General features: G+C 70.5%; 49 protein-coding genes and 1 pseudogene (2 of these 50 running past the window's edge). 25 read left to right on the plus strand and 25 right to left on the minus strand.

Going from position 1 to position 57,671, the window contains the following annotated elements; genetic code table 11:
* Positions 1-886: the 5' end (the start) of an MMPL family transporter gene (locus WH85_RS00920; protein ID WP_045739647.1), read on the minus strand. It extends 1,265 nt beyond the left edge of the window; only the first 886 of its 2,151 coding nucleotides appear in the window; it begins with the start codon at positions 884-886; the stop codon falls past the left edge of the window.
* A gap of 142 nt (positions 887-1,028) precedes the next feature.
* On the opposite strand from WH85_RS00920, the gene WH85_RS00925 reads away from it, so the two are divergent.
* Together WH85_RS00925 and WH85_RS00930 are read left to right on the plus strand one after the other, a co-directional pair.
* Entirely contained in the window at positions 1,029-2,168 is a 1,140-nt protein-coding gene (locus tag WH85_RS00925) for a sensor histidine kinase (protein ID WP_045739648.1), read from the plus strand.
* The gene (locus tag WH85_RS00930; RefSeq protein WP_045739649.1) at positions 2,165-2,842 is read left to right on the plus strand and encodes a response regulator; all 678 of its coding nucleotides are present in this window, start codon (positions 2,165-2,167) and stop codon (positions 2,840-2,842) included. The genes WH85_RS00925 and WH85_RS00930 overlap by 4 nt, the downstream gene beginning before the upstream one ends.
* Here the strand turns inward: WH85_RS00930 and WH85_RS00935 are convergent.
* From WH85_RS00935 to WH85_RS00960, 6 genes and pseudogenes are all read right to left on the minus strand, one after another.
* Positions 2,839-3,525: an alpha/beta fold hydrolase gene (locus WH85_RS00935; RefSeq protein WP_045739743.1), complete on the minus strand. Its 687-nt coding sequence runs from the start codon at positions 3,523-3,525 to the stop codon at positions 2,839-2,841. The genes WH85_RS00930 and WH85_RS00935 overlap by 4 nt on opposite strands.
* 122 nt (positions 3,526-3,647) lie before the next feature.
* A complete protein-coding gene (locus tag WH85_RS00940; protein WP_083448686.1) occupies positions 3,648-4,451 on the minus strand; it encodes a S1 family peptidase in 804 nt (267 codons plus the stop codon).
* Positions 4,452-4,543: 92 nt separating this feature from the next.
* Entirely contained in the window at positions 4,544-5,413 is an 870-nt protein-coding gene (locus WH85_RS00945) for an aminoglycoside phosphotransferase family protein (protein WP_045739650.1), read from the minus strand.
* Between the two features lie 24 nt (positions 5,414-5,437).
* A pseudogene (locus WH85_RS00950) lies at positions 5,438-6,709 on the minus strand (M14 family metallopeptidase); the annotation flags it as partial.
* A 76-nt stretch (positions 6,710-6,785) separates the two neighbouring features.
* Positions 6,786-7,034: a hypothetical protein gene (locus WH85_RS00955; protein WP_045739652.1), complete on the minus strand. Its 249-nt coding sequence runs from the start codon at positions 7,032-7,034 to the stop codon at positions 6,786-6,788.
* A gap of 12 nt (positions 7,035-7,046) precedes the next feature.
* Positions 7,047-7,265 carry a hypothetical protein gene (locus WH85_RS00960; RefSeq protein WP_045739653.1) on the minus strand — a complete coding sequence of 73 codons (219 nt, stop codon included), beginning with the start codon at positions 7,263-7,265 and terminating at the stop codon, positions 7,047-7,049.
* A 275-nt stretch (positions 7,266-7,540) separates the two neighbouring features.
* On the opposite strand from WH85_RS00960, the gene WH85_RS52125 reads away from it, so the two are divergent.
* The gene (locus WH85_RS52125; RefSeq protein WP_211275248.1) at positions 7,541-7,867 is read left to right on the plus strand and encodes a hypothetical protein; all 327 of its coding nucleotides are present in this window, start codon (positions 7,541-7,543) and stop codon (positions 7,865-7,867) included.
* An 18-nt stretch (positions 7,868-7,885) separates the two neighbouring features.
* Positions 7,886-8,758, plus strand: a complete 873-nt coding sequence (locus tag WH85_RS00970; RefSeq protein ID WP_083448687.1) for a helix-turn-helix domain-containing protein — start codon at positions 7,886-7,888, stop codon at positions 8,756-8,758.
* A gap of 7 nt (positions 8,759-8,765) precedes the next feature.
* On the opposite strand, the gene WH85_RS49820 is transcribed toward WH85_RS00970, so the two are convergent.
* From WH85_RS49820 to WH85_RS00980, 3 genes are all read right to left on the minus strand, one after another.
* Positions 8,766-8,924 carry a hypothetical protein gene (locus WH85_RS49820; protein ID WP_157410661.1) on the minus strand — a complete coding sequence of 53 codons (159 nt, stop codon included), beginning with the start codon at positions 8,922-8,924 and terminating at the stop codon, positions 8,766-8,768.
* On the minus strand, positions 8,917-9,558 hold the full coding sequence (locus tag WH85_RS00975) for an oxygenase MpaB family protein (RefSeq protein WP_245673763.1): 642 nt from the start codon (positions 9,556-9,558) through the stop codon (positions 8,917-8,919). Before WH85_RS00975 ends, WH85_RS49820 begins: the two co-directional genes overlap by 8 nt.
* A 282-nt stretch (positions 9,559-9,840) precedes the next feature.
* Complete coding sequence (locus WH85_RS00980; RefSeq protein WP_045739654.1) at positions 9,841-10,842, minus strand: LLM class F420-dependent oxidoreductase; 1,002 nt, start codon at positions 10,840-10,842, stop codon at positions 9,841-9,843.
* Between the two features lie 41 nt (positions 10,843-10,883).
* Between WH85_RS00980 and WH85_RS00985 the strand changes: the two genes are divergently transcribed.
* Positions 10,884-11,534 carry a GntR family transcriptional regulator gene (locus tag WH85_RS00985; RefSeq protein ID WP_045739655.1) on the plus strand — a complete coding sequence of 217 codons (651 nt, stop codon included), beginning with the start codon at positions 10,884-10,886 and terminating at the stop codon, positions 11,532-11,534.
* 6 nt (positions 11,535-11,540) lie between these two features.
* Here WH85_RS00985 and WH85_RS00990 read toward each other — a convergent pair whose 3' ends face one another.
* Positions 11,541-12,980, minus strand: a complete 1,440-nt coding sequence (locus tag WH85_RS00990) for an aldehyde dehydrogenase family protein (RefSeq protein ID WP_045739656.1) — start codon at positions 12,978-12,980, stop codon at positions 11,541-11,543.
* Positions 12,981-13,066: 86 nt separating this feature from the next.
* Here WH85_RS00990 and WH85_RS00995 point away from each other — a divergent pair, with 86 nt between their 5' ends.
* Both WH85_RS00995 and WH85_RS01000 read left to right on the plus strand, forming a co-directional pair.
* Positions 13,067-14,191: an acyl-CoA dehydrogenase family protein gene (locus WH85_RS00995; RefSeq protein ID WP_045739657.1), complete on the plus strand. Its 1,125-nt coding sequence runs from the start codon at positions 13,067-13,069 to the stop codon at positions 14,189-14,191.
* Between the two features lie 447 nt (positions 14,192-14,638).
* The gene (locus tag WH85_RS01000; protein WP_045739747.1) at positions 14,639-15,637 is read left to right on the plus strand and encodes a phosphotransferase family protein; all 999 of its coding nucleotides are present in this window, start codon (positions 14,639-14,641) and stop codon (positions 15,635-15,637) included.
* 11 nt (positions 15,638-15,648) lie between these two features.
* On the opposite strand, the gene WH85_RS01005 is transcribed toward WH85_RS01000, so the two are convergent.
* The gene (locus WH85_RS01005; RefSeq protein ID WP_045739658.1) at positions 15,649-16,611 is read right to left on the minus strand and encodes an NADP-dependent oxidoreductase; all 963 of its coding nucleotides are present in this window, start codon (positions 16,609-16,611) and stop codon (positions 15,649-15,651) included.
* 91 nt (positions 16,612-16,702) lie between these two features.
* Between WH85_RS01005 and WH85_RS01010 the strand changes: the two genes are divergently transcribed.
* The 9 genes from WH85_RS01010 (at position 16,703) to WH85_RS01050 (ending at position 24,028) form a co-directional block, all read left to right on the plus strand.
* Positions 16,703-17,311: a TetR/AcrR family transcriptional regulator gene (locus WH85_RS01010; RefSeq protein ID WP_045739659.1), complete on the plus strand. Its 609-nt coding sequence runs from the start codon at positions 16,703-16,705 to the stop codon at positions 17,309-17,311.
* Between the two features lie 63 nt (positions 17,312-17,374).
* On the plus strand, positions 17,375-18,286 hold the full coding sequence (locus WH85_RS01015; RefSeq protein ID WP_045739660.1) for an LLM class flavin-dependent oxidoreductase: 912 nt from the start codon (positions 17,375-17,377) through the stop codon (positions 18,284-18,286).
* A gap of 33 nt (positions 18,287-18,319) precedes the next feature.
* A complete protein-coding gene (locus tag WH85_RS01020; protein ID WP_045739661.1) occupies positions 18,320-19,216 on the plus strand; it encodes a DMT family transporter in 897 nt (298 codons plus the stop codon).
* The gene (locus WH85_RS01025) at positions 19,213-20,412 is read left to right on the plus strand and encodes an MFS transporter (protein ID WP_045739748.1); all 1,200 of its coding nucleotides are present in this window, start codon (positions 19,213-19,215) and stop codon (positions 20,410-20,412) included. The genes WH85_RS01020 and WH85_RS01025 overlap by 4 nt, the downstream gene beginning before the upstream one ends.
* Positions 20,405-21,397, plus strand: a complete 993-nt coding sequence (locus tag WH85_RS01030) for an alpha/beta hydrolase (protein ID WP_045739662.1) — start codon at positions 20,405-20,407, stop codon at positions 21,395-21,397. Before WH85_RS01025 ends, WH85_RS01030 begins: the two co-directional genes overlap by 8 nt.
* 80 nt (positions 21,398-21,477) lie before the next feature.
* On the plus strand, positions 21,478-22,137 hold the full coding sequence (locus tag WH85_RS01035; protein ID WP_045739663.1) for a GTP cyclohydrolase II: 660 nt from the start codon (positions 21,478-21,480) through the stop codon (positions 22,135-22,137).
* Between the two features lies 1 nt (position 22,138).
* On the plus strand, positions 22,139-22,621 hold the full coding sequence (locus WH85_RS01040; RefSeq protein ID WP_052720049.1) for a deaminase: 483 nt from the start codon (positions 22,139-22,141) through the stop codon (positions 22,619-22,621).
* Positions 22,618-23,070 carry a MarR family winged helix-turn-helix transcriptional regulator gene (locus WH85_RS01045; protein WP_052720050.1) on the plus strand — a complete coding sequence of 151 codons (453 nt, stop codon included), beginning with the start codon at positions 22,618-22,620 and terminating at the stop codon, positions 23,068-23,070. The genes WH85_RS01040 and WH85_RS01045 overlap by 4 nt, the downstream gene beginning before the upstream one ends.
* Positions 23,071-23,092: 22 nt before the next feature.
* Entirely contained in the window at positions 23,093-24,028 is a 936-nt protein-coding gene (locus WH85_RS01050; protein WP_083448688.1) for a dipeptidase, read from the plus strand.
* Between the two features lie 510 nt (positions 24,029-24,538).
* Here the strand turns inward: WH85_RS01050 and WH85_RS49825 are convergent.
* Together WH85_RS49825 and WH85_RS01055 are read right to left on the minus strand one after the other, a co-directional pair.
* Positions 24,539-24,709 carry a hypothetical protein gene (locus WH85_RS49825; RefSeq protein ID WP_157410662.1) on the minus strand — a complete coding sequence of 57 codons (171 nt, stop codon included), beginning with the start codon at positions 24,707-24,709 and terminating at the stop codon, positions 24,539-24,541.
* 341 nt (positions 24,710-25,050) lie between these two features.
* Positions 25,051-26,583 (minus strand): glycosyltransferase family 39 protein, encoded by a 1,533-nt coding sequence (locus WH85_RS01055; RefSeq protein ID WP_157410663.1) that lies wholly within the window; start codon positions 26,581-26,583, stop codon positions 25,051-25,053.
* A gap of 1,323 nt (positions 26,584-27,906) precedes the next feature.
* On the opposite strand from WH85_RS01055, the gene WH85_RS01060 reads away from it, so the two are divergent.
* On the plus strand, positions 27,907-28,602 hold the full coding sequence (locus WH85_RS01060) for a hypothetical protein (RefSeq protein ID WP_157410664.1): 696 nt from the start codon (positions 27,907-27,909) through the stop codon (positions 28,600-28,602).
* Positions 28,603-28,653: 51 nt separating this feature from the next.
* Here the strand turns inward: WH85_RS01060 and WH85_RS01065 are convergent, their stop codons facing one another.
* Positions 28,654-29,205, minus strand: coding sequence for a PadR family transcriptional regulator (locus WH85_RS01065; protein ID WP_045739667.1), 552 nt, complete (start codon positions 29,203-29,205; stop codon positions 28,654-28,656).
* A gap of 80 nt (positions 29,206-29,285) precedes the next feature.
* Here WH85_RS01065 and WH85_RS01070 point away from each other — a divergent pair, with 80 nt between their 5' ends.
* Both WH85_RS01070 and WH85_RS01075 read left to right on the plus strand, forming a co-directional pair.
* The gene (locus WH85_RS01070; protein WP_045739668.1) at positions 29,286-30,644 is read left to right on the plus strand and encodes a carotenoid oxygenase family protein; all 1,359 of its coding nucleotides are present in this window, start codon (positions 29,286-29,288) and stop codon (positions 30,642-30,644) included.
* A 70-nt stretch (positions 30,645-30,714) separates the two neighbouring features.
* On the plus strand, positions 30,715-33,594 hold the full coding sequence (locus WH85_RS01075; protein ID WP_281179026.1) for an AfsR/SARP family transcriptional regulator: 2,880 nt from the start codon (positions 30,715-30,717) through the stop codon (positions 33,592-33,594).
* A gap of 24 nt (positions 33,595-33,618) precedes the next feature.
* On the opposite strand, the gene WH85_RS46565 is transcribed toward WH85_RS01075, so the two are convergent.
* The 3 genes from WH85_RS46565 to WH85_RS01090 form a co-directional block, all read right to left on the minus strand.
* Positions 33,619-34,191, minus strand: a complete 573-nt coding sequence (locus WH85_RS46565; RefSeq protein WP_157410665.1) for an alpha/beta fold hydrolase — start codon at positions 34,189-34,191, stop codon at positions 33,619-33,621.
* A 75-nt stretch (positions 34,192-34,266) separates the two neighbouring features.
* Entirely contained in the window at positions 34,267-35,118 is an 852-nt protein-coding gene (locus tag WH85_RS01085) for an alpha/beta fold hydrolase (protein ID WP_045739670.1), read from the minus strand.
* A gap of 87 nt (positions 35,119-35,205) precedes the next feature.
* Positions 35,206-35,604, minus strand: a complete 399-nt coding sequence (locus tag WH85_RS01090) for a PPOX class F420-dependent oxidoreductase (protein ID WP_045739671.1) — start codon at positions 35,602-35,604, stop codon at positions 35,206-35,208.
* A gap of 103 nt (positions 35,605-35,707) precedes the next feature.
* Between WH85_RS01090 and WH85_RS52675 the strand changes: the two genes are divergently transcribed.
* Positions 35,708-37,297, plus strand: a complete 1,590-nt coding sequence (locus tag WH85_RS52675; RefSeq protein WP_045739672.1) for an alpha/beta fold hydrolase — start codon at positions 35,708-35,710, stop codon at positions 37,295-37,297.
* A gap of 4 nt (positions 37,298-37,301) precedes the next feature.
* On the opposite strand, the gene WH85_RS01100 is transcribed toward WH85_RS52675, so the two are convergent.
* Complete coding sequence (locus WH85_RS01100) at positions 37,302-38,168, minus strand: alpha/beta fold hydrolase (RefSeq protein WP_045739673.1); 867 nt, start codon at positions 38,166-38,168, stop codon at positions 37,302-37,304.
* A 73-nt stretch (positions 38,169-38,241) separates the two neighbouring features.
* On the opposite strand from WH85_RS01100, the gene WH85_RS01105 reads away from it, so the two are divergent.
* Both WH85_RS01105 and WH85_RS01110 read left to right on the plus strand, forming a co-directional pair.
* Entirely contained in the window at positions 38,242-41,283 is a 3,042-nt protein-coding gene (locus tag WH85_RS01105) for an ATP-binding protein (protein ID WP_245673764.1), read from the plus strand.
* A 102-nt stretch (positions 41,284-41,385) separates the two neighbouring features.
* Positions 41,386-44,625, plus strand: coding sequence for a BTAD domain-containing putative transcriptional regulator (locus WH85_RS01110; protein ID WP_245673765.1), 3,240 nt, complete (start codon positions 41,386-41,388; stop codon positions 44,623-44,625).
* Here WH85_RS01110 and WH85_RS01115 read toward each other — a convergent pair.
* Complete coding sequence (locus WH85_RS01115) at positions 44,545-45,174, minus strand: response regulator transcription factor (protein ID WP_045739674.1); 630 nt, start codon at positions 45,172-45,174, stop codon at positions 44,545-44,547. The genes WH85_RS01110 and WH85_RS01115 overlap by 81 nt on opposite strands.
* A 93-nt stretch (positions 45,175-45,267) precedes the next feature.
* Positions 45,268-46,068, minus strand: coding sequence for an alpha/beta hydrolase (locus WH85_RS01120; protein WP_045739675.1), 801 nt, complete (start codon positions 46,066-46,068; stop codon positions 45,268-45,270).
* A gap of 256 nt (positions 46,069-46,324) precedes the next feature.
* Here WH85_RS01120 and WH85_RS01125 point away from each other — a divergent pair, with 256 nt between their 5' ends.
* Both WH85_RS01125 and WH85_RS01130 read left to right on the plus strand, forming a co-directional pair.
* Entirely contained in the window at positions 46,325-49,477 is a 3,153-nt protein-coding gene (locus tag WH85_RS01125; protein WP_045739676.1) for an ATP-binding protein, read from the plus strand.
* 72 nt (positions 49,478-49,549) lie between these two features.
* Positions 49,550-50,278, plus strand: coding sequence for an alpha/beta fold hydrolase (locus WH85_RS01130; protein ID WP_045739677.1), 729 nt, complete (start codon positions 49,550-49,552; stop codon positions 50,276-50,278).
* 3 nt (positions 50,279-50,281) lie between these two features.
* On the opposite strand, the gene WH85_RS01135 is transcribed toward WH85_RS01130, so the two are convergent.
* The 4 genes from WH85_RS01135 to WH85_RS01150 all read right to left on the minus strand — a co-directional run bounded on the left by WH85_RS01135 (position 50,282) and on the right by WH85_RS01150 (position 55,961).
* Positions 50,282-53,419: an ATP-binding protein gene (locus WH85_RS01135; RefSeq protein WP_045739678.1), complete on the minus strand. Its 3,138-nt coding sequence runs from the start codon at positions 53,417-53,419 to the stop codon at positions 50,282-50,284.
* Between the two features lie 95 nt (positions 53,420-53,514).
* On the minus strand, positions 53,515-53,928 hold the full coding sequence (locus tag WH85_RS01140; protein ID WP_169792391.1) for a peptidase inhibitor family I36 protein: 414 nt from the start codon (positions 53,926-53,928) through the stop codon (positions 53,515-53,517).
* Positions 53,929-54,033: 105 nt separating this feature from the next.
* Positions 54,034-54,483, minus strand: a complete 450-nt coding sequence (locus WH85_RS01145) for an MEKHLA domain-containing protein (RefSeq protein ID WP_045739680.1) — start codon at positions 54,481-54,483, stop codon at positions 54,034-54,036.
* Entirely contained in the window at positions 54,480-55,961 is a 1,482-nt protein-coding gene (locus tag WH85_RS01150; protein WP_045739681.1) for a ketol-acid reductoisomerase, read from the minus strand. The genes WH85_RS01145 and WH85_RS01150 overlap by 4 nt, the downstream gene beginning before the upstream one ends.
* Before the next feature lie 1,190 nt (positions 55,962-57,151).
* Here WH85_RS01150 and WH85_RS49835 point away from each other — a divergent pair.
* Positions 57,152-57,671, plus strand: the 5' portion of a protein-coding gene (locus WH85_RS49835; RefSeq protein WP_157410666.1) for a hypothetical protein. Its footprint extends 242 nt past the window's final position; only the first 520 of its 762 coding nucleotides appear in the window; its start codon is at positions 57,152-57,154; the stop codon falls past the right edge of the window.

Here is a 57,671-nt window from a genome sequence, read left to right on the forward strand (position 1 = left end):
GGAACGGGATGCCGGTGACGGCGAGCGCGGCCAGTGCGATGACCACGGTCAGGCCGGCGAACACCACGGCCGACCCGGCGGTCCGGTTCGCCCGCCCGGCGGCCTCCTCCCCGTCGCCGTCGCGATGCAGTTCGTGGCGGTACCGGGAGACGACGAACAGGGCGTAGTCGATGCCGACCGCGAGACCGAGCATGGTGGCCAGCGCCGACGTGGAGCCGGACAGGTCGAGGAAACCGGTGGCGATCTGGATGGCGAACATGCCAGCGGCCACCCCGACCAGCGCGGTCAGCAACGGCAGGCCGGCCGCGACCAGGGAACCGAACGTGAGCAGCAGGACCAGGGCGGCGAACGCGATGCCGACGGCCTCACTGGTGTGGTTCTGCTCGGCGGCCGCGGTGACCGCACCGGAGTACTCGACGCCGACCCCGGCGTCGCGGGCACCGTCCCCGGCGGCCATCAGCGCGTCACGGGCCTCGTCGGTCACGTCCGCGGCGGCCACGTCGTAGGTGACGGTCGCGTACGCGGTCCGCAGATCTGCCGCCACCGTCTGCGCCTCGAAGGGGTCGGCCACCGCCGCCACCTGCGGCGACGCCTCCAGGGTGGCGATCACCCGTTCGACCGCGGCCTTGGTGGCGGTGCCGGTGAGGTCGGTGTCCGCGGTGAAGACGACAGTGGCGGTGGCGTTGCCGGAACCGCCGAACTTCTCCGCCATCACCTCCAGGGCCTGTGTCGACTCGGCACCCGGGATGGAGAACGTGTCGTCGGTCGGCCCGGCGAGGGTGAGCGCGCCGATGCCGAACAGGGCCAGCACGGTGACCCAGGCGGCCAGGGTGAGCCGGCGGCGCCGGTACGAGAACCGGCCGAGCCGGTACAGGAGTGATGCCATGCCCACCACGATCTCGGCGTCCCGGTCCGGTGGCGTCCGGCCGGCGCAGGCAGCCGTGTACCGCGGATGCGGTACGGACGGTGGTGACGGTTACTGCCGGAACAGGACGAGGTTCCCCGCTCGGCCGCATAGGTTCGGTGGCGTGCTGGAGAATCGCAGGGCCCTCGCGGGTGACGTGCTGCTCGCGGTCACGGCGTTCGTGCTGGTGCTGCGGCTCAACTACGAACTGGCGACCACCTGGACGCCGGGGCTGGCGGTGGGCGCGGCGGTGCTGATGCTGCTGCGCCGGCACCGTCCGATCGGGGTGCTGGTCGTCGACGTCGCCGTCACGGCGGTGTGCATCCTGCTCGACCGTGCTCCGGCCGGCATGTTCATCACGGCCGGGGTGCTGGCCTACAACGCCGCGCTCTACAGTGCGCGGCGCCGGCCGTGGCATCTTGCGGCGGTCGCGTACGGGACATTCTGCATCTGTGGCACCATTTCCGTGGGTAACGCCTGGTGGACGTCCGCACAGTTCGGACTGTTCGCGTTCGTCTTCGGGGGTGCGGGCGCGGGCGACTCGATCCGGATGCGCCGCGCCTACATCGCCGAGGTCACCGAACGCGCCCGGCAGGCCGAACTGACCCGCGAACAGGAGGCCCGCCGCCGGGTCATGGACGAACGCCTGCGCATCGCCCGGGAACTCCACGACGTCGTCGCCCACCACATCGCGGTGATCAGCGTGCACGCCGGGGCCGCCGACCACGCGCTACGCGGCCAGCCGGACAAGGTGTGGCCGGTGCTGGCGCACATCCGGACCGCCGCGGACACCGTCCTCGAGGAGATCAAAGCGGTGATCAGTGTGCTCCGCGACGAGAACGAGATGGACAGCACCGAACCGGCCCCCGGCCTGGAACGCCTGCCCGAACTGCTCGACGCGTTGCGCGCCACCGGCTTCGAGATCCGCCACGAGCAGCGCGGACCGGAGCGGGAACTGCCGGCGGTGGCTGATCTGGCCGCGTACCGCATCGTGCAGGAGGCCCTCACCAATGCGCACCGCTACGGCACCGGCAGCGCCGTCCTCGACGTCGAGTTCACCCCGTCGGCGGTCAGCCTGGAGATCACCAACCGGGTCGCGGCGCCGAGGCCCGAACGTACCGGCTCCGGATTCGGCCTGCTCGGCATGCGCGAACGGGCCGCCGCCGCCCACGGCACCATCACCGCCGGCCCCCTACCCGGGGGACGTTTCCGGGTACGCGCCACGCTGCCGGCCGTGCCGGTCCTCTCCGAAAGGCCGTCATGACGATCCGGGTACTGCTCGCCGACGATCAGGCGCTCATCCGCGCCGGCTTCAAAATGATCATCGACGCCGAGCCGGGAATGGAGGTGGCGGGCGAGGCCGGCGACGGTCGCGAGGCGGTCACCCTCGCCCACACCAACCGGGTCGACGTGGTGCTGATGGACATCCGCATGCCGCACATGGACGGCATCGAGGCCACCCGGCTGATCTGCGACGATCAAAATCTTGCGGGGGTACGCGTACTGGTGCTCACCACCTTCGACAACGACGACAACGTGGTGCTCTGCCTGCAGGCCGGTGCAAGCGGTTTCCTGGGCAAGAACGTCGCCCCCGCCGACCTGGTCAACGCCATCCGGGTGGTGGCCGCCGGCGAGGCCCTGCTGTCGCCGAAGGCCACGAGAGGCCTGGTCAGCCGATTCGTCGAGCAGGCCCGGACACCGTCGGCGCCCCGGATGCCGGAACTCGACCTGGTCACCGACCGCGAGTCGGAGATCCTGGTGCTGGTCGCCCACGGCCTGTCCAACGACGACATAGCCCGCCGCCTGCACCTCTCACCGTTGACCGTGAAGACCCACGTCAACCGCACCATGATCAAGCTGAACGCCCGCGACCGCGCCCAGCTGGTCGTCATCGCCTACCGCAACGCCCTGCTCCACCCCGGCGACGCGCTGCCCTAGAGGAACTCGGTCACCGCGGCGAGGAAGTCGGCGGGCCGGGTGGCGTGGATCAGGTGGCCGGCGTTGATGGTGGTCAGGCGGGCGTCGCGGAGACGGGCGGCCAGCTCGGCCACGTCCGGCTGGGGGATCGGGCTGGCCGGGCCGCCGCCGATCACCAGGGTGGGGGCGGCGATGGCGGCCACCGTCGCGGACCAGAGGGCGTCGTCCGGGGAGTCCAGCTCGGGGCGGACCTGCTCCACCATCCGCCAGTCGAACGGCAGGTCGCCGGCCGGGCGGGCCGGGGGCGCGGCCGGCCGCGGGTGCGGGAACGGGATGTCCTCCACGACCAGGCGCCGGACCGTGGCGGGACGGGCCGCGGCGACCAGGCAGGCGACGAAGCCGCCCACTGAGTGCCCGATCAGGTCGAACTCGCCGATGTCGAGGACGTCGAGGAGCCCGATCACGTCGCGGGCCATCAACTCCACCGCATAGTCGCCGGGCCAGTCGCTCGCGCCGTGGCCGCGCAGGTCGACCGCGTACACCGTGCGCTCGGCCGACAACGGCGCAGCGATCGTGTCCCAGTCCGCGGCGGTCTTGCCGGTCGCCGGCAGCAGCACCGCGGGGACAGCGTTCCGGGAGGCGGCGGGCCACACCCGCAGCGCGAGAGTGAGAGAGTCGAGCGGGATCTTCCTGAGTTCCGGCATGATGCGATCGTCGACGGCGACCGCGCCGGGAACCAAGCGTTTAGGCCGACAGCAGACCGGGGGAGACATGACGCGGGTGTGGCGCCGGCAGCGGCACCACACCCGCGGACTGGCGTGAGGCGTCAGCCGCCGAGGCTGGTGGCCGCCGAGCGGATCGCCGACGAGAAGTAGCTGACCTGGGTGTAGACGCCGGGCTTGTTCGGGCGGGCGCACCCGTCGCCCCAGCTGACGATGCCGACCTGGACCAAGCCGCTCGCACCGGTCCGGAACATCGGGCCGCCGGAGTCGCCCTGGCAGGTGTCGACGCCACCGGCCGTGTAGCCGGCGCAGATCTCCTCGGCGGCGATCACGTCACCGCCGTACATGCTGCTGGAGTTGCAGGTGGTGTCGCTGACGAACGGGACGGTGGCCTTGCGCAGGTAACGCTGCTGCGAGCCGCCCTCGGTGGCCGCGCCCCAGCCGGCGATGGTGAAGGTGCCCGAGTCGTACGCGGTGCTCGTCGCGATCGGCAGCGTGGCCAGCGTGGTGACCGGGCTGGACAGGCGGATGAACGCCCAGTCGTCGCCGTTGCCGTTGTAGCCGGGCGCCCGGTACACGTAGTTCGAGGTGCGGGTCAGGCGGCTGCTGGACTGCAGGTCGACCACGCCGAGGGTGGCGGTGATCGAGGTGTTGGTGCCGGTGGAGCCGACGCAGTGGGCGGCGGTGAGCACCAGGTTGGGGCTGTACAGCGCGCCGCCGCAGCCCATCGAGAGCCGCACCATGAACGGGAACTCGCCCTGGGTGGCCAGGGTGCCGCCGACGACGTACGGCGTGACGATCTCGTCGTCGTCCGCCGCGACGGCCGCGGTCGGTGCGACCAGGAGGCCCATCGTCGCCGCGGTGATCGCCGCGGCGGCCGTGGCCAGAAGGGTTCGCCATCTGTGCATCTGGTACTCCTCAGTCCGGTCGCGCCCGGTCGGGGCACGTCGCTGAGGGCAGCCTGACATTTACATCAGTAAATATAAATATCTCAGGTCGCTCATACCGCCGACGGATATCCGCCGAGCAGTCGCATCAGGGTGCGGCGCCCGATCCGGGACATCGTCGGATTGGTCGTCGCGTAGTACCAGACCAGGCCCATCGACTGCGCGAACGCCCATGCCCGCCCCCGGTCCCACTCCGCGTCGCCGCAGCCCAGGCGCTCCCGCAGCACCTCCCGCGGGCCGGATTCGAGCAGATGCCACGCACCCACCAGGTCCAGTGCCGGATCGGCCGGCCCGAAACCGCCGACATCAAGCACCCCGGCCAGACGTCCCCCGGCCACCAGCACATTGCCCGGCATCAGATCCTTGTGCGACATCACGTCGGGGTCCGGGCCCCGGGGCAGGTCACCCAGGGCATCCCACAAACACCGCAGATGGTGTACGGGTAAAAGGCGCTCGCTGTTGGCGAAACAGGTCTGCATCCACTCACCCTGGTCGGCGATGACACCCCCGCGTCCGCGGCCGTCGAAGGCGCGGCCGCCGGTGTCCACCGCCCGCATCCCGAGGATCAGCTCGGCAAGGTCCTCGGCGAACCCGGTCGACGCACCCGGGTCGTCGTCGGTGGCGATCGTCCCGGGCAGCCACGTCTGCACCGACCACGGGCGGGGGAATCCCGGACCGGGTTCGCCGACCGCCACCGGCGTGGGCGTGACGAACCTGGTGCGGCCGAGGAGCTGCTGTGCCGCGTACCCCTCGGCGTGAAGGTCCTCGCCCTCGGCGAGCGGAAGGCGCGCCACCAGGCTCTCGCCCACCCGGAAGATGGCGTTGACCGTTCCGGCGGAACGGACCTGCCGCACCGGCAGGTCCGCCCACGCGGGGAACTGCGCCGCGATCAGATTCCGGACCGTCTGTTCGGTGATCTGCACGCGGCCATTATCTGGAGAGGATCAGCAGTACGTCGATTCCTTGCCGATCACCTTGTACGGGCAGTCGGCCACCTCGGCGACCCGCAGCGCGGCCTCCCGGTTCCGGGCGGTCTGCGCCGGGATCACGCTGGCCGGCGGGTAGAAGCCGCCGCCCGAGGCGCTGCCCGGGTACAGCTCGAAGGTGTACGCGAAGATCTTGTGCGTCCCCCAGAGCCAGTCGAGCGAGTCGCCGTCGGTGATGTAAAGGTCGCTGGACTGCTCCGGCGTGTAGCCGTTGGTGGCGGCCAGCTGCGTGCCGAACGTGGAGAACACGCTGTACTGGTCGGCGGTCATGCCGGTGGTGGTGTTCGCCGTGGTGTGCCCGAACGGCCAGAGGACCAGCTGCGAGTACGAGTGGAAGTCGATCGCCGTCTTGATCTGCTGGACGCCGCCGACCACCCGGCTGTTGACGAAGTTGCGGATGACCTGCGTCTCCGGCGCGGAGAACGCCGACGGCCCGCGGTAGGTCGCCGACGACGGGGCGCCGGACGAGCCGCCGCAGCAGCCCCACAGGTAGCCGTAGTTGCGGTTCAGGTCGGTGCCGACATAGCTGGACCCGCTGTTGGGCTGCCGGTTCTTGCGCCACGACCGGTAGCTGCCGGTGGCGACGTCGTACTCGGCGCCGTCCGGGTTCACCAGCGGGATGATCCAGATCTCGCGGCTGTCCACGATGCTCTTGATCCGGGTGTCGCTCGCGTACAGGCTGGTGTACTGGGTGAGCAGGTAGAGCGCCTGCTCGACGGTGAGGTGCTCGCGGGCGTGGTGTGCCGCGTCGTAGAGGACCTCGGGTTCGCTCTCGTCGGTAGCCACGTTGTCCGAGATCTTCACGGCGACGATCTGCCGGCCCTCGTACGAGGTGCCGAGCACCCGTTTCTGCGCGATGGCCGGGTACGCGGCGACCGCGGCGTCGATCGCGGCGAGCGTCTCGGCGTAGTTGTGGTAGGCCGAGTCGGCCGGCGGGAAGTCCAGGATGCCGGCCTCGGGCTCGGCCTCCTGCACGGTGAAGCCGAGCCGCCGCAATCGGCTGACCTCGGCGCCGGTGGCGGTGACCGTGGCCACCCCGTGCTCGATGTTCTCGATCGCGGCACCGGATCGGGCGATCGTGTTGCGCTGCGCGAGCGTCCGCACGTCGTAGATCTCGAACTCGGCGGCGGGGTCGGCGACCGGTTCCGCGGTCGCGGGGGAGGAGGCGCTGAACGCCCCGGTCACGCAGAGGGCGACCGCGGTGAGCACCGCCAGGGAACGCCGTCGTCTCATGAACGACCTCCGGATCTGGGGTGGGAATGGTGCACCCACCCCATCACTAGAAATCGATGAGCGGCAATGTTTTAGGTCATGTCATTAAACCCCGGGTTTCGGTGTGATGGCGGCGTTGCGCGTCAACAGCGACCCGTAACGCGGGCCAGAGGCGTAGGCGGCGCCGGCTGTCTATCGCGCCGATCAGTGCGGCCAGCGCGTCGCGCTCCTGATGCGGGACGAACGCGATCACGATGAGCAGGGGCAGTGCCGCCGATGCCAGTTCCACCACGAGGAAGAAGATGATCACAGCGGCGGCCAGGGCGACGGTGGTGAGAGTGGACAACGGGATCTCCTTTCATGCGCTGAGGGCGGCGGTGACGACGAGCACCAGCGCCAGTCCGAGGGTGAGGAACACCGCGATCGCCGCGGCCATCGATTCGACGATGGCGCCGAGTGGCTCGACGGCGCGCTTCATGAATCTGATCGCGACCACCAGGCAGGTGGCCGCAAGGATGAGGAGGAGTAGGGGCGAGGGATGCGGGAGCGGCGAATCCCACAGATGTGCGTCGATCATTTTCACCACCGGAATCGGGCGGGCGGGTCGATTCCAGCGTCTATTCACACACCTTGAATTTCCAGCTCTATTCACAAGATGCCAATAAATCTAGACATAGATGCTGATCAGATAGGTGGCAGGTGGGTATAGTGCAGTCGGCCACTTGGCTACCTGTGGGGGCGATGGTGCTGATGGTGAGAAAGATTCTGAAGTTTCGCGGTTGGTCTGAGTAGGTGATCTACCATTGAAAGTTTCAGCTGCAGTCCAGCGAGATGATCATTTAAAGTACTGTGGTGACTCTTCCGAGCGGAGTGAATTTCCTCCCCACCTTGGCGATCTGCATCGCCCTTGTCTTCTGCGCATTCCTTGTCGCCAAGCTCCTTGTCGCGGCCCGTTCCGCAGCTTCCCGACCGTCCAAAATTTTCAGCAGTCTTCGGCCCATCGCCAATGTGTGTACCGCGGGATCCTGTCCGACGATCTTCGAGACCGGCACCGACCGGGTCGTCGTGCAGGGATACGCCCTCTCCGCGCGGAAGGCGGGCATCGACGTTCCGGACGGCGAGGCGCTCGTCGAGATCCCGGTGGAGTTGTTGAAAGAGGCGTTGCAGAAGTTGTCCTGATCGATCAAGCATGGGGGGGTGTCGAGCATTAGTTCCACGGACGCCCCCCTCGGCCAGGAGCCGGTCGGCGTCGAGTTGGCGCGGATGCGCCGGGCGCGGGGACTCACCGGCGCTGTGCTGGCCCAGATGGTGGGGATGAGTCAACCCAAGATAAGCAGGCTCGAGCGAGGGCGGGGTCTGCCGGACCCGGCGGATGTCGCGCAGATCGCCCGCGCTCTAGGGGCCGACGAGAGGGCCGTCCTGGGGCTGATGGACCGGGCGGAACAACAGCACGACCGGATCACCGACTGGCGGCCGACGTCGACCAGCCTGGCCAGCCGTCAATCGACGGTGGCCGACTGGGAATCGTCGGTGATGGTTGTCCGGGACTTTCAGCCGGCGCTGCTGGCCGGCCTGTTGCAGACCAGCGGTTACGCCCACGCGGCGCTGCTGGCCTTTCAGCGGCTGTCGACCACCGGCATCGACGAGAGCGCCGAGACGGCCGTCGCGGCCGCGGTGACGGCGCGGATCCGGCGCCAGGAGATCCTCACCGATCCGGCCAAGTCGTTCGCATTCGTCTTCACCGAATCCGCCCTCCGTAACCGCATCTGCCCGCCGATCGGCATGCTGGAGCAGATCGAACACCTGCGTCGCCTGGCCGCCCGGCCCACCGTCGACATCCGCGTCATCCTGGACGACGCGTCGATCGAGGTGCCGCCCCTGCACGGCTTCACCATGCTCGACGACGACCTGGTGATCATCGACGTCTACAACACCGGGCTGACGTCGCGCGGGCGCAACGACGTCGAGCGCTACCGGCAGGTGTTCGACCTGTTCCAGGGCAGCGCCACCGGCGACCTGTCGCCTGTTCTCGACAAGTACCGGAAGCTTTACATCGGGCAGCTCGGATAGGGCGCCGTCAGTCCGGCGGCTCCACCTCGTCGCCGGTGACCGGGTCGGCGGGGTCGCGGTTCAGGTCCTCCACCGGCTTCTCCGGGGTCTCGTCGACGTCGGCGCCTCCGGGGCCGTCCTGGGTGGTGAACTCGGCATACTTCTGTTCAGGGTTGACGTCACTCATGATCAGGGTGGTACCCGTTGCCGGCCGGACGATTCCTCGCGTGCCGGAACTCGCCGGGCAGGTCGGGCGGCGGGGGCGGGGCGCCGAGGTCGGCGGGGGAGTAGCCCCGCGGATATCCGGGGTAGGTGCGGTTGCGGCTCTGCTGCGCCAGCACGGACCGCGTCCGCGGTGGAAAGTGGCGGACGATCCGGGCGCGGGCTTTCAGGGCGGCCTCGGCGGCGACGGTCAGCCAGCGCGGGGCGGCGTCGAAGCCGAACGCCCGGAGCATCCTCTCGTCGAGGAGGCTGCGGACACCGAGTCGCGCTGCCGGGCGCAGGAATCCCGGAAACCAGGACGCGAACAGGTCGATGGTGTAGGTGCCGACCACCCGGTTGTCCTCCGTGTACACGAAGTTCGCCTTCTCGTAGTCGACCTTGAAGTTTCGGAAAGCCTGATAGGTGTCGGGAATGTCGTGGATGCCCATCCGGGAGCCGACCTCCCGGTAATAGTGAAAAGCGGCCACCCGCTCGTGCGGGTGCAGCGGCCGCCAACCGAACCGGTCCAACCAGTCGATCGGGTCGTAGACGAACGTCGACAACACGTACAGCATGTCGTCGTTGGTGATCGCATAACGGCCGTGGGCGCGGTTCACCACCCGCAGCGCCTCCCGGCCGCGGCGAGTCGTACCCGTGGGCGGCGATCTCCGCCATCAGCAGGGCCGTGTCGTCGTAACGCTGCTGCGGCCGGTCGCGGAACTCCCCGGTCGCCGCCAGCAGCTTCGAGATGCTCGGCACGCAGTACGTCCGGAACAGCGCGAACTCCAGTGCCCGCGTGTAGTCCCACGGGAACTCGCGGCCCGCCGACAACCGGTAGATCTCCAGGTGGTCGTCGACCGGGTCCAGCGAGGCGATCCGGTCGCGGACGTCGTAGCGCCCCATCAGCCCAGCATCCCCTTCACCCGCTCCAGCAGCCGCTGCGGGTCGTCGCCGAGCGGGGTCACGTTCAGCACGGTCACCCCGGCCTGCGCGTACGCGGCGATCCGCTCCCGAACGTACGACTCCGGGCCGATCAGGCTGGTCGCTTCGAGCAGTTCGGCCGGCACCGCGGCGGCCGCCTCCTGTTTGCGGCCGGCCAGGTACAACTCCTGGATCCGGTCGGCTTCGGCCGCGTACCCGTACCGGCTGATCAGATCGTGATAGAAGTTGCGGTCCTTCGAGCCCATCCCGCCGACGTAGAGCGCGATCTGCGGCCGGGCCAGTTCGCGCAGCGCCGTCACGTTCTCGCCGATCGCCAGCGGACCGCCGGCCACGATCTCCAGCGGCGGCAGCCCGGCCGGCCGGTGCTTCAGCGCGTCACCCCACACCTGCCCGGCGCGTTCCGGCACGAACAGGAACGGCAGCCATCCGTCGGCGATCTCCGCGGTCATCCGGACGTTGGCGTCACCGAGCGCGGCCACGTAGACCGGGATCCGGTCGCGTACCGGATGGGTCAGCATCTTCAGTGCTTTCCCGCGGGGCGGCAGCGGAAGCTGATAGAGGCCGTCGTGCGTGACGATCTCCCGGCGCCAGACCGCCCGGCAGATCTCGATGATCTCCCGGGTACGCGCGACCGGCCGGTCGAACGGGACACCGTGCCAGCCCTCGATCACCTGCGGCCCGGACGCGCCGAGTCCGAGGATCGCCCGTCCGCCGGAGAGCGCGTCGAGGCCGGCCGCGGTCTGCGCGATCAGCGCCGGGGTCCGGGTGTACAGCGGCAGGATCGCCGATCCGATCTCCAACCGTTCGGTACGGGCGGCCAGATAGCCCATGATCGTGGCGGCGTCGAACCCGTACGCCTCGGCCACCCACACCACGTCCAGGCCGGCGCGTTCCCAGCCGGACACCTGGTCGGCTGCCGTCCGCGGGTCGCCCGCGTACATCAGTGTCGTGCCCAGCCGCATGATCAGCCTCCGTACTTTTGATATTTGATAGCGTCGGTCCGATGGATCGCCCGCAACTCTCCGAAGAGGTCGCCGGTGTGCTGCGCGGCCGCATCATGGCCGGTGAGCTGCGGCCCGGCAGCCGGATCCGCCTCGAGGAGGTGGCCGCCGGCCTCGGCGTCAGCATCACCCCGGTGCGCGAGGCCCTGCTGACGCTGCGCGGCGAGGACATGGTCGAACTCGAACCCCGCAAGGGGTACGTGGTCGCGCCGCTCAGCCGCCAGGACATCCTCGACGTCTTCGGGCTGCAGGGCGACATCGCCGGTGAGCTGGCCGCCCGGGTCGCGACCGCGGTCACCGAGGCGCAGCTGGCCGAGCTGACCCTGGCCGACCGCGCACTGGCCCGGGCGACGAAGGCCCGCAAGGTCGCCGAGATCGAACGGCTGGAGTTCGAGTTCCACCGCGCGGTCAACCGGATGGCGCAGAGCCGCAAACTGAGCTGGTTCCTGCACGTGGCGACCCGCTACACCCCGGTCCGGGTGTATTCCGCGGACCCGTCCTGGCGGGAGTCGATGCGCGGCGATCACGAGACGCTGCTGGCCGCGTTCGGCGCGCACGACGCGGCACAGGCGCGGTCGGTGATGGTCCGGCACTTCACCGACGGCGCCGAGCACCTCGTCAAACACCTCGACGACCTGGGCATCTGGGCGTAGCGACGATCATCGGGCGTGCCGCAGCCGGAACAGGCGCAGCGCCCGTTCCATCACCTTCGGGTCGCGGTCGAGCCGCATCAGATCCATCGGCGGCGCGAACCGCTGCCGGGTCACCGACTGCGCCCGGGAGAACTCGCGCAGCCCGTCCGCGCCGTGGACGCGCCCGAACCCGGAGTCGCCGATCCCGCCGAACGGCAGCGACGGCACGCTCGCGAACCCCAGCACCGCGTTGATCGACGCGGCCCCCACGCGCAGACGCCGGACCGTCTCGGCCGCTGCGCGACCATCGCCGGAGAAGATCGCCGCGGCCAGGCCGTACTTGCTCTCATTGGTACGCGTGACCGCATCGTCGACGCTGTCCACCGGATTGACGACCACCGTCGGCCCGAAGGTCTCCTCGGTGACGGCGGTCGAGTCCTCCGGCACCTCGGTGAGCACCACCGGGCTGATGAACGGCGGGGTGATCGATTCCGGTCCACCGACCACGGCCCGGCCACCCTTCGCGAGGGCGTCCTCAACATGCCGGCGGACGATTCCCGGCTGCTCCGGGGTGGTCATCGGACCGTAGGGGACCTCTCCCGACACCAGAGCACTGAGCCGGGAGAGGAACTCGGGGTAGACGCTGCGGACCACGTAGATCCGCTCGACACCGGCGCACGTCTGGCCGGCGTTGCCGAACCCGCCGAACGCGGCCGCGCGGGCCGCCGCATCCAGGTCGGCGTCCGCAGCAACGATCATCGCGTCCTTGCCGCCGCCCTCGACGACCAGCGGCGTCAGCGTCTCGGCGCAGGCCGCCATCACCCGGCGGGCGGTCGCGGCCGACCCGGTGAACGCGATCTTGTCGACGCCGGACCGGCACAGGGCCGCCCCGGTCGTGCCGTCGCCGACCACGGTCTGCAGCACCGGATCGCCGGCCCAGGCGTCGGCCAGCCACGCCCCGACGCCGGGAGTGTGCTCGCTCGGTTTGAACACCACGGCGTTGCCGGCGGCCAGCGCGTACGAGATGGAGCCCAACGGCGTGTAGACCGGGTAGTTCCACGGGCCGATCACCCCGATCACGCCGAGCGGGTGGTATTCCAGCGTGGCGGCGTGATTGGCGGCCAGCAGACCACTGCTGACCTTGCGGCGCCGCAGGACGCGGCCGGCGTTGCGGGCCGCCCAGTCCAGGTGCTCGACGGCGAGCATCACCTCGAGGATCGCGTCGGCCCGCGGCTTGCCGGTCTCGGCCGCGACGATCGCCGCCAACTCGTCGACGCGGGCGGCGATCGTACGTTTGAAGCGGAGAAGACGGTCCCGGCGCCCGCGGTGACCGAGCGCGCCCCACCGCTGGGCGGCGTCGCGCCCCCGGGTGACCGCCGCCGCGACCTGGTCCGGCCCGGCGACCTCGTATTCCGCAAGCACCTCGGCGGTTGCCGGGGACAGCGACTGAATGTGTGTGCTCGTCATCGAGACCCCTCACATTTGATATTTGATATGTTACGTTCGCTGTCAATGTCTCCTCCCACCAGCACGAACCTTCGGATGGTGACGAAATGACGGTCGATCTCTCCGACGAGCAACGGGCCTTCGCCGAAGCCGTTGACGACTTCTGCCGCCGCGAGGCCGGCACCCGGGCACAGCGCGGCGACGAGGCCCACCACCCCGGGCTGTACCGCAAGATGGCCGACCTGGGATGGCTCGGCGTCACCGTCCCCGAGCAGTACGGCGGGGCCGGCGGCGCGATGGCCGACACCTGCCTCTTCCTCGAACACGTCGCCTACGGACAGGCGCCGATCGGCGGCTTCACCACCTCCGCCATCGTCGCCGCGGCCGTGGAACGCTCCGGCACCGAGGAGCAGAAGAAGACGGTGCTCGGCGGCACCGCATCCGGCCGGGTCTTCGCCATCGCCATGTCCGAACCGGAAGCCGGCTCCGACGTCGCCAACCTGGCCTGCCGCGCCGTGGCCACCGACGACGGCTACGTGATCAACGGACAGAAGACGTGGTGCTCCAACGCCCACATCGCGGACGCGATCCTGCTGGTCGCCCGTACCTCGGCTCATGCGGGCGAGCACGCCGGCCTGACCATGCTGCTCGTCCCGGCCGACTCACCCGGCCTGCGGATCAGCGGCATCGACACGATGGGCGGCCGCGAGGTCAACGACCTCTACTTCACCGACTGCGCGGTCCCGGCCGACGCGGTCGTCGGCACCGTCGACGCCGGCTGGCAGCAACTGATGGCCGGCCTCAACGTCGAACGCCTGATGCTGGCGGCCCTGATGCTCGGCACCGCCCGGAGGGCCTTCGACGACACCATCGCGTACGTGAAGGAACGCCGGCAATTCGGCCGCCCGATCGGCTCCTTCCAGGTGATGCGCCACCGTGCCGCCGACCTGGCCACCGAGATCGAATGCTGCCGCCTGCTGGTCCGGCACACGGCCGCCCTGGTCGACCGGGACCCGTCGACGGTGCTGCCCCGGGAGAGCTCGATGGTCAAGCTGAAGACGACCGAGGTCGCGCGGCAGGTGGCGCTAGCCGGCATGCAGATGATGGGCGGCTACGGCTACGCCACCGAGTACGACATGGAACGGTACGTCCGGTCCACCCTGGTCTCCACCATCTACGGCGGCACCAGCGAGATCCAGCGCGAGATCATCGGCAAGACGTTCGGCCTGTAGTCTCCATCGACGACCCTCAGCGACAGGGATCAGGCCGTCGCCCGCGAGGCCGGGATCATCGTGTACGCGGGGCGGCTGATCCTCGACGCGCAGCCGCCAGTGGACGACGACACCCTCGCGGCGGTGGCCCGCCGTTGTGCCGGAACACCGCCCGGGGGCTGGTCTCGTTGTGGCGGACCGGTTTCGGTGGTCGCGTCGAGTGACGTCGCCTCGAGTGGCGTCGCGTCGAGTGATGTCGCGTCGAGTGATGTCGCGTCGGGCGGTGTTGTGTCGGGTTCGGGCGTTCCGGGTGGGCGTTTGTGGCGGCGGGCTGAGGTCCTCAGAGGAATTGCCGAGCGCTTCGATCCGGGCGGGCATTAGGATCTCGCGTCGGGTGGGGGCATGCCGCTTCGTGGCCACCCCACCTTCGTCCCCGGGCAGGCCGGTGACCTGACGGGAGGGGCGAGCATGAGCCGTGCGTTTCTGCAGCTGGAGGATCTCCACGATTTCGCGGCCGCGCAGTTCGGTTCTGAGCGACGGCTGATCCGCGTGGACCGGCTCACCGGCGGCACCAAGAAGGGCGTCTACCGCCTGCACCTCGACGACGCGACAACCGTGATCCTGTACGTGTGGGCGCCTGACGAGAGCTACTGGCCGACCTCGTCGGTGGTGCCGGACGACCCGTTCACCGACGCGTCGGGCTCCGAGCTTTTCGCCGTGAGCCACGCGGCCCTCACCGCAGCGGGCGTCCGGGTCCCCCGGCTGCTCACCATGGACTGCGAAGGTCGCCATCTCGGCACCGACATCGCCCTGGTGGAGGACGTGGGCAGCCTGAGGCTGGAAACGGTGATGGAGACCGACCCGGCCCGGGCCGCCGGTCTGCTGACCGACCTCGGCGCCACCCTGGGCCGCATGCACACCACCACCGGCCCGCGCTACGGCAAGGTAGCCGAGGTGCAACACGCCGAGGAGCGCGAGAGCACGTCTGTGCAGCGGCTCGCCGAGGACGTGATCGTGGACCGGGCGCTGCTGCACCTGGACCTGACGGCAGCTCGTGAGGAGCGGCTCGCGGAGGCGCATGGGCAGATCGCCGCACACGTGCGGGAGTTGCGCGCCGCGGTTCGGCCCCGCCAGGAATACGGCCTGGTGCACGGGGAACTCGGCCCTGACCACGTGTTCGTCACGCCGGCGGGGGAGCCGGTGCTGATCGACTTCGAGGGCCTGGCCTGGTTCGACGTCGAATGGGACCACGCCTGGATCGAGATGCGTTTCGGCGACCGCTATCCGGATCTGAACCCCGTCGCGCTGGACCCGGACCGGATGGCCCTCTACCGCTACGCCCAGGTGTTGTCGCTGATCGAGGGCCCGCTGCGGATCGCAGACACCGACTTCCCGGACCGCGACTGGATGCTGTGGCTGGCCGGCCTGAACATCGAAAAGGCCCTCGCCGCCGTCGCGCCCCTCTGACCCACGGGCCTTCACGGGATGACTATCTGTTTGCCGAGGGTGTGGCGGGTGGCCAAGTCGGCGTAGGCGCGTGGCCCCTCATCCAACTCGTAACGCCCGCCGACGGTAGGGCGGAGCAGGCCGGTGCCGGCCAACTCGGCGACCTCGCGCATGCCGCCCAACGCGCCCTCGCTGTCGAGCACCAGTTCGGCGGTCACGTCGTCGCGGCCGATCAGGTCGGGACGCGGCGCCGGGAACGTGACGGAGTAGAGGCGGCCACCTGGGCGGAGGGCCGCGGCCGCCCCGTCCAGGCGGTCGCCGGGCAGGACCAGGTTGAGGACGACGTCGGTGCCACCGGGGTAGTGCTCCGCACCGTACGGAATAAGGCGGGAAGCGCCGAGCCCGCGCAGGATGTCGGCGTCAGGCGGGGTGGTGGTGGCGATCACCCGGGCTTTCGTGTCGGCCAGCAACGGGATCAGGGCGGTGCCGATGCCGCCGGTGGCGCCGATGACCAGCACTGTCTCGCCGGGCTGGATCGCGGCGCGGATCAGGAGCGCGCGGGCGACGAGGCCGGCGGTGCCCAGGGCGGCGGCGTCGGCGGGGTCGAGGCCGGGCGGGCGGTGGGTGATGAACGGTGTGTCGGCCTCGACGACGGCGAACTCGGCGAGGGTGCCGGAGCCGAGGGAGGGGCGGTGGCGGCCGGCGATCGGGCGCAGCGCCCGGGGCATCGCGTGGCCGAAGATCTCGTCGCCCGGCGTGTAGGCGGTGACGTCCGGGGCGACCGCGGTGACGGTGCCGGCGAAGTCGGTGCCGAGGGTGTGCGGGAAGGTCAGCTCGGCCACCGCCCGCAGGTCGCCCGCCGCGATCCGCAGGTCGGCCGGGTTGAGCGCGGCGGCTGCTATCCGGACCTGGAGCTGCCCGGGCCCGGGAACCGGCGTGGGAATGTCGGCCACGGTGAAAGGCGAGCCGTAACTGGTGGCGATCACTGCGCGCATCGAGAAACCCCCGGTAAGCGGACCCTGCGGTCATGTTAGGGTCAGGCTAGTCCTAAGCGGACCGGCGGGTCAACTTCTTTAGACTGGGGTGATGACGAGTGATCGACCACTACGTGCCGACGCCGCGCGCAACCGGGCCCTGCTGCTCGCCGCGGCCGAGGCGGCCTTCGCCGAGCGTGGCATGGACGTCTCGGTCGCCGACATCGCACAGCGCGCCGGCATCGGCAAAGGCACCGTCTTCCGGCACTTCGCCACCAAGGACGACCTGCTCGCCGAGGTGGTCCTCGATCGGGTCGGCGTGCTGATCCACACCGGTCAGCGGCTCCGCGACGCGGCGGATCCGGGCGACGCCCTCCTGGAGTTCCTGACCATCGCGGCCGAGCGTCAGCAGCGCGGCGACCTCTCGGTGCTGCGTGACGCGCACCCGGTCAACGACCGGCTGTCCGGCGCCCGCCTCGCGATGAACGGCGTGATCGAGGTGCTGGTGGACCGCGCCCGCCGCGCGGGGGCGATCCGTCCCGACGTCACCGCGGCCGACGTGGTGCTGCTGATGTGCGCCCCCGGACACGTGGCGAGTTTCGCCCCGGACGCGGGGCCGGATCTGTGGCGCCGCTACCTGGCGATCATCTTCGACGGCCTGCGTCCCGCGGGCGCGACGCCGCTGCCGGTGCCACCACCGGACGCCGGCGTCACTCCGTAAGGACGTCTCTGCCGTCCGCAGAAACATTTCCGGGACGGAGCACGCCGGTGGAACTCTCGGGCGGTGACTTCTTTCTCCCTGCAGGCCGTTCCGCAGGACGCCGCGAGTTGGAAAGCTCTCGCCGTCCGGTGTGAGGAGGCGGGCTTCGACGCCCTGCTCGTCCCCGACCATCCGGGGAGTTGCGCATCGCCGTTCGTGGCGCTCGCCGCCGCGGCCGCGGTCACCTCCCGGATCGGCCTCGGGTCGAACGTGGTCAACGCCGGGGTCCGTGAGCCGATCCTGGTCGCCGCCGACGTCGCGACGCTCGACGTGATCTCCGGCGGGCGGGCCCGGCTGGGCGTCGGCGCCGGGCACACGCCGGCCGAGTGGCGGGCGGTCGGCCGGGAACGTCCCGATGTGGCCGGCCGGGTCGACCACTGTCTGGCCTTCACCGAGGCGGTGCGTGCCCTGCTCGACGGAGAACCGGTGCGGGGTGGCGGGCTGGACGGAGAACCGGTGCGGGACGCCGTGCTGGAGAAACCGCGACCGGTGCAGGCCCGGATCCCGCTGACGCTCGGGACCGCCAACTCACGGATGCTGCGCTGGGCCGGTGAGCACGCCGACGTCGTCGGGCTCACCGGGTTCGGACGGACGCTCGAGGACGGCCACCAGCACCAGGCACGATGGCGGCCGGACCAGATCGAACGGCAGATCGAGCAGGTCAGGACCGGTGCCGCCGGGCGGGAGACGCCACCCGAGCTGGAAGCGCTGGTGCAGATGGTCGAGATCACCGACGACGCCGAGGGGGCTGCCGCACCGCACGCCGAACGTCTCGGCATGTCGGTCGCCGATGCCCTGGCGGTGCCGTTCGTGCTGATCGGGACCGCCGGCGAGATCCGCACGAAGATCGCGCGGAACGAGGAGCAGTGGGGCATCACCCGGTACGTCGTCCGGCAACCCGCCCTGGAGTCGATCGCCGAGTCCGTTTTCCGCTAGCGCGGGACGGGCGGGAGGGGGTTGGCTGAGGGGATGCCGGAGAAACGGGCGCTCGCCGCCGCCACCGTCACCGTCGTTCTGTGGGCGTCCGCCTTCGTCGGGATCCGAGCGGCCGCGCCGCACTTCGCGCCGGGGTCGCTCGCCCTCGGGCGCCTGCTCGCCGGATCCCTCGTCCTGGTGGTGTTCCTGCTGGTCAGCAAGCAGGGGCTGCCACCGCGGGCGGCTTGGCGGGGCATCGTCATCTCCGGGGTGCTGTGGTTCGGCGTCTACATGGTCGCCCTCAACTGGGGTGAGCAGCTGGTCGACGCCGGCACCGCCGCGATGCTGGTCAACGTCGGCCCGGCGGTGATGGCGCTGCTCGCCGGCTGGCTGCTCGGCGAGGGTTTCCCGCCTCGGTTGCTGCTCGGCATCGCGATCTCGTTCGCCGGGGCGGTGGTGGTCGGCGTCTCGATGTCCGGCGGCGGTCGGTCCTCGGTCCTCGGCGTGGTGCTGTGCCTGGTCGCCGCGGTCACCTACGCCGCCGGGGTGGTCGCGCAGAAACCCGCTCTGCGGTACGCGTCCGCGCTGCAGGCCACCACGTTCGGCTGTGTGATCGGCGCGGTGGCGTGTCTGCCGTTCGCCGGTCAGCTGGTCCACGACGTCGCCGAGGCACCGGCCGGCGTCACGCTCAGCGTCGTCTACCTGGGGGTCTTCCCGACCGCGGTGGCGTTCACGACGTGGGCCTACGCGCTGGCCCGCACGACGGCCGGGCGGATGGGTGCGACCACCTACGCGGTGCCGGTCGTGGTGATCCTGCTGTCCTGGGTGTTGCTCGCCGAGGTCCCCGGCTGGCTGGCGCTGGCCGGTGGCGCGTTGTGCCTGGCCGGCGTCGGGGTCTCGCGGTCCCGGCCACGGGTGCGTCCGGTGGAGGCGGCGCCTGCGTCGCGATGATCGCGGTCCGGGTCACGCTGGTCGCGCTGACCCTGTCCACGTTCACCTTCGTCACCACCGAGACGTTGCCGATCGGGCTGTTGCCGCTGATCGCCGCGGACGTGGGTGGCAGCCTGTCGCAGGCCGGTCTGCTGGTCACCGTGTACGGCCTGGTCGTGGTGGTGGCCTCGGTCCCGCTGACCCGGCTCACCCGCCGGTTGCCGCGGCGGTCGCTGCTCTGCGGCCTGCTGACCGTGCTGATCGCCGGCAACCTGGTGTCCGCGCTGGTCGACGGCTACCTTCCGCTGATGGCGGCGCGGGTGGCCACGGCGCTGAGCCATGCGCTGTTCTGGGCGGTGGTCCCGCCCGCGACCGCGGCTCTGGTCGAGGCCCGGGAGCGCCCGCGCGCTCTCTCCTTCCTGTACGCCGGAGGCTCCGTCGCCGGACTCGCGGGCGTCCCGGCCGGCACCTGGCTGGGCCAGCAGACCGGTTGGCGGGTCGCCTTCGGGGCGCTCGCCGGACTCGGCGTACTCCTGCTGGTGGTCGTGGTGGCAGTGATGCCGCGGGCGCCGATCGGCGAACGGGAGACGGCGACCGGCACCGCCCCGGACGCCGGACGGTACTGGGCGATCATCGTCTACACCGCGCTCGGCGTCGGTGGCGCGTTCTGCTCGTTCACCTATGTCAGCCCGTTCTTGACCGAGGTGGCCGGCCTGCCCGAGTCCGCTGTCGGCGGTCTGCTGTTCGTCCGCGGTCTCCTCGGCGTGGGCGGGGCGTTGGCGGCGGGTTACCTGGTGGCCCGCAACGGGTGGCTGACCATGACCGGGGTGCTCGGTGTGCAGACGGTGGTGCTGGCGGTGCAGTGGCTGTTCGCGGGCGAGCCGGTGCTCGTGGTGGCGTCGCTGGCGGTGTCCGGGTTCTGCCTGACGCTGATGGCCTCCGGTCTGGGCGCCCGGGTGCTGGAGACCGCGCCGGACAGTTCGGACATGGCCGCGGCCGGCGTCTCCACCGCGTTCAACGTGGGGATCACCGCGGGCGCGTTCCTGGGTGGGGTGCTGATCCCGGTCGGCGGGCTGCGGGCGACGCCGCTGGCGGGCGCGGCGTTGTCCGCGGCGGCGTTCGCGGTGGTACTCCTGGAACCGGTCGTCTCCACCCGGCGGCGCCCGGCGTTGGTCACGGCGACGGACACGACTGATCAGGAGACCGCCGATGGGTGAGAGCGCACGAGCCGGCGCGACCGTTCTGGGGTACGCGATCCGCGTACTCGGAAAGCTGCCGCGACCGGCGCGACGGGCGGTCCTCGGCCGGGCCACCGCGGGGGAGTTGCCGCCGGTGCCGGATTACGTCCGGATGATGGAGATCGCCGGCGACATGCCGGACACCGGTCCGACCGACGGGGAGTTGTTCGCGCGCTTCCCGGAGCTGGCCGCTGTCGAGGTCAGCGAGCCGGCCGCCGGGGTGCCGGCCCGGCTGTACCGGCCGGCCGGGGAGTCAGGCGCCTCTACGCTGGTCTGGGTGCACGGCGGCGCGTTCGTCGGCGGCAACCTGCGGATGGCCGAGTCGCACTGGGTGGGTCTGGCGCTGGCCGCGCGGGGCATCCCGGTGCTCGCACTCGACTACCGCAAGGCGCTGCACGGTGTCCGGTTCCCGGCCGCCTCCGACGACGTGCTGACCGGCTGGACCTGGGCGGTGGAGAACCTGCCGGCGGAGCATCTGCATCTCGGCGGGGCGAGTGCGGGCGGCAACCTGGCCGCCGGGGTCGCCAAGCGCCTGCGTGACGGCGCCGGTCCGCTGCCGGCGTCGCTGGTGCTGGCCTATCCGGTGTTCCACGCCGAGCTACCGGAGTGGAACCCGACTGCTCTCGCGGCGATCCGGGACAACCCTGGGGTGGTCTACTTCTCGCCCGATTGGGTCCGCGACATGAGCCGGCACTACGCGGGCGACGCGAAGATCCTGGAGGACCCCTATGCGTTCCCCGCCAACGGTGATGCCGCGGGCACCCCGCCCACGATCATGCTGAACTGTGAGGCGGATACGCTGCGCAGCTCCGCGCAGGTGTGGGCGGAGCAGCTGCGGGCGGCCGGGGTGACCGTCGCCGAGCATCAGGAGCCCGGCGCGGGCCACGGATGCCTCGGTGAGCCGTTCTCGGTGGCCGGTCAAGCGATGCTCGACCGGATTACTTCCCACCTGCGGAGGTGGTGATCACCACTGTCATTCTTCTTGAGGTTTCAACATCGGCGGACGATGCTCGTCTGTGAAACTTCAACAACTAGGGGGAACGTATGACGGTCACACTGGGCCTGCCCGCGACCAAGGTGCGCACCCGGGTCGTCGTGCCGCTGCAGTTCCCGGACGGCTACACCACGACCGCCGACGTCGTCACGTTCACCGGACTGGCCGACGGGCGCGAACACCTGGCCCTCGGCCTCGGCGACTGGCGGGGCGCCGTGGCCGCCGCGGCGACCGGCGGCACCGCGCCGCTGGTCCGCCCGCACAGCGAGTGCCTGACCGGCGACGTCTTCGGCAGCCAGCGCTGCGACTGCGGACCACAGCTGCGCGAGGCGGCGGAACGCATCTCCGCGGAGGGCGGCTTCCTGCTCTACCTGCGCCAGGAGGGCCGCGGCATCGGCCTGTACGCCAAGCTCGACGCGTACGCGCTGCAGGACACCGGCCTCGACACGTACCAGGCCAACCTGGCACTCGGCCACGCCGAGGACGAGCGCGACTACACCCCGGCCGCGCAGATGCTCACCGCGCTCGGCGCCGACCGGATCCGCCTGCTCAGCAACAACCCGGACAAGGCCACCCAGCTCACCGGCCTGGGCATCGAGGTCACCGAGCGCATCCCCACCGGCGTGCACCTGTCCGACGCGAACGCGCGGTACCTCACCGCCAAGCGCGACCACACCGCGCACACCATCGACCTCCCGCTGGCCGGCTGACATGCTCGAGACCGCTGTGCCCACCACCGACATGCTCGACCGGGACTGGATGCACGCCACCATCACCGTCTCCCGGCACGCCCCGCGCGTCCCGGACCGGTACGCCGTCGGCGCCATCGTCGTCGGCGGCGACGGGATCGTGCTGGCCACCGGATACACCGGCGAGACCGACCCGCACGAACACGCCGAGGAGGCCGCCCTGGCCAAACTCCCGGCCGGCCTGGACCTCTCCGCCGCCACCATCTACTCGTCGCTGGAGCCGTGCACGACCCGCCTGTCCCGCCCGGTGCCGTGTGCCGGGCTGATCCTGGCCGCCGGAATCGGCCGGGTCGTGCTGGCCTGGCGCGAGCCGCTGCTCTTCGCCGACTGCGACGGCGTCGAAACCCTGCGCCGGGGCGGCGTCGAGGTGGTCGAACTGCCGGATCTCGCCCAGCACGTCCGGGACATCAACGCACACGTGCTGCTGCCCGGGCTGACCCCGTGACCCGCTGGCTCGACGAGGCCCAGCACCAGACCTGGCTCAACCTCGCGCAGCTGCTCATGCGGCTGCCCGCCGCCCTGGACCGGCAGCTGCGCGAGGACGCCGGCATTCCGCACGCGTACTACCAGATCCTGGCGATGCTCAGCGCGGAACCGGACCACAACATGCGGATGACCGACCTGGCCCGGGTCGTCGGCACCACACCCAGCCGCCTCTCGCACGCGGTCACCAGCCTGGAACAGCGCGGCTGGGTGGAGCGCACCGCCTGCCGCTGGGACAAACGCGGCCAGCTCGCCCAGCTCACCGACGACGGGATGGCGTACCTGGAGACGATCGCCCCCGGCCACGTCGACGAGGTCCGTCGCCTGGTCTTCGACCACCTCTCCGAGGCGGACGTCGCGTGCCTCGGCTCGATGATCGATAAGCTGCTCCCCACCCTCAACCAGACCTGACGCCGCGGGAGCCCACTTGTCCATGCTGTGGGAACAACACTGCTGCCTGCCCCTGACCCGGCAGGCCGATCTCGGCCAGCTCGACCGGTACCGCCGGCCGGGCGGCAGCTACGTCTCGGTCAACGCCGGCTACGCGCCCTCGCACGGCCACGACTTCGTCACCGACCTGCTCGCCGACTGGCGCCCCCGTATCGAGGCCGACGACAGATTCCGGCTGGTCGGAGACCTCGACGACCTCGACTCCGCGCAGATCACCGTCGGGTTCGACCTGGAGAACTCCGCACCCCTCGAAGGCGACCTGAACCGGGTACGCGAGTTCTACGACCTCGGTGTGCGCACGATGCTCCCGGCGTACAACAACCGCAACGCGGCCGGCGGCGGCTGCCTCGACGCGGTCGACGACGGCCTGACCGCGTACGGCCGCGATTTGATCCGCGAACTCAACGCGGTCGGCATGGTCGCCGACGGCTCACACTGCGGCGCCCGGACCGCCCTGGACATCAGCGACGTCACCACCAAGCCGATGATCTACAGCCACTCCTGCATGCGCTCGCTCTGGGACCACCCGCGCAACATCACCGACGAGCAGGCCCGCGCGTGCGCCGCAACCGGCGGCGTCGTCGGCATCACCGGCATCGGCATCTTCCTCGGCCCCAACGACGCGTCGCTGGACGCCTTCGTCCGCCACATCGACTACGCGGTCGAACTGGTCGGGCCGGAACACGTGGGCCTCTCCAGCGACTTCTCCTTCGACGCCGACGAGGTCAACGCCGAGGTCGCCGCCAACCCGGAACTCTTCCCGGACTGGTTCACCCGCTGGGGCCCGATCACCTTCACCCCACCGGAGGGCCTGCTCGCGGTGGAGGGGGCGCTGCGTTCCCGCGGCTACCCGGAAGACGCGATCACCGCCATCCTGGGCGGCAACTTCCGCCGCGTCGCCGCCGCCTGCTGGGCCTGATCAGCCTCGCCGGCTGAGCCGACCCGCACAGCGGGCGGTGGGACTGCCGCTCTCGCTGTCCTGACATTCCCTGTTCAGAAGGCACTTCTCTTTTCGGTAGGCCTCCGCAGCCCTTCAATGAAGGGCTGCGGAGGAAAGTGCTGACGTCCGTGAACCGCGCAACGGAAAGACCCGTTGTACGTGTAGTAAATCCGGTCGAAGCGCGAAGGAAAGGGAAGTAGAATGCCGCATTACGGCTATGACATGGGTGACGCCGTCAGGACTCACTACCAAAATGCGATAAACAAGGGGGCGATGCTGCCGAAAACTCTGGACGTTACAAATCCCCTCGACGTGTGGTCGAAGAACCTTTCTAACGGAACGGAATTCGCCAGCGCACGGGAGAGGCGGATCTTTTTGCAGGACGGTCTAATTCCGACTCGATTCTGGGTGGACAGGGGCGGCGAGAACTACCAGCTCCATGATCCTTTCCATGAGATCTCATCGAGCAGGGCGACAGCGGAGACGCGTCTAGCCATCCGGCACGAGGCCGCGGTGGAGATCGCTCGGGCGCAGCAGCATCATGCGCCGCAGCCGGCGTACCATGCCGGACATCAGGCTGTGCCTCAGGCGCCGCAGCATTATGCGCCGCAGCCTGCCTACTATGCCGGACATCAGGCCGTACCCCAGGCGCAGCAGCATTTTGCGGTTCCCGTGATCCTCGACCCCCGAGTCGCGGCCTTGCGGAGCTCGAGCTCCGTTCCGGCTCCCGCGGGTCAGAGCCTCGGAACCCCCCGGGGCACACGCGTCCCCTTCGGAACCCCGGGACAGAGTTCGTCCAGCGGGCACAATCCGGGCCGGTAGTCGCAGTTGGTCGGAGGCTTGCGGGAATCGCCGGCCGCCGATTCCCGCAAGCGCCCGATTCGGCAGGCACATCGAACGCCGAATGGTCCTTGACCGAGCAGGCCTTGACTTGCCGGCGACATGATCGCAGCCGAGATCCACGCCCTTGACGAGTCGACGGCGCCGGCGCGCTGGGTCGTCTACTTCCTGGACCGGACGTAGAGAGCCAAGGTCCCGTTCTTCACCCTCCACACCCCGGCCTGCGTGAAGTCCCTACTCAGCGGGGGGCGCAGGTCGGCGCGGCCGTCCACCGGGTCGGTGCGGCGGCCGTAGAGCGCCAGCCAGACCCGCTGGGCGCCGGCCAGCCGGGTGGCCGGGTCGGCGACCTCGGTCGCCCGGAGGGTGGCGTTGCGGGCGGCGGATCGTTCCATCAGGACGTCGCGCGGGCGCAGGGCCTGATGTCGCAGGTAGTAGTCCACTCCGGCGCGCATGGTCCGGCCCTGGCTGTAGACGATGGCGTCGCCGGGCAGCTGGTCGCGGCGGATGACGTCGGCCATGGTGCGGTAGTCGCTGCCGTTCTTGAGCGTCGGCTGCCGGACGGCGATGTGCCCGGGGACAGCGGAGGCCGCGACGAGCAGCATGATTAGCGACAGCCGGGGGAGGCGGGCCGGCGGGCGGTCCGCGGTCAGGGACGCGGCGATCGCGACGGCGACCGGGATCAGGGCGAACAGCAGGTAGCGGTTGACCCAGAAGGACACTCCGGCGAACGCCAGGACGCAGATCAGCACCACCGGGGTGAGGGCGGCCGCCGCCATCTCGAGGGCCGTCCGCGACGGCCGGAGGAGCAGCGGCACGACGAGGAGACCGAGCAGTAGCCATGCGAGCTGCGGCGATCCGATGAGCAGTTCGGGGAACGCGTACACCGACTTGATCGTCATGGGTTCCACCCAGTGCAGCTGGGTCGTCCGCTGCCGCAGCCCCCACCAGATCAGCGGGGCGACCGCGAGCAGGGTGCCCAGCAGCGCGACGGCCCAGCCCACCGGTAGCCGCCGGCGGATCAACAGGATCGCCACGTGCCCGGCCACCGCCACGAGGCCGACCAGGCTGAACAGGCCCAGCCCGGTGAGCGCCAGACCGTAGCCGGCCCACCGTCCCGGCCCGGGCCGATCCAGCGCCCTGAAGAGCAGCAGCAGGGCGAAGACCGAGAACAGACAGGCCATCGCGTACGGGCGCGCCTCTGCCGCGTACCGCGAGATATTGGGTACGAGGCAGAGCAGTCCCCCGGCGACCAGTCCGGCCGTGGTGCCGGCCAGCCGCCGCCCGAGTTCCCCGGTGAGTGCGGCGGCCCCGGCCATCGCGAGGATCGACGGCAGGCGCAGGCTGAGAACCGCGTCGCCGAACAGTTCCGTCCACACGTGCATCAGCAGGTAGTACGCGCTGAACACGGCGTCGATGTGCGGCGCCAGCCCGGCGATCTGCGCGACGGTGCGGTCGGCCACGTCCGCGGTGGCGATCTCGTCCCAGCTCAGCACCGTTCGGGTGGCCCCGACGAGCCCGATCACGAGCATGGCCGCGCCGGACACCACAGCGGGCAGCCACCGCCGAATCCGGGTGACCATGAGCCGCGGACGGCTCTCGGCCGATCGGGATGGCGACCGTCGACCGATGAGGACGGACGACTCCGCGGCGGCGGGCGCGGGTGACTCCCAGCGGTCCGACAACGGCGTGTTCACATGGTCTCCTCGGATCGAAGCAGACGACCAAGGTGGCACAGGCGACTGGAGGACTACTTCCGATGCGATGAAGTCTGGCAGTCATGGGTGATGCGATCGATGAACGCGATGCCCACGGCGCGGCCGTCAGGCTGCCTGCCGTCGCCTGCTCACGTCTGTGAACCTCGACGGCCGCCTCTCCGTTGACAGTGTGGTGCTGAAGCCTTCGCGCATCCCGGGAAAACGGCGCAGCCGACGGGCGGTTCACCGATTTATCGCATCAGGTAAGGACTTAGAATGGCGCCGAATGGAACACCCTCGTCAATTCCAGATTCCTCGCAGAGTTCTATCGGTGGTTCCGAATATTACGCGACGCGCATCATCGATGCTTGGGAAAATAGGGAGCACGTCGATCTGTGGAGGGCGATTCAGGGGATACCCGAACCCGGTGAACTTGTTTCTGGAGTGGTGGAGAATATCCGGGTCAGGCGAGGCTCGGAGCTGCTATCCGAAATGGCGGATGTCTCTGACCGGCTTGGTCTGAAATGGTTCTCAGATGCTTCTCGGAGACATCTGAGCGGTTTATCGGATGGTGGCCCGAGGGGTGAGAGGTCAAAGAGAACGTCCCCCACGTCGAAGGTCAAAGCCGATCGCTTCAGATCGCGCAGTTTCAGGACCTGGCTCATTGATGTGTTCGGGAAGCCGCGGCGAGTTCAGGCGGAGAGTTCCAGAATAGACTTGCTTCAAGGGGCTTCGGAGGTCCGGACTCCGGATTCGTTGGAGGCGGGACCGAATCCCATTGCGAAATGGGTGCGTCAAGCAGATGAGGCCAGGCGTAACGCGGGCTCGGAGGCCGGACGGAATCGACCTCGCGCCGCCGAGGGGGCTGATGTGCGTGCCAAGGCTGCCGGGATCGTCTCGCCCGCCTCCTCAAGGGTTGATGCCGGTAGAACATCTTCTCCTGTGCCCGCCGATAGTTCCCTGCAGGGGAGTTCGCGACGTACCGCGCCGGGCTCGCCACCGCCGAGGCGTAAGTGAAGAGGGTCTGAACCTGAGGTGCACGGATCGTCCACTGGGAGGTCCTGGCCTCGGAACGGACCAGCCCCGGGAGGAACCGTGCAACGGGAGTACGGCAGATTTCCGGCGATGCGGCGGCTGGTGAAAGGTGGGGACACCGATGGTGTGCCCCAAGACAACCAGCTCTCCGGCATCTGCTGACGAGAGCTCGTCGGCGCCGCTGCTCCGCAGCGTTTGTGGATCGCGGTCTTCGGCGATCAAGTGGTTCTTCACCGGCTGCCCGGACGATCTCCGTGAAAGTTGTCGAATCCCTCAAGGAGTTGTTCCATGCGTTCGATCATTGCCGGGGCCGTTGTCCTCGCCGGCGTCGCTGCGCTTTCGGCGTGCGCCGGTAGCCCGGCCGCCCCTGTCGCCACGTCCTCCACCGCTGTCGTGCCCGCCGCCCCGGCCGGGACCGAGACCACCGTCCCGGCCGGGACCGAGACCACCGCACCGGCAGGGACCGGAGACGCGGCGCCGGCGACGACCCGGACCGCGACCGCTGCCGGGACCGTGGAGGCCGGCGGCGGTTCCTCCACGTCGGACGTGAGCCAGCTCAGGAAACTGGGCATCGTGCTGGACGAGGGTGTCCTTCTCGACGTCGCCGACGACGGGCTCGACCGATACCTCGCGGTCGGCAGGAACGGCTTCGTCGACTTCACCGGCACGGCCCGGACCGACGCGACGATGATGGTGCTCACCGCCGCACCGGGTGCCGGTAGGAACCGGGTCGTGATCAGGCCGCCGTTCTACAACGAGGATCTCAGGGCCGGCAAGTGCGTCCAGGACACGGCAGGCGCCGCGCTGACGTTGGCGACGTGTGAAGCCGCTGAGCCGGCGCAGATCTGGACGGTGGAGCCGGCCGGCGATTCCGGCCAGTTCGAGCTTCGCGGCAAGTACGGCATTCTCGAGGTCGACGGCGGAAAGATCATTACGGGTGGCGGTGGGTACACCGGAATCCAGACCATTCGCTTCGCGAAGTGAAGTGACGCGAAGTGAAGTGACGTGAAGTGAAGTGAACGAACCACCGCCGGATCAGTCGCGGCCCGGAAGGTCGTCGGGTGACGCGACGGCCTCGGTCCAGAACGCGATGAACATCTGCTCCATCCGTAGTCCGAGCTCCAGCGTCGCCCGCTGTGGTGAGCCGGGCGGCAGCCCTCTCGCGGCGACCAGGTCCTGATAATGCGCAAGCTGCCTCCGGTGGGCCTCCAACTGCTCGGTGGCCAGGCTGACGATCGCGTCGGTGCAGTCGCCGTCGGTGCGTAGGAAGAACAACCGCAGGAGTCCTTCGTCGTGGATCTCGGTGCTCGACGCGGAGGGCGTGTCGAGCCACCGGTCCAGTTCCGTCCGGCCCGCGTCGGTCAGCGACAGCGTTCGTCGCCGCCGGCCTTCGGTCTCACGCTGCTCCGCGATCAGCCCGCGCCGGATCAGCCGGCCGGCCTCGGCGTACAGCTGGGAGCGCGGGAACGCCCAGAAGTGGCCGATGCTCTCGCGGATGCGTTTGTCCAGCTGGTACGGGGTCAGACTGCTCCGCTGGCCGAGAAGGCCGAGCACGACGTAGGCGCTGGGGGGAAGGGGTGATGGCATCGGGGTCCTCTCGGTGGCGGTGCGATCGTCTGAATCTCAATATTCCAGATTGGATGGTCTGAAGCGTACCGTCGGTCGACGTGAACAGATATCTGGAGGGCAACTACGCGCCGCTGGCCGACGAGGTGAGCACGGTGGACCTACCGGTCAGCGGGCGCCTGCCCCGCGATCTGAACGGGCTCTACCTGCGGATCGGCCCCAACCCGCGGACCGAGGTCGACCGCGAGCTGCACCACTGGTTCAGCGGCGCCGGGATGGTCCACGGCGTGCGCCTGCGCGAGGGCCGCGCCGAGTGGTACCGCAGCCGTTTCGTCGCGAGCGAGCGCGGCGCGCCCAACACCAACGTCCTGAGCCACGGCGGCCGCCTGCTCACCCTCATCGAGGGAGGCAAGCCACCGGTGGAGATCAGCCCCGACCTGGCCCACCAGGCGATCTGGGACTGCGACGGCACGCTCAGCCGCGGCTTCACCGCCCACCCGAAGATCGACCCGGCCACCGGTGCGATGCACGCGATGACCTACAACCCGCGGTTCGGGTCGGTGCGTTACGTCGTGCTCGACGCCACCGGCCGGGCCACGCACACCAGCGACATCGAGGTTCCCGACGGCCCGATGGTCCACGACATGGCGCTGACCGCGACCCGGGTGGTGCTGCTCGACCTCCCGGTCACCCTGGCCGCCGCCCAGCGGCGCGGCGCCGCCGGCCTTCCCGTCGCGACCTTTCCCTTCAACTGGGACGACCAGCACACCGCCCGTCTCGGGATCCTGCCTCTCTCCGGGACGGCCGACCAGATCCGCTGGATCGAGGCCCCCCGGTCCTTCGTCTTCCACGTCCTCAACGCCTTCGACAACCCGGACGGGTCGTTGACGATGGATGTCATCCGCTACGACACGATGTTCGTCCGGGACATCAACGGCCCCGGGGACGCCACACCGCGGCTGGTGCGATGGACCGTCAATCCGGCGACGGGGACCGTCAACGAGGAACCGATCAGCGACCACCGTGTCGAGTTTCCGAGGGTCGACCCGGCGCTGACCGGCCGGCCGCACCGGTACGGCTGGTTCGCCGGCTTCAGCCCGGACGGCCTGCTCATCACCGACGACGTCAACCGTGATCCGGCAGCCGGTTTCGGTACCGGGCCTCTGATCAAGATCGACACCACGAGCGGACAGACTGTGGTGTACGACTACGGTCCGGGTCGCGTGACCATGGAGCCCGCGTTCGTGCCGCGACCGGGTGCGATCGCCGAGGACGACGGCTGGATCCTCTCGGTCGTGCACGACGGCACCGTCGACCGGGCCGACCTCGTCGTGCTCGACGCCGCCGCCCTCGACGCCGGGCCGGTCGCCACCGTGCACCTGCCCAGCCGGGTGCCGTTCGGCTTCCACGGCAACTGGGTCGACGACCGCGACATCGACGCTGCTCGGTCGGCGGTCTAGTCGAATTCCACAAGTCCTCCAGTCCTCTTGAATAGCTTGGGGCCTCATCCTGACATCGAAGGAAACGCTGTTGACCTCTCCGGACGCGGTACGCCTCCAGATCATGGGCCCGTTGCGGGTCTGGCGAAACGGCGTCGAGCTCGACGCCGGCCCCCGCCAGCAACGCTGCCTGCTGGCCCTGCTCGCCGCCCAGGAAGGCCGGCCGATAGGCATGACCGACCTGATCGAGCTGATCTGGGGCGGCGACCCGCCGGCCAGCGCGGTCAACGTCATCCACAAGTACGTGGGAGCGCTGCGTCGCGTGCTGGAACCGGAGCTGGCACCCCGGTCCGGCGGATCGTTCATCACCCGCCGGGACAGCCGGTACCGGTTCACGGCCGGGCCGGAATCGCTCGACCTGGTGGCGTTCCGCATGCTCGTGGCCCGTGCCAGGTCGAGCGCGAGCCACGACCGGCCGGCCCAGGCCCTCGACGAGTACCTCGAGGCGCTGCGCCTCTGCGAGGGCCCCTCCGGAGACACCCTCGCCGACAGCGCCGGAGCCACCGCGGTCTTCGCGGGCATCGACGGCGAGTTCCTCGACGCGGCCGTCGCGGCCGGTGCGGTCGCCGTGCAGGCGGGCCGCCCGGCCGAGGTGCTTCCCGCCCTGCGGCTGGCCGCCCGGATCGGGCGCCTGACCGAACCCGTGCACGCCGGCCTGATGCTCACGCTGTCGGCCGGGGGATACCAGGCCGAAGCGCTCGAGACATACCGTGCCATCCGGGAACGCCTGGTCGACGAGCTGGGCATCGACCCCGGCCGGGAACTCCAGGAGGCACACCAGCAGGTGCTGACCCAGGCCCCGGTTCCGGACGCGGCGGTGCTCCCGGCGCCGGACGAGACCTCCGGCCTGGTGCCACTCGTACGTCCGGCCCAGCTGCCGCACGACCAGCCGATGTTCGTGGGCCGTACCGCCGAACTGGCCAAGTTGCACGAGGTCGTCCGGTCGATGCGCGACACCCGCCGGACCAGCCCGATGGTGGTCGCGGTCGACGGCATGGGAGGGGTCGGCAAGTCGACCCTGGTCACCCACTTCGCCCACCGCGTCGCCGCCGAGTTCACCGACGGCCAACTCCACCTCGACCTGCGCGGCTACCAGGGCGAGGACGGCAGCGTGCTGGCGGCCGACGCGCTGCGTACCCTGCTGTACGGTCTCGGCCTGCGCGCCTCCGACGTCCCGGACACCTTCGACGCGCTGGTCGGCACCTACCGCAGCCTCACCGCCGGCAAGAAGATCCTGGTGGTGCTGGACGACGTGCGTGACGCCGCACAGGCCCGCCCCCTGCTCCCGAACTCGGCCGACAGCCTCGTGCTGATCACCAGCCGCCGCCCGCTGACCGGCCTGGCGGTCTCGGACGGGGCGCGCCTCCACCGCGCATACGTTCCGGAACTGCCCGACGCGCGGCGGCTCCTCTCGGCCCGCCTCGAGCACCTGCACGACCCGCGAGCGATCGGACTCGAGCCGGCCGTCATCGACGAGATCATCGAACTGTGCGGGCGGCTGCCGCTCGCCCTGGCGATTCTGGCCGCGCGATTGAGCGTACGTCCGAAATTGTCCCTGGCGACGGTCGCGGCGGAGCTCCGCGACGGCTCTCAGCGGCTGGCCGCCTTCCCGGAGGGACGCGACGGCGCCGGCCCCCGGACCGCCTTCTCCTGGTCCTACCGGCAGCTCAGCCCCGGCGCGGCGCGGTTGTTCCGGTTGTTGTCGATGGCCCTGGCTCCCGGCATCACGATCGAGGCGGCCGCCAGCCTCGGTGGCCAGGGCCTGCACATCACCCGGGCCGAGATCGAAGAGCTGTCGGAAGCTGCCCTGGTGACCGAGGACGAGAGCGGCTGCTTCACCTCGCACGTCCTGGTCCGGGCGTACGCGGAGGAGCTCTTCCGCACCACCGAGACCGTCACCGAACAGCGGGCCGCGGTCACCCGGCTGCTGCAGTACTACCTGCACAGCAGCTTCAACGCCCAGGTGGTGCTGGAACCGAACCGGACGCCGATCGCCCCCGCTCCGGCCGAGCCGGGTGTCGTCCCGGAACGACCGCGGTCCTACCGCGAGGCGATCGACTGGTTCGCCGCCCATCGCGAGGTCCTCAAGGAAGCGGTACGCACGGCCGCCGACCTCGACCACGGCATCGTCCCCTGGCAGCTGGCCATCACCATGCAGCAGTACTTCGAATGGTTCGGCCACTTCCCGGACTGGGAGGACGTCATGCGGTTCGCGTTGCGAGCCGCCCGCGGGAGCGGCGACGTCGTGGGCGAGGCGCACGTGCTGCGCAGCCTGGCCGGCGCCCGATGGTTCCTCAACGCGTACGACGAGTCCCTCGAACTGCTGTCGGCCGCCCTGCAGGTGTACGTCGACCACGGGATGCTGCTCGAACAGGCGTTGACCCACGTGAACTTCCACTCGGTGAACACCGCGCTCGGCGAGCACCGGAAAGCCCTGGAACACGCGGAGATCGCTGTGGGTCTGTCGCAGGCGGCCGGCAGCGACAGGTCGGAGCGATGCCTCGACTGCATGGGCCGATCGTTGACACACCTCGGCGAGTACGAGAAAGCCGACGTCGAGCTCCACAAGGCCCTCGATCTCAACCTCGCTGTCGGCCGCCGGCACGAGGAAGCCATGATCCGGGTCTCGATCGCGCACAACCTGATCAAGTTGGGCCGGACCGAGGACGCGGTGGCCGAGCTGAAGTGGGCGGTCGAGGCGGCCCGCTCGGTCGGTCAGGGCCCCTACCACTTCGAGGCGTTCCGCAGCCTGGCCGAGCTGCTCATCGACACCCACGACCTGGCCGGCGCCCGCGAGGCGTTCGACCAGGCGAGCGCGGTGCTGCAGTCCTTCCAGGGCGGCGGCCCCCGCCACATGCAGGCGAAGCTTCACCACCTGGCGTCCCGGTTGTCCCATTCGACGTCCCGCTGACGGCGGGCCGGGTCTCTCCCTCGGTCAGCGCCGACCGGTTCGGACCGGGCCTGAGACCCGCCGGGTGAACTCCAGCAGGATGTGGACGAAACGCTCCGACTCCTCCAGGTGGGCGAGGTGGCCGCTCTGCTCGAAGGTCACGATCCGCGATCGGGGTATGCCCGCGGCCAATGCGGCGGCCTCCTCGGGGTCGTCATGCGCGCCGGCCAGAACGAGGGTCGGCGCGGTGATATGGGACAGATCGGAGCATTCGGCTACCGGGCTCGTGGAGTACAGGATCAGGCCGGCGACGCCGGCCGGGTCGCAGATCGCATACCTCTGTGCGGCGAATCCGCCCCGCCCGTGCCCGATGACGAAGACCGGCTCATCGCCGAAATGTTCGACGACGGCCCGCAGGCGCTCGACGGGATCGTCGGCACCCGCGGGCTCGACGTAGACCATGGCCAGTTCGCGTTCCGCAAGAGGAATCCGTGCATGTTCCCATCCCGGTTCAGCCTCCCCGGGATACACCACACAGAGCGGGCCGCGGCCGTGAACATGACAGTTGATTGTGCTTCCGTCAACACATAGTGCGATGGTCTTTTTGCGGTTGCTCACCTGCTCATGATGCCGTGAGTCACTTTATTTTCTATTGTTGTCCGTCTGCTGGCGGAAAGCCGGGAACATGACCGTTCAGAGGGAGCGGTCGAGGAAGTCTCGGATCAGGGGGCCGGCTGCGTCGAGCTGGTCCTCCAGGAGGAAGTGGCCGGTGTCGAGCAGGTGCAGCTCGGCGTCGGGCAGGTCCTTGAGGTACGGGTGTGCGCCCTCGGGCGGGAAGATGTAGTCGTTCTGGCCCCAGACGATCAGGGTCGGCGGCCGGTGGGTGCGGAAGAACTCCTGGAACCGCGGGTACAGGCCGACGTTGGTGCCGTAGTCCTTGAACAGGTCGAGCTGGATGTCGTCGTTGCCGGGCCGGGCCAGCTGGGTGATGTCGTGCAGCCAGGCGTCCGGGTCGAGGCGGGTGCGGTCGGCGACGCCGTGGGTGTACTGGAACTCGGTGGTCTCCTCGGACAGGATGGGGCGTACGCCCTCCCGCTTCTCCGGGGTGTCCTCGGCCCAGTAAGCCTTGATCGGGTTCCAGAACTCGAGCAGGCCCTCCTCGTACGCGTTGCCGTTCTGCACGATCATCGCGGTGACCCGTTCCGGCCCCTGGAGCGCCAGCCGGTAGCCGGTGGGGGCGCCGTAGTCGAACGCGTAGAAGGCGTAGCGGTCGACGCCGAGCTGGTCGAGCAGCCCGTGCATGAGGTCGGCGTAGTTGGCGAAGGTGTAGTCGAAATCGGCGCGGTCCGGGCTCGCGGAATGGCCGAAACCGGGGTAGTCCGGGGCGATGACCCGATACTTGTCGGCAAGGAGCGGAATCAGATTGCGGAACTGCCACGAGGATGTCGGAAATCCGTGCAGGAGAAGCACGACGGGACCGTCCGCCGGCCCGGCCTCCCGGTAGAAGATGTCGAGCCCGTTCACCTCGGTGGTCATGAACTTCATGCGTTCCCCCTCGATCGTGTAGCGGTCCAGAGCGACGCTAATCGCTCCTTGTGAATCGGAACTGAATGACGACTGTCGTTGCCGATGTCAGTGGCCGGCCGGGGAATCGGTGCGGGACACGAATACGGCTACGCCACCGATGCGGCGGTGTCGGAGGATGCTGCCGCCGACCACGAGGAGGCCGATCAGGCGGTACTTGCGGAGGATCCGGCGCGCGGCCCACCCGGTGTCCTCGGGAGTGCCGAGGCGGGCGCGACCCTCGACGGCGGGGCCGAGGACCCGCCCGGCCACCGTGCACGGGGCCAGCGTGACCCGGCCGTCGCGACGGATCCGCTTGATCTTGCCGCTGTCGGCGGCGGTCCAGATCGCCAGTTCACCGTCGGGCGCGGGGAGCACCCAGACCGCCGTCGCCACGGCGCGGCCGTCGCGGCGGAAGGTGGTGAGCAGGACGTACCGGGCGGCACCGAGTTCGCTGAAGGAGGTCACCGGCCGAACGTACGGACATCGACTTGACGATGAGTGAAGCGTCTTCGGGTAGGCCGGCGACGGTTCCAGTGCCGGTCAACCGGGTCGACCTACATTTCCACGGATGAACAGCGATCTCAGCCCGGGCACCCACGGTTTCCAGCACCGGGGCACCACTCAGACCTATCACGTGGCGGGCGAGGGGCCCGTGATGATCGCCCATTCCGGTGGGCCCGGCGTCGACCATTCCTATCTGCGTTCCTCCCGGCTGGAGGAGCATTTCACCATGGTGTACGTCGAACCCGTCGGCACGGGCGGATCACGACCGCTGCCGGCCGGAGCCACCTACGTCGACACGTACGTCGACTTCCTGTCCGCGATCGTCGACCGGCTGGGTGTGCCGCGCGTGCACATCCTGGGGCATTCGCATGGTGGGCTCGTCGCCCAGCGGTTCGCCTTCCTGCACCCCGAGCGGGTCGCCGGCCTCGTCCTGTACAGCTCGACGCCGGTCACCGACGCCGCCTTCTGGGCTGCCGCGACGGTGGCGGCTGACGCGTACCCCGGAAGAGGTTCCGGTGGCGCAGAAGCTCGCGCCGCCCGCGATGCCCTCAACGATGAGAGCCCGGTGTTCACCGACGAGGAGAAGACCGCCGCGCTGCGGGCCGGACTGCCGGTCTACTTCGCCGACTTCTGGGGGCGCCGGGAGGAGTTCGAGCCGCTCCGCGGCGCCGTCCGCTCGTGGCGGGTGACCTTCGAGACGACGGCTGTCGACTACCGCGCCGACCTGGCGGCCGTCTCCGCGCCGACCGTGGTGATCTGCGGTCGGCACGACTTCATCTGCGGCCCGGTCTGGGCCGAGGCTCTGCACCGGAGCATCGTCGGGTCGCGGCTGGTGATGCTGGAGGACAGCGGCCACTTCGGACAGGTCGAGGAGCCGGATCGCTTCCTCGACGCGGTCCTGCTGGTGCGCGACTGGGACGGCGCGGTCGCGACGGAGCTGCGGGCCGTCTTCCGGGGAGGCGACGACGCCGCGGTGACCCGGATGGCTCTGGCAGAGATCGAGCGGGCCCGGGCCACCGGTGAGCCGGCCGGACAGGTCGAGGGGATATACGCGATGGCCCGCGTCGCCCTCCGCGCGGGGAACCTGGCTCGGTCCGAGGAACTCGCCTCCTCGGCTCTCCGGATCGCCGAGCGTTCCGGCGTACGCCGGCTGGAGGAGCGTCCCCGGCATGTGCTGGCAGCGGTCGCCCGGCTGTCCGGACGTCACGCGGAGGCCCGGGAGCGATACCTGACCAGCATCGCCCTGAACACCGAGCTCGGTCAGCCGGAGCTGGTGAACGCCGAGTACCACAACCTGTCCTTCATCGAGCTGCGCATGGGGCACCTCGACCGGGCCCGGCAGCTGTTCGCGGAGGGCCGGGAGCGGGTCTTCCGCAACTGCTACCGGGATTTCGTGCCGTATCTCGGCGTGGCCGCCGCGGCGATGGCGACGGCCGACGGCGAGTTCGAGCGGGCCGCCCGGATGGTCGGGTTCTCCGACAGCGCGTACGCCGCCGCCCGGCAGCTTCCCGACCCGGACGACGCCGCCGAGCTCGACGCCGCCCGGGCTGCGGCGCTCACCGCTGTCGGGGAGGCGGAGTTCGCACACGCGTACGCGATGGGTGCGGTCCTGGACCCGGCGGAGGCGTTCCACCTCGAGTGGGGAGCCTGCTGACCGGTCAGAGTGCTTCGGCGAGGAACTTGCGGATCAGCGGCACGCACTCGCCGAGGGCGCTCTCCAACAGGAAGTGCCCGCCTTCGAGCAGATGGATCTCGGCGGCGGGCAGGTCACTGGTGAAGGAGTACGCGCCGCGGGGCCGGAACATCGGATCGCCCTGGCCCCAGACGGCCAGCAGGGGAACCTGCCATTCGCGGAACCAGCGCTGCACCTCCGGGTAGAGCTTCACGTTGGTCGCGTAGTCGCGGAACAGCTGCATGTGGACGAGATCCATGCCCGGGCGGGATAGCAGCGCGTAGTCGTTGCGCCAGGTGCCCGGGTCGACCAGGGTCGGGTCGGTGACACCCGCGAGGTACTGATGGCGGGTGAAGTCGAGGGTGAGAGCCTGTCGCAGGGGCGCCTCGGTCGCCGGTCCCGGCGCGTCCCAGAGGTTCCGATTGAGCTGGAGGAATTCCGGGACGAACCCCTCCTCGTACGCGTTGCCGTTCTGACTGATCACAGCGGTGATCGCCGCGGGTTCGGCGAGAGCCAGCCGCCAGCCGATCGGGGCGCCGTAGTCCTGAACGTAGATCGCGTAGCGGCGTACCCCGAGATGGTCGAGCAGCCGGCGGGTGAGGTCGGCGAGCGCGTCGAAGCTGTAGTCGAACTCGTCCACCGCCGGAGCGTCGGATTCCCCGAAACCGAGCAGGTCGGGCGCGATGACGTGCCAGCGGTCGGCCAGCTCGGGGATCAGGTGCCGGAACATGGACGAGCTGGCCGGGAATCCGTGCAGCAGAACCACCGTGGGCGCGCCGGACGGGCCGGCCTCCCGGTAGAACAGGCGATGCCCCTGGATATCGGCGTAGCGGTGATGAGTGATGACCGTCATGCAGCGAACGGTATTGATGTCGACTTGACGGCTTGTTCACGAGAAGTGGACCTAGGGTCGTACCATCGGCCCGGTGCTGCCGGAACCGACGCTCCGTCTGGAGATCCTCGGCCCGCTGCGGTTGTGGCGGGGCGACGTGGAGCTCGACGCGGGCCCCCGCCAGCAGGCCTACCTCCTGGCCGTGCTGCTGGCCCGGGAGGGGCGCCCCATCACCGCCGATGAGCTGGTCGACCTGATCTGGGGCGAGTCGGCCCCGGCGACCGCGCTCAACGTCGTCCACAAGTACGTCGGCATCCTGCGGCGGCTGCTGGAGCCGGGCCTTCCGGCCCGGGCGAGTGGCTCGTTCCTGCTGCGGCGCGGGGACGCCTACCTCTTCGATGCCGGGTCCGGTCTGGTCGACCTGGCTGCTTTCCGGGATCGGGTCGCGGCGGCGCAGGCCGCTGTCGGGCCGAACCGGCGGGAGGTGGCGCTGGAGAACTACGCCGAGGCGATCGCCCTGTGGAACGGCCCGGCGGGGGACGGACTGACCCACCGGCCGGGCGGAGAGGCACTATTCGCCGACCTGAACCGGGGGTTCGTCGACGCCTGCGTGGCCGCGGCCGGGCTGGCCGTGCCGCTGGGCCGGCCGGAGCGGATCCTGCGGGCCGTGCACCGGGCGGCGGCGATGGCGCCTCTGCACGAGCCGGTGCAGGCGGCCCTGATCGAGGTGCTGGCCGCGGCGGGGGAGCAGGCCGCCGCGCTGGACGCCTACCGTGCCGTGCGGTCCCGGCTCGCCGACGATCTGGGTATCGACCCGGGGCCGGCGTTGCAGGACGCGTTTCGGCGGTTGACGGACGGGCCGGCGGCCGGCCCCTGGGAGCTGGTCGGCCGGTCCGCCGAACTGGCGGCGTTGCGGGCGGCGGAGGGGCCCGTGGTGGTGACCGGCGAACCGGGCTCCGGCAAGACCCGCCTGCTCGAGGAGGCCGCCGCGGAGGCTGCCCGGGCCGGCCGCCGGGTGGTCTGGGGGCGTTGTCTGGACGGTGACGGCACCCCGTCGATGTGGCCGTGGGTCCAGGTGGCCGGGGCCATCGTGCCCGCTCTGCCGGACGAGATCCGTCAGGACCTGCTCGACAGGGGGATCGGCGCACTGGTCGAGCCACGCTCCGGCGCCCTCGCCGGGCCCGACGACGGCACTCGGTTCCGGTTGTTCGAAGAGGTGGTCGCGGTCGTCGCCCAGGCCGCTGCCCGGCGACCGCTCCTGCTCGTCATCGACGATCTCCAGTGGGCCGACGCCGGCTCGATCCAGCTCTTCGGCCACCTGTCGGCTCGGCTGCCGGCCGGCGCCACCCTGATCGGCGCGATGCGCGACCGGGCTCCGGCTCCTGGCGCTGAGCTCTCCCGGATGCTGGCCGTGGCGAGCCGGGCGCCCGGGCATCAACGGATCCAGGTCGGCCCGCTCGACGTGGCCGAGGTGGCCGCGATGGTACGGCTCGAGACGGGCGACAGCCCGGGACCGCAGGCCGCCGCTGTCATCCACGCGCGGACCGGCGGCAACCCGTTCTTCGTACGGGAGCTGTCCCGCCTGACCGCCGGCGGGGCCGATCCGGTGGACGTGCCGTCGACGGTGCGGGACGTCGTCCTCGACCGGATCGCCGCTCTGGACGACGGCGCCCGGAACCTGCTCGAGACGGCCGCGTTCGTGGGCCGCGACGTCAACCTCGGTGTGCTGGCCGCCGCCGCGGGCATGGACGTCCAGACCTGTCTCGACCACCTGGCGCCGCTGGCGGAGCTGGGCCTGGTGGAACCGGTCGACGGCGACCCGTACTCGTACCGTTTCACCCACGACCTCGTCCGGGAGGCGGTGGGCGAGAGCGTCTCGCCCCGGCGAGTGCCCGGTCTTCATCTCCGCATCGCGGACGCCCTCGACCGTGACCCGGCGGGCGGACCCGTCGTCGAGCGCCTGGCCTATCACCTGTGGGCGGCCGGTCCGCTCGCCGATCCGCGGCGCACTGCGGAGGCGCTGGCGGCCGCCGGTCGCCGGGCGGCCGACAAATCGGCGTTCGAGACGGCCGAACGGCATCTGCGGTCGGCGGTCCACACCGCCCGGACGGCGCGCCTGTACGAGCAGGAGTTGTCCGCGCTGTCGGCCCTCATCGTGATCGTCGGACGGCGCGCCGGGTACGGCGGATCGACCGCCGAGCTGCTGGAACGCGCTGCCGAACTCGCCGACGACCTCGGGCGGGACGCGCAGGCCGCCGATCTGCTGGCCGCCAGGACGATCGGCGCCACCCACACCCTGCAGGCCGTCCGGAGCCGGCTGGCCCGACGGCTTCACGACCGGGGCGCCCGCTCCGCCGATCCGGTCGTCCGTGCGTACGGCCTTCAGGTCTGGGGACAGCATCAGCTCTACGACGTGGGCGACGTGGGGGAGGCGCTGCGGTGCCTGAGTGAAGGGAACACCGCTTCCTCGACCACGGGCGACCCGCTGCGGTACGACCTGGCGTACTTCTGGTCGGTGACCGAGGCGATGGCGCTCGCGCTCCACGGCGCTGTCGACGACGCCCGGCAGCGCTTCGAGGACCTGATGAGGGCCGCCGGCGAGGACCTGTATCAGCAGTCGATCTGCGCGCACTTCGCCGGCATGTCGGCCGCGGCCGCCGGCGACGCGGCCTGGGCTCTGCGGGTGACCGGACGGTGGATCGACCCGGACCCCGGGCGCACCTTTGTCGCGGTGCATTACACCAGGCTGGAGTGGTTGTGGGCGCGGGCCCTGCTCGGTGACGACCCGGCCGGCGCCGCCGAGGATGCCGAGAAGATCCTGGTGACGGTGCTGAGCGATCCGCCGCAGTGGGGGGCCGCCTTCTTCTACGGGCTGTACGCCGAGATGTCGCTGGCGGCGGGCCGGATCGATCAGGCGGGCGCCGCGCTCGACCGGGCCGGCGAGTTCTTCGAGAGCCACGGCCCGCGTCACGCCGAGGGGTTGTTGCTCCTGCTCCGCGCGCGGCTGCTGCGGGCCCGCGGGGAGGCGGTCGCCGTGGTGCGGGCCGCGGCCCGTACGGCCCGCGACGTGTCCGCCGGTCAGCGGGCACACCTGTTCGTCCGGCGGGCCGAGGACCTGCTGGTTTCACTGAGCTGACGCGCTCGAGCAGGATGCCCGTCGATACATTGGGAATCCAGTGGCCGTCCACAGCGAATCGGCAGGCTGAACCCCACTTGTCCGTGGCCCGGGGGTGTGCTCGTGATCGCATCGGTCGGCCTGCGTCTTCAGATTCTCGGTCCGCTGCGGATCTGGCGTGACGGCATCGAACGGGATCCCGGTCCGCGCCGGCAGGCGTACCTGCTGGCCCTGCTGCTCGCCCGAGCGGGCCGCCCCGTCGCGACCAGCGAGCTGATCAGCCTGATCTGGGGCGAGGAGCCCCCGACCGGCGCGCTGAACGTCGTCCAGAAGTACGTCGGTGGCCTGCGCAGGCTGCTCGAGCCCGGCGTCGAGGCCCGGCGGCCGGGCTCGTACGTGCAGCGCCGAGGGACCGGCTATCAGTTCGTGGCCGATCGTGAGGTGCTGGACGTCCTGGCATTCCGGCACCTTGCCGATACGGCCTCCACCGCGTCGGCCGAGCGGCGCCCGGACGACGCCCTCACGCATCACCTGGCCGCGCTGGGCCTCTGGCGCGGGCCGGCCGGTGAGGGACTCCTGCACGCACCGGCCGCGATACCGACGTTCGCCGCGCTCGATCGGGAGTTCTTCGCGACGGCGGTGTCCGCGGCCGAACTCGCGATCACGGTCGGCCAGCCGCACCGGGTCCTCCCGTTCGTGCAGCGGGCGGCCACGATGGCGCCGCTGCACGAACCGGTCCAGGCGGCCCTCATCACCACCCTCGCCGTAGCCGGGCGTCAAGCGGAGGCGCTCGCGGTGTTCCAGCGGGTGCGGGCCCGGCTGGCGGACGACCTCGGCATCGACCCCGGCCCGGCCCTCGAGTCCGCCCTCCAGCAGGCCCTGAGCCGGACGGTGTACCTCGCCGCGCCGCCGGTGACCGTCGCGGCGCAGGCCCCCGCGGCCGTGCCGCCGGCTGATCCACGCGTCGAGGGAGATCTGGTCGGCCGGGACGCGGAGGCCGGAACCTTGCGGCGGACGATCGGGTCGGCCCTGGCCGGTGGCAGCGCCTTCGCGCTGGTCGAGGGGGAACCGGGGGCGGGCAAGACCCGGCTGCTGGAGGAGGCGGCCCGCGACGGTGAGCGGCGCGGCGCCCGGGTGGTCTGGGGCCATTGCCTCGCCGGCGACGGAACGCCGTCGATGTGGCCGTGGGTGCAGGCGGTCGGCGCCGTCATCGAGGGCCTGTCCGGCGCCGACCGCGAGAAGTGGCTCGCCGGGGAGCTGGGCGGTCTCGTCCAGAGCCGGGACGACGCTCTCGGCGGCCCGATGATTCCGGAGAACGACACCCGGTTCCGCCTGTACGAACAGGTGGTGGCCGTCCTCGGCGAGGTCTCGGCCGGGCAGCCCCTGGTCCTGCTCGTCGATGATCTGCACTGGGCCGACCTGGGCTCGCTCCGGCTGTTCGCGCACCTGGTCATCCGGCTTCCCCGGAACGTCGCGGTGATCGGCGCGTTCCGCTCGGTCGCCCCGGTGCCGGGCTCCGCGCTGACCCGGGTCCTCGCCGCGGCGAGCCGGACACCCGGCCACCGGCGGATCCGGCTCGGGCCGCTGGGACCCGAAGGCGTGGCCGAGCTGGTCCGCCGGGAGACCGGGCAGGCTCCCGGCCGCGACGCCACGCGCATCATCCACACGCGTACGGCCGGCAACCCGTTCTTCGTCCTGGAGCTCTCCCGGTTGCTCGCCGAGCAGGGCGTGCTCACCGGGGACACGGTGGCCCGGGCCGGCGTGCCGGCCACCGTGCGGGACGTGGTCCACGATCGGATGGCCGGCCTGGACGACCACGCCCGTGGACTGCTCCGGATCGCCGCCATCGTCGGCCGCGACGTCGAGCTGAGCCTGCTCGCCCGGGCGGCCGGCGTGGACGTACAGACGTGCCTGAACCGCCTGGAACCGGTGGAGGCGCTCGGCCTGCTGGGCCCGGCGCCCGGCAATCCGCTCGCGCTCCGGTTCGCCCACGACCTGGTCCGGGAATCGGTGGCCGGATCCATCCCCCGGCCGGCGGCGCCCGAGCTTCACCTGCGGGTGGCGAACGCGCTGGAGCAGGGCGTTCCGGGCGACGACTCGATCGCCGAGCGCCTCGCCCACCACCTGTGTGAGGCCGGTCCGCTGGCCGGCCCGGGCCGGACCGCGATCTCGCTCATCCGGGCCGGCCGCCGGGCGGCCGCCAAATCGGCGGTCCACGCGGCCGAGCGGCATCTGCGGAAGGCAGCCCGGCTCACCCGTGCCGCCGGCCTGCCCGAACTGGAGCTCTCCGCGCTGGCCCTGACCGCGGCGGTCGGCATGCAGTCCCGGTACGGCGCCGCGACGCTCGACGTGCTGGAACGGGCCGAACACCTGGTCCGCGATCTCGGGCGGGAGGCGGAGGCGACCGGATTCCTGTTCTCGCGGTGGCTGGTGCACGCCACGCTGATCGAACTCGACCGCAGCGGCCCGGTGGCGCGTCGACTGCTCGAACAGGGCCGGCGATCCGAGGACCCCACCGCGCGGGCGTACGGCCTGCGGGCCTGGGGGCTGCATCAGTGGCACATCGGCAACATCGGCGAGTCGTTCCGCTACCTCACCCGATCCCACCAGCTTCGGCCGGCCGGCCGGGAGGAGGACCCGGTCCGGTACGACGTCGAGCTGCTGATGGACGGGATGCTGGCCGAGACGACCGCGCTGCACGGCCGGCTCACCGAGGCCCGGGCACTGTTCGACCGGGCGGAGGCCGCCGCCGACGACCCGTACGCGATCACGGTGTGGGCGTCGCTGGCGGCCCGCACCGCGGCGATCGCCGGCGACCCGGTGTGGGCGCTGCACGCCGCCGACCAGGGCATCGCCGCCGACCCCGGATTCACGTACGTCTTCCTCGGCACCTATCAGCGCCTGGCCCGTTGCTGGGCACTCGCCGTCACCGGCAGAGACCCCCGGGGTGCGGCCGCCGAGGCGCGCCGGCTCATCGACGCGAACCTCCTCGATCCGATCCGGACCTGCGTCTCCACCTGGCACGGGCTGCTCGGCGAGATGCTGATGGCGGCCGGGGACCTGGACGCCGCCGCCGAAGCCCTCGACCGGGCCGATCAATTCCTCGACACCCACGGGCAGCGGTACGCGGAAGGCCTGATCCTGCTGCTCAGAGCTCGCCTGTCGCACGCCCGCGGCGCACCCGCCGACGTGGTCCGGGCCGCCGCGGAGCGGGCCCGGGCCCTGGCCGTGGAGCGCGAGGCGCACCTGTTCGCGACCCGGGCCGACGAGTTCCTGGCGGCTCTACAGGTATCCCTCGCGCAGGGCGTGCGCGACGGCGTGGGTCCGGTTTCGCAGCCGGAACCGGACGGTCACACCGTGTAGAACCTTTTTGACGGTACGTTCGGAGACGGCCAGCCGCTCCGCGATGTCCCGGGTCTCCAGGCCGTCGGCGAGCAGGCGAAGGACGGCCAGTTCGCGTTCGGTCGGCGGACGGGCGGCGTCGCGGACCGCGGCCGGCTGCCGGCGCAGTCGCGTCACGACGTCCACGAGCCGCCCGACGGCCTCGCGCGGCAGATCCCGTTCGTCGCGGGCCGCCGCACCGACCGCGTCGAGCAGGCGCTCGCCGGTGATCTCGTGGCGGAAGAGGATGGCGGAGACCCCGGCGTCGAGGGCCTGCAGCAGCTGGTGTTCGGTGAGGTGGGCGACGACCAGGACAAGCCGCTGGGAGCGGGCCAGGTCACGCAGGTGGTTCAGCACCGGCCGGTGCATCCGGTCGGTGAAGAGGACCGCGACCCCGGCCGGGTCGTCGCCCGGGCCGGGATCGCGTACCTCGATCCGCGCACTGCATCGCAGCAGGTGGGTGAGTCCGGCGTTGATCAGCGGGTCGGCGTCGTGCACGAAGACCGTGACCGGCGTTCCGGATGCTGGCACCGATCTACTCCTGACTGTCTCCGATTGCGGCGGTCGCAGGATAGGGATCGGGCACTGAAGGCTGACTTCCGCGGGACTGAAAGCCGGGCCGTGCTATTGGAGGTGGTCGTCCAGCCACAGCGCGACCCGGTCGGCGACGTCCTCCCCGCCGTGGTCGAACGGGGCGGAATGGCCCCGGCCCTCCAAGGTGATCAGGTCGGAGACAGCCGGTGACCGCTGGTAGAGCCGGTGAGCGCCGTGCGTCACCACGGCGGGGACGGTGTGGTCGTGTTCGGCCGCGAGGAACAACAACGGCGCCCGGTGGCCGGTGCGGGTGTCCACCGCGGCCGGCGAGCGGCGGCGGAGGTCGGCGGTCGCCACCTCGAAGATCGGCCGGCCCGGACCGGGGATCGCGTACCGCTCGTACAGGTCGTCGGATTCGGCCTCCGGCAGGGCGTTGCCGAACCCGTACCGGAACTGCTCCCGGGTCAACGTGACGGTTCGCCGGGCGTTGCCGGGGTTGCGCAGCACCGGGAAGGAGGAGCGCAGCTGGGCCGGGGGCAGCGCCCGGACCCCCTTGATCGGAGCGGGGCTGATGACCACGGCGGCCGCCAGTCTCGTTGTGACGTTCAGTTTCTGCACGACGGCTCCGCCCACCGAGTGGCCGACGACCACCGGCGGACGGTCCAACCCGGCGATGACGTTCCGATAGTGGTCGGCGATCGCATCCAGCCCGTTCCCCGCCAGCGCCTCGGGGCGCGCCCGGGTGTCGGCGACGGTGTCCCGGTCGCCCGGCCAGCCGGGGGCGATCGGCTGGTAGCCGGCGGACCGGAACCTCGCGGTCCACGACGACCACGAGGACGCATGGATCCACAGTCCATGGATGAAAACGACGGGTGTTCCCGGAACGGCCATGTCACTCCACCAGAGCGCGTACGAGCAGGGGCGCCGAGCGGCGCGATCCCATCGAACACCGGCCCACCGGATATCCACTGACGAGCAGGGCACCGATCGTCAACAACTGTTCGACGCCCCTGCCCGATGAGGCATCGGGAGCATGACACTCGTCGCGTCATATCGACGGATATCCGAACCCACCCGGTAGACTTCGGCCGTCCTACCGGCGCCGGATGCCCGATCGGGCAACGGGGCGATGTTGGGTGGGGTGCCGATGGCGGGCGGGGCCGGCTCGGCACGCATGCAGATCCTGGGGCCGTTGCGCATCGAGCGCGGTGGCGTGGACGTCGCTCCGGGCCCCCGCCAGCAGGCTCTTCTGCTCGCGGTGCTGCTCGCCCGTACCGGACAGCCGGTCAGCGTCAGTGAGCTGATCGACCTGATCTGGGAGGACCGCGTCCCGCCGAGCGCCGTGAACGTCATCCAGAAGCACGTCGGTGCCCTGCGGCGGCTCCTCGAACCGGACCTCGCGTATCGGGACAGTGGGTCCTACCTCCGGCTCCACGGCAACGGGTACCTCTTGGCCGCCGATCGTGAGGTCGTGGACCTCGTCGCGTTCCGCGCGCTGGTCGAGGAGGCATCGGCCGGATTGGACCGGGAGCGGGCTCTCGACCGGTACGACGAGGGACTGCGGCTCTGGCGTGGCCCCGCCGGTGACACGCTCGGCAGCGGCGCCACCGCGCGGCGGGTGTTCGCCGAACTCGACGAGGAGTTCCTCACCGCCTGCCTGGCCGCCACCACCCTCGCCTCGTCGCTCGGGCAGCCGCAGCGCATGCTCCCGCACCTGCGCCTGGCCGCCTCGATGGCCCCGATGCACGAACCCGTTCAGGCGGCTTTCGCCTCCGCCCTGGCCGCGTCCGGTCAGCGGGCCGAGGCACAGGCGTTGCTCACGTCGGTCCGGGACCGGTTGGCCGAGCAGCTCGGCATCGATCCGGGGCCCGCGCTGCGAGCCGTGGAGCGGCTCGTCGGTGACGGTGCCCCGGCGCCGGCGGCCGTCACCACGCCGGCGGGGCGGGCGCGGCGTCCCGGTGCCCTGGTGGGCCGCCATGAGGAGCTGACGGCGCTGCGTCAGGGGGTCGAGCGGGTCCTCGCCGGCGGCACCGGGCTGGCCGTGGTGGAGGGCGAACCCGGCGTCGGCAAGACCAGGCTGATCGAGGAGGCCTCCGCGGAGGCGGAGCGGGGCGGCGCCCGTGTCGTCTGGGGCCGGTGCCTGGAGGGGGACGGAACACCGGCGATGTGGCCGTGGGTCCAGGTGGTCGTCGCGCTTCTGGACGACATGCCCGCCGCCGCACGTCCGGAGTGGAAAGCCGGGGAGCTGGGCCGGCTCGTCGTCCCGCGGGACATCTCGCCGGGGGCGCCCCTGCAGCCGGACAGCGGACTGCAGCTCCGCCTGTTCGAACAGGCGACGGAGCTCGTCGCGGTCGCGGCGTCGCGGCGGCCGGTGGTGGTGGTGATCGACGATCTGCAGTGGGCCGACCTCGCCTCTCTGGACCTGTTCGGCCACCTCGGCGCCCGCCTGCCGGCCGGCGCCGCCCTGATCGGAGCGTTCCGCACGCACGCCCCGACACCGGGATCGGAGCTCACCCGGATAGTGGACGGGGTCAGCCGGACGACCGGCCACCGACGTGTCCGCCTCGGCCCCCTGGCCCCGAAGGACGTCACCGAACTCGTGAGCCGGGTGACCGGACGGACGCCGGTGGCCGGCGTCTCCCGTGACATTCATGCCCGTACCGGCGGCAACCCGTTCTTCGTCCGGGAGCTGTCGCGGCTGCTGGCGGCCGACGGCGGGGAACTCGTCGCGGAGGACGGGTTCCGCGCCGCAGTGCCCGCGACCGTCCGCGATGTCGTCCAGGACAGGATGGCCGGTCTCGACGACACCGCGCTGGGGCTGCTGAGAATCGCCGCCCTGATCGGGCGCGAGGTCGACGTCGAACTGCTCGCGCGGGTCGCCGGGCTGGAAGTCCCGGAGTGCCGGCGACACCTCGAACCGGTGGAGGAGCTCGGGCTGATCGGCCCGGCCCCGGGCAACCCGCTCGCCGTGTGGTTCACCCACGATCTGGTACGCGAATCAGTCGCCCGGACCACGCCACCGCGCAGCGTTCCCCGGCTGCATCTGCGGGTGGCCGACGCGATCGAGGACGCCGAGCCGGGCGGTGAGCCGATCGCCGAGCGGCTCGCCCATCACCTGTGGTCGGCCGGCCCGTTGGCGGAACCGTCCCGGACCGCCACCGCACTGCTGCACGCCGGCCGGCGCGCGGCGGCCAAGTCCGCCTTCGACGTCGCCGAGCGGCACCTCCGGCTGGCAGCCCGGGTAGCGCGCGGGTCCGGCCTGGCGGAGATCGAACTCGCCACCCTGTCACAGCTCACCATGGTTCTCGGGATGCAGAAGGGATACGTCGGCGCCCCGCCCGACATCCTGGAGCGCTCCGAGGACCTGGCGCGTGGCCTCGGCCGGGAACTGGAGGCGACGAGCCTGCTGTTCACCCGCTGGACCGGATACTCCCAGGGCATGCAGATCGAGGCCAGCGGGCGGCTGGCCCGCCGGCTGCGGGAGGGCGGCGAGGTGTCGGCCGATCCGATGGTACGTATCTACGGCTGGCTCGCCTGGGCGGTGCACCAGTGGGAGATCGGTGCGATCGGCGAGTCCCTCCGCCACCTGCGGAGGGTCGACCGTGCGGTGGCGGCGGGCGCCGTCCGGGCGGAGGCCGCTCCGCTGCTGCGCGACCAGAAGCTGCTGGCAGCCGGGATGCTCGGGCTGATGGCCACCCTGCACGACGACGTCCCGGACGCCCGGGCTCGATTCGCGCGGATGCGGGCCGACGCCGGGGACGATCCGTACGCGGTCACCTTCTGGGCCACCTTCGTCGCGCTGTCGGGGGCGGTGGCCGGTGACCCGGAATGGGCGTTGACCGCCGCGGAGGACGGCATCGCCGTGGACCCCGAGCTCGCCTTCGAGTATCTGGGCACCACCCAGAGGCTGGCCTGGTGGTGGGGGACCGGCATGCTCGGCCGGGACCCGGACCGGGCCGCGGCCGAGATCGAGCGGATCATCGAGGCCCACCTTCTCGAACCCCCACGCTCCTCCGTCGCCGCCTGGTACGCGGCGCTCGCCGAACTGCACCTGACGATCGATGCTCTCGACCAGGCAGGGGCCGCCCTGGACCGGGCCGAGCAGGCCCTCGAACGGTACGGGCAGCGCTACGCCGAAGGCCTGATCCTGGCGCTGCGGGCACGACTGGCCCGCGACCGAGGCGCACCGGCCGACGTCGTCGAGGCCGCCGCCGACCGGGTGAAAGCGCTCGCCGCCGAGGGTGAGGGTCTGCTGTTCCTGCGCCGCGTCACCGATCTCCTGCGATCCGGCGAGGGATGAAGTCTCCGTTCAGAGAATCTCCACTCGTTGCCGCCAGTATCAGCCGGACCGACTGACACAGGGGGAAACGAGATGACCAAGCCTTCCATCGTCCTCGTCCATGGGGCCTGGGCCGATGCCTCGAGCTGGAACACGGTGGCTTCCGAGCTGCGGGGGCAGGGATTCGACGTGCTGGCGCCGCCGAACGCGCTGCGCGGTGTGGAACCCGACGCCGCCTACCTCACGTCCTTCCTCGCGCAGCGGACCAGCGGACCGGTCGTCCTCGTCGGCCACTCGTACGGCGGTGTCGTCATCACGAACGCCGCCGGCGCCGGGGGCGACGTGCGCGCGCTGGTCTACGTCAACGCCTTCATCCCGGCCGAGGGCGAGAGCATCTTCGCGATCCTCGGCGGTTCGGGTTCCGCGCTCGACGTGCCGGACCCGACCACCGTGCTGGACATCGCCGGCTATCCGGGTGCGCCCGAGGGTGACGCGGAGGCGTTCCTGAAGGCCGACACCGTGTACCGCTACTTCGCCCAGGACCTGCCCAAGGCGCAGGCGGACCTGATCGTCACCGGTCAGCGTCCGATCACCCTGGGAGCCAACGCCGCCCCGACGACGACCGCCGCCTGGCGCACGCTGCCGAGCTGGGCCGTGGTGGGCACCGACGACCTGGTGATCCCGGAGGCCACCCAGCGGTCCCTGGCCGAGCGGGCCGGCGCGAAGATCTCCGAGGTCGCGGCCTCGCACCTGTCGATGGTGTCGCACCCGGAGACGACGGTCGAGGCGATCCTGGCGGCGGCCGCCCACGCCGGCGCCTGACGGTCAGCCGCCGGCTTCCGGCAGCGTGGCCAGGAAGCCGGCGGCCCGGTGCGCGAAGAGATGCGCCTCCCGCGCGATCGACAGCGCCCGGGCGTGTTCGGCCGCCGCGCGTACGGCGGGGAGCGGCTCGCCCCGGGCATGCCGGTGCCGGGCCCGCAACAGCAGCAGCAGGCCCTCGGCGTACCGCTGGCCGTGGGCGTCGAGGAACCGGTCGGCCTCGTTCAGGGCCCGCGCGGACTCGGCCGGCCGGCCGGATTCCAGCCACATCTCGCCGCACAACGCGTACCACGTGTGCAGGTTCGAGCGGGGCGGGTCGAGCAGCACCGCGGCGACGAGGCGCTCGGCGGCGGGTGCGGCGGAGGCGTCACCGGTGACCGCCCGCGCCCAGTACCGGGCCAGCCGCAGGTAGGCGCCGAAGAAGGTGTAGGAGTGCCCGGGATCCGCGGCGATGCCGCGGCCGGCAGCGGCCAGCGCCCAGGCGGGATTCCCGGCCAGCGCCGCGACACGCGCCGCGAAACTGGTCACGACAGTGATGGCGTACGGATCGTCGCCGGCAGCGGCCTCGAGGTCGTCGAGCAGTGCGCGGGCGGCGGGAACGTCGCCGTGCAGCGCGGTCGTCTCCGCCAGGATCCCGGCCGAGAGCAGCCCGAGGTCGTACCGCAGCGGTTGCTCGCTGCGCCGGCCGTCGCCGTTGTCGCCGTCCGTCCGGCTGAGATGGCGGTACGCCTCACCGACGTTACCGAGATCCCATTGGTGGATGCCCCAGGCCTGATAGCCGTACGCGCGGACGACCGGGTCGGCGGACGCGCTGCCGTCGTCAAGCAGCTGCCGTGCCAGCCTGCCGCTCAGGTCGAGCCGGGCCGCCTGGGAGTATGCGGCCCGCCGGGAGAACAGGAAGGCGGTGGCCTCCCGCTCCCGGCCGAGTTCTCTGGCCAGTCGTTCGGCCCGTTCCAGCCGTTCGGGAGCGGACGAGTGATACCCGGCGCGCATCCCCGCGACGGCGGTGAGCCGCGAGAGCGCGGACAACTCCAGCTCCGGTTCGGAAGCCGATCGTGCCGTCTCGGCTGCCGCTTCCAGACGGTCGGTGGCGACCTCAAGAGCTGACTTGGCGGCGGCATGGCGGCCGGAGTGAAGCAGCGCGGTGGCTGTCCTCGCCCGCCCGGCGAGCGGTCCGGCGGCCAGCAGATGGTGGGCGAGGCTTTCCGCTACCTCATCGTCCGGGCCGGAGCGTTCCAGCGCGTCGGCGATCCGCAGGTGCAGCTCGGCGGCCAGCGGGGACGGCGTGGCGGCGACAACCGACTCCCGTACCAGATCGTGTTTGAAGTGCAGGAAGAGCGAGCTGTCCCGGTCGAGCCGCAGCAGGCCGGCGTTCTCCAGCCGTTCGGTGAGGTCGAGGCAGGCAGGCACGCCGACCCCGGCCACGTCGGCGAGCAGCCGTATGTCGACGTCGCGGCCGATGAGCGCGGCGATCCGGAGTAGGTCCCGCGCGGCGTCGTCGAGTCCGGCCAGCCGGTTGCCGACCACGTCCCGGACGGTGGAGGGGACCTTCGCCCGCGCGGTGGCCTCGGCGGTCAGGTCACCCCCGTCGGCCAGGAGCCGGGTCAGTTCCCGGACGAAGAACGGGTTGCCGGCGGTTCGCAGGTGGATGGCCCGCACCACCTCGGGTCCGGGGACCTGACCGGTGTCGCGTCGTACCAGCTCGCCCGTCGCGGCCAGGTCGAGGGCGCCGAGGTGGATCCGGCGGTACCGCGGCGTCCGGCTGGCCAGCGCGAGGACCCGGGTCAACTCCGAGCCGGGATCCGGCGTCCTGTCCCGTAGCGCGCCGACGACCACGGCCCGGCGGGGCAGCCGGGCCGCCAGGTGCCCGAACAGTCGCAGGGAGGCGGCGTCGGCCCACTGCAGGTCGTCGATCAGAAGCAGGACCGGTCGCCGTCCCGAGACCTCCCCGATCACGGCGACGACCTGTTCGAAGAGCCGGAACCGGGTGCCCTGGTCGGGTTGCTCGTCGCCGGGGGACGCCGTGAGACGACGAAGCTCCCCGGAGAGCCACCGCGTTCGGTCCGTGGCCGGCAACTCCGCGAGAAGGGTGCGGACCACCTGAACCCACGGCCACATCGACGGCGTGCCGTCGCCGCCGAGACAGCGTCCCCAGACCGCGAGTGATCCGAGCCGGCCGGCCTCGCCGGCGATCTCCTCGAGCAGCCGGGTCTTCCCGCTGCCGGGTTCACCCTCGACGAGGACCAGACCCGAGGCGCCGCCGAGCGCAGCCTCCACGGCCTGCCGCAGAGCGGCCAGCTCGGCGCCGCGCCCGACCAGGCCCCCGTCCGTCCTCGCCGGCCTCGGGGAGCGGGCCGGCGTCACCGGTGTCAGGTTCCCGGTCAGCACCCGCCGGTGTGCGGCCGACAGGGCCGGGCCCGGCTGAACGCCCAGTTCCTCGGCGATCCGCGCCCGGACCGTGCCGAAGACCACCAGGGCCTCGGCCTGTTGACCCGCCGCCGCCAAGGAGACGATCAGGCCGGCATGCACCGCCTCGTTCAGGGGTGCCATGGCGGCGGCCATCCGCAACGCCCGAAGCACCCGGTCCGGCCGGCCCAGTGACGTCGCCAGCTCGGATGCCCGTACGCAGGTGTCCAGGAAGTCACCGTCGAGAGCGGCGAAGACGGATGCCGCGGCGGTTCCGTCGTTCCGCAGACCTTCGGCGACCGGGCCACGCCACAGACCCAAGCCTTCGGTGTACGCGTCGAGCGCGGCCTCCGGTCGACCGTCGGCGAGCAGCGACGCCGCATGGCTGACCAGCTCCCGGAAACGCGCGAGATCGAGAGTCCCGGGCCCGGCGGCGATCAGATAGCCGTGGCGTTCGCGCCTCAGATACGTACCCGGATCGCGGGCGGGAAGACCCGGCTGCATGATCCGCCGCAGTGTCCCGACGTACTTCTGGAGACTGTTGACAGCGCTGGCCGGGGCGTCGTGCCCCCAGATCAGCTCGACGAGAGTGGAGACGTCGGTCGGCCTGCCCTCCCGGGCCAGCAACAGTGCGAGCAGACTCGCCTGCTGCCGCGGCGGCAGGGGCACCTGGACTCCGGCGTACACGATCTGCAGTGGTCCGAGAATCCGCAGCGAAAGCTCGTCAGGGCCCGACATCGTGGACCCCTTTGATAGCGAGAAACCGGACGGCACAGCGTATCCGACCGGAGCGGGAGGGCCCGGGAAGGCCATATCGACCTTCCCGGGGATCGCTAACAGACGGTGGACAGCTTGTTGTCGAAGTCGCCGCCCGGCATTTCGGGGGTCTCCCACGGCACGTTGCTCAGGTCGTTGAGCTTCTCATCGGGGCTGAGGCCGTAGAAATAGTCCTTGCACGGCGCGTTACGGCCGAGGAAGACGACGGTCTTGCTCCGGTTGTCGATCGACGAGGCCTGGTTGTCGAGCGGTTCGCCGTTGGCGAAGGTCTTACCCGCGAAATCCCGGAGGCCTTCGCCGTGCATGACATAGACCGAGCCGGTGAAGTTCGCGTTCTGGTAGACGCAGATCTCCTCACGGGCGGAACTGCAGACATAGGCGGCCTGCGCTGCGGAGGCGGTGATCGCCGACCCGGCGGTGGCGACGGTGAGCCCGGCCAGGAAAGTGGCGACCCTGCGGCTGTTTCTCATGGTGAACCCTTTCATCGGCGATTGGCTCATATAGCCATGAATCGAACCGTAGCGGCGGCAAGTGGACGAAAACTTCCTCGCACTTGATGCGGTTCGGCGCCGTCGTCAGGCGTCGGTCCACCCGCGGATCAGAGCCGCCTGGCCGGCCGGTGTGCCGTCGCCGGCGACGAGGTTCCAGACGGTGACATCCTCGATCCAGAACTGCCGTCCCGTCTTCGCCACCCGCAGACCGCGGTAGCCGTCGGCGTAGCCGTTCCGCCGTACGTCGTCCATGAACCGGTGGCGTTCGTCCCGCGCATCGCCGACGGCCGAGAGCCGGGAGGGCAGGCCGGCGAACTCGTCCCAGGTGTAGCCGAACAGGCCCTGCGCCATCAGGTTGGCGTACACGAACAGCGGGTCGGCGGAGGTGCCGTGGGCGAGCAGGCCGAACGGTGCCGAATACAGCCATGCGGCGGCCTCGGCGCCGTGCAGCCCGTCCGGTACCAGCGCCTTGCCGGTGAGTGTGGCGTAGCTGCCGGTCAGCAGATCGGCGAACACGGCGTCACGCTCGTTCATGCCACGAAGATGTCGACAGTCGGACGCATCTGGGCGCAGATCCGCAGCACCTCGTGGATGGGGTGCTTCGCGAACGCCTCGACCAGGGTGAGGTCCAGCGGGCTGGTCCGGTGGTCGACAGCGGGGTACGCCGTCTGGGTCAGCAGGTAGTCGAAGCGCGGCGCCCACTTGCGGGATCCGAGCCGGGCGGTCGTCGAGCAGTTGTCCACCATGAACGAGACACCCCGGGCATGCATGTACGGGTTGAGCGAATCCGTCGCCTCGATGACCGACTCGTTGGCGATCTCCGAATACGGGTGGCCCTTGGCGATGAACGTGTCGATCTGGCCCATCATCACGCCGCAGAAGACACCGGCGGTGAACGGATCGAGCGGCAGATCCGCGTCGTCGCGATCCTGGCGCGCCACCTCGCCGGCACGCCACATGTCCGCCTGATCGATCTTTCCCATCGGGAAGTCGGTCAGCCGCTCGCCGGCCAGGATGACGCTGCGGATCTCGTTGCCCGAGGCGACCTCGTCGTAGATCTCGTGGGTGAGTTCCAGACCGATCGGGTACGCCGCGGCGTACGCCTGCCCGAACGTCTCCTGTCCCGCGGCGTCGAGCCGCTCGTACAGGCCGATCAGCCCGTCCTTGGAGACGATGCGCGAGACGGGGCCGGTGACACAGTCGACCGAGTGCCGGTACGCCTCGGTCTCGCTCATCCCCTGGCCGCGGAAACGGCGGTAGAGGCTCTCGACGATGCCGTGCACGCCGCCGAGCAGGATCGAGCGCTCCCCGGTCAGGTCCGACTTGTACTCCGAGCGCAGCGTCGTCCGGAACGTGTACGGGGCGCCGAGCGCCACCGACCAGCCCAGCGCCCGGTCGGTCGCCCAGCCGGAGGCGTCCTGCTCGACGGCGAAGCTGGCGTTGATCCCGGCGCCGTTCGTGTCGGCACCCTGCAGGTAGAGAGCGCGTACGGACGCGCCCATCCCCTTCGGGCACACCGCGATGACGTCGATGCCCTCTGGGAAGCCGCTGCCGAGCTGGTCCAGGTAGCCGAGCAGGAACCCGTGGGACAGCCCGACGGTGGCGCCCGGGCGCAGCGTCGCGAAGATCTTCTCGTACTGGGCGGTCAACGCGGCGTCCGAGATGAGCAGCAACACCATGTCGGAGGCGGCGATCACCTCGTACATCTCGCCCAGAGTGCCGTCGGCCTCGGCGAACCCGGCAGCGCGGGCGGCCTCGAACGACGAGGACCCGCTCCGCAGCCCGACCACGACCTTGACCCGGCCGTCGAGCGAGTCCCGCAGGTTCTGCGCCTGGGCCGACCCCTGCGGCCCCCAGCCGATCACCGCGATCTGGTTGATGCCCTCGAACGCCCGGGGCAGGCGGCCGAACAGGTCACGTCCACCCCGGACGATCGCCTCCCGGGTACCGGCCAGCGTGATGTATTCCTTGTCGAAGACGTGAGTCTCGAAATCCAGGTCGTTCGCCGTCATATCTCCACCTCATCGTCGGGTTCCGGGACGGCGGGTAACGCTAGCCCGGCCTTGTGGACGACGACTTCATGCCGATTTCAGTTTTCTGTCGTCCGGTGACGTGAACCGCCGGGCGCTGGGGCTCGTTTCATGGGGAGGATCAATTTACGGAGGGCAGGAAAGCGATGTCGTCAGTTCCATCAGAGTCGTCTGACGAGGTTTACAAAGCCAAGAGAAGAAGGCGGGAAGCTGTTTACTCGGCGGGTCTTGAATCAATTCAGGACCTTCGCGAGCAAAGTCACCCTTTTGAAGCGAACCTGCAGACCCGTCGGGTGCCTTCCTCTACCCCTACTATCGTTCCTGCCGGCGAAGAAGCCATAGCGCCGGTAGTGCCGATAATGGGAGTCGTTAAGGGGTCGGGGAAGCGGCAGCGTTCCATGGCCGCGGCGGCGGGCCTTGAATCGGCCACGGTGGGAGTCAAATATTCGGCGACGCCTAAATCGGAAACCGTGAATCGTGACAATTCGGATGTGTTCAAGGAGGGGGAGACTTTTACAGCATTCCGGGCAAAGATGACACGGGCGGTATTGACAGAGGCGCCGCGCCCCGTGGTTGAGCCCCCGTTGGAGTCAGAGTCGGAGTCGGAGTCGGAGTCGGAGGCTTTGCGCCCCAACCGCCGTGGAGGCATCTTGCTGGCCGGCGACAGTGAGGCGACGATGCGGAACGAACTGGCGAACATAGGCAACCATGAGGGGGGCACGACACCTTCTCAAGCGTTGGAAAAGTGGGCGAGGCTTCCTGAGACCCTGACCGATGGGGGGCGGGGTGAAGCGCAAGAACCCGCAGAGACGCGTGCTGAAGAGACCGCATTGACGGCGCCGGCCCCCCAGCCCGCGGTCCGCAGCCGAAGGGCTACGCCGCAATGGCTGACCCGCGGTGGGCTGTTTCAAGAGCATATGAGAAGGCATCGGGAGGCGACGGCAGCTCAAGTGACAAGTGTTGCCGGCCAATCAATGGAAGCTCCTGCCGGTGGATCGAGGGTGGCGCCGGCCGCGCCCGCGGCGGTAGCGCCGAGGCCCGAATCTTCGCGGCGTAGGTGATGGGCTGCTTGCCACCACGGCCGGTGCCGTGGCGATCGGTCGGCCGTGAACCCGGATGCGCCGACATCCGTTCCGGGATGAGAGCAGTAGGCCGATCCCATGGAGGCATCGATGCGGGCGCCCGAAATCAAACAGAATCCCCGTCGTCGAGACAAAGCTGATCCTGCGCGTATTCAGCGGGCGGCTCTCGACCTCTTGAGAGAAGATTTGGTGAATCTCTCGAAAAATGCGGACCCGGGGGATAGGGATGATATTCAGAAGGCGCTGAAGGAGCTGAAGACCCATTACAAGTGGAATTACGAAGCGATATCGTATGCGCGGAGCGAAGAGGAGCACAGGAGGACCAAGACTTACCGGATTTTTGCTAGAATGCGCTCGGGAGCGCGTCTCCTGCGTGGCGAAAATCGTCATCATGGCAAATATGGACGGTTGCTGATCGGCTCCAGTCAGCACTATGGGCATGGTAAGTACCATCTGTTGGAAACCCTTCGATCCGGCATAAAATTGGAGTCTCTGCTCTCTCAAGGAAAGCTGCCGGGGACCGCGGATTTCCTGAGAGGCGATTTTCTGCGCCGGCCGAATCAGATTTATGGTGGTGCTCCCCAGACCTCCGACGGGTTTCAGGCGACGC

Origin of the sequence: Actinoplanes rectilineatus, from assembly GCF_000962825.1 — a bacterium.
Classification (GTDB): domain Bacteria; phylum Actinomycetota; class Actinomycetes; order Mycobacteriales; family Micromonosporaceae; genus Actinoplanes; species Actinoplanes rectilineatus.

Excerpts from the sequence above, each read along its gene's own strand:
- WH85_RS00930 (WP_045739649.1), top strand. The coding sequence starts at position 2,165 with ATGACGATCCGGGTACTGCTCGCCGACGATCAGGCGCTCATCCGCGCC.
- WH85_RS00935 (WP_045739743.1), bottom strand. The coding sequence starts at position 3,525 with ATGCCGGAACTCAGGAAGATCCCGCTCGACTCTCTCACTCTCGCGCTG.
- WH85_RS00940 (WP_083448686.1), bottom strand. The coding sequence starts at position 4,451 with ATGCACAGATGGCGAACCCTTCTGGCCACGGCCGCCGCGGCGATCACC.
- WH85_RS00960 (WP_045739653.1), bottom strand. The coding sequence starts at position 7,265 with ATGATCGACGCACATCTGTGGGATTCGCCGCTCCCGCATCCCTCGCCC.
- WH85_RS49820 (WP_157410661.1), bottom strand. The coding sequence starts at position 8,924 with ATGAGTGACGTCAACCCTGAACAGAAGTATGCCGAGTTCACCACCCAG.
- WH85_RS00980 (WP_045739654.1), bottom strand. The coding sequence starts at position 10,842 with ATGCGGCTGGGCACGACACTGATGTACGCGGGCGACCCGCGGACGGCA.
- WH85_RS00985 (WP_045739655.1), top strand. The coding sequence starts at position 10,884 with ATGGATCGCCCGCAACTCTCCGAAGAGGTCGCCGGTGTGCTGCGCGGC.
- WH85_RS00990 (WP_045739656.1), bottom strand. The coding sequence starts at position 12,980 with ATGACGAGCACACACATTCAGTCGCTGTCCCCGGCAACCGCCGAGGTG.
- WH85_RS00995 (WP_045739657.1), top strand. The coding sequence starts at position 13,067 with ATGACGGTCGATCTCTCCGACGAGCAACGGGCCTTCGCCGAAGCCGTT.
- WH85_RS01000 (WP_045739747.1), top strand. The coding sequence starts at position 14,639 with ATGAGCCGTGCGTTTCTGCAGCTGGAGGATCTCCACGATTTCGCGGCC.
- WH85_RS01005 (WP_045739658.1), bottom strand. The coding sequence starts at position 16,611 with ATGCGCGCAGTGATCGCCACCAGTTACGGCTCGCCTTTCACCGTGGCC.
- WH85_RS01010 (WP_045739659.1), top strand. The coding sequence starts at position 16,703 with ATGACGAGTGATCGACCACTACGTGCCGACGCCGCGCGCAACCGGGCC.
- WH85_RS01020 (WP_045739661.1), top strand. The coding sequence starts at position 18,320 with ATGCCGGAGAAACGGGCGCTCGCCGCCGCCACCGTCACCGTCGTTCTG.
- WH85_RS01025 (WP_045739748.1), top strand. The coding sequence starts at position 19,213 with ATGATCGCGGTCCGGGTCACGCTGGTCGCGCTGACCCTGTCCACGTTC.
- WH85_RS01030 (WP_045739662.1), top strand. The coding sequence starts at position 20,405 with ATGGGTGAGAGCGCACGAGCCGGCGCGACCGTTCTGGGGTACGCGATC.
- WH85_RS01035 (WP_045739663.1), top strand. The coding sequence starts at position 21,478 with ATGACGGTCACACTGGGCCTGCCCGCGACCAAGGTGCGCACCCGGGTC.
- WH85_RS01040 (WP_052720049.1), top strand. The coding sequence starts at position 22,139 with ATGCTCGAGACCGCTGTGCCCACCACCGACATGCTCGACCGGGACTGG.
- WH85_RS01050 (WP_083448688.1), top strand. The coding sequence starts at position 23,093 with ATGCTGTGGGAACAACACTGCTGCCTGCCCCTGACCCGGCAGGCCGAT.
- WH85_RS49825 (WP_157410662.1), bottom strand. The coding sequence starts at position 24,709 with ATGCTGCTGCGCCTGGGGTACGGCCTGATGTCCGGCATAGTAGGCAGG.
- WH85_RS01060 (WP_157410664.1), top strand. The coding sequence starts at position 27,907 with ATGCGTTCGATCATTGCCGGGGCCGTTGTCCTCGCCGGCGTCGCTGCG.
- WH85_RS01065 (WP_045739667.1), bottom strand. The coding sequence starts at position 29,205 with ATGCCATCACCCCTTCCCCCCAGCGCCTACGTCGTGCTCGGCCTTCTC.
- WH85_RS01085 (WP_045739670.1), bottom strand. The coding sequence starts at position 35,118 with ATGAAGTTCATGACCACCGAGGTGAACGGGCTCGACATCTTCTACCGG.
- WH85_RS52675 (WP_045739672.1), top strand. The coding sequence starts at position 35,708 with ATGAACAGCGATCTCAGCCCGGGCACCCACGGTTTCCAGCACCGGGGC.
- WH85_RS01100 (WP_045739673.1), bottom strand. The coding sequence starts at position 38,168 with ATGACGGTCATCACTCATCACCGCTACGCCGATATCCAGGGGCATCGC.
- WH85_RS01120 (WP_045739675.1), bottom strand. The coding sequence starts at position 46,068 with ATGGCCGTTCCGGGAACACCCGTCGTTTTCATCCATGGACTGTGGATC.
- WH85_RS01125 (WP_045739676.1), top strand. The coding sequence starts at position 46,325 with ATGGCGGGCGGGGCCGGCTCGGCACGCATGCAGATCCTGGGGCCGTTG.
- WH85_RS01130 (WP_045739677.1), top strand. The coding sequence starts at position 49,550 with ATGACCAAGCCTTCCATCGTCCTCGTCCATGGGGCCTGGGCCGATGCC.
- WH85_RS01135 (WP_045739678.1), bottom strand. The coding sequence starts at position 53,419 with ATGTCGGGCCCTGACGAGCTTTCGCTGCGGATTCTCGGACCACTGCAG.
- WH85_RS01140 (WP_169792391.1), bottom strand. The coding sequence starts at position 53,928 with ATGAGAAACAGCCGCAGGGTCGCCACTTTCCTGGCCGGGCTCACCGTC.
- WH85_RS01145 (WP_045739680.1), bottom strand. The coding sequence starts at position 54,483 with ATGAACGAGCGTGACGCCGTGTTCGCCGATCTGCTGACCGGCAGCTAC.
- WH85_RS01150 (WP_045739681.1), bottom strand. The coding sequence starts at position 55,961 with ATGACGGCGAACGACCTGGATTTCGAGACTCACGTCTTCGACAAGGAA.